General features: G+C 61.2%; 47 protein-coding genes (1 of these 47 running past the window's edge). 19 read left to right on the top strand and 28 right to left on the bottom strand.

Translation table 11 applies throughout. From position 1 onward, the window contains the following. Positions 1-89 precede the first annotated feature (89 nt). From FHW77_RS03095 to FHW77_RS03030, 14 genes are all read right to left on the bottom strand, one after another. Complete coding sequence (locus FHW77_RS03095; protein ID WP_004445271.1) at positions 90-440, bottom strand: ribbon-helix-helix domain-containing protein; 351 nt, start codon at positions 438-440, stop codon at positions 90-92. A 69-nt stretch (positions 441-509) separates the two neighbouring features. After that, on the bottom strand, positions 510-1076 hold the full coding sequence (locus FHW77_RS03090; protein ID WP_004445273.1) for a DJ-1/PfpI family protein: 567 nt from the start codon (positions 1074-1076) through the stop codon (positions 510-512). Positions 1077-1173: 97 nt separating this feature from the next. Further along, a complete protein-coding gene (locus FHW77_RS03085; protein ID WP_004445275.1) occupies positions 1174-2568 on the bottom strand; it encodes an amidase in 1395 nt (464 codons plus the stop codon). 53 nt (positions 2569-2621) lie between these two features. After that, positions 2622-3443, bottom strand: coding sequence for an ABC transporter permease (locus FHW77_RS03080; protein WP_004445277.1), 822 nt, complete (start codon positions 3441-3443; stop codon positions 2622-2624). Then, entirely contained in the window at positions 3440-4390 is a 951-nt protein-coding gene (locus FHW77_RS03075) for an ABC transporter permease (RefSeq protein WP_004445279.1), read from the bottom strand. Before FHW77_RS03075 ends, FHW77_RS03080 begins: the two co-directional genes overlap by 4 nt. Positions 4391-4584: 194 nt before the next feature. Continuing rightward, a complete protein-coding gene (locus tag FHW77_RS03070; protein ID WP_037091444.1) occupies positions 4585-6120 on the bottom strand; it encodes an ABC transporter substrate-binding protein in 1536 nt (511 codons plus the stop codon). A gap of 211 nt (positions 6121-6331) precedes the next feature. Continuing rightward, positions 6332-7234, bottom strand: a complete 903-nt coding sequence (locus FHW77_RS03065) for a LysR family transcriptional regulator (protein WP_004445283.1) — start codon at positions 7232-7234, stop codon at positions 6332-6334. Between the two features lie 159 nt (positions 7235-7393). Beyond that, positions 7394-8143 (bottom strand): ABC transporter ATP-binding protein, encoded by a 750-nt coding sequence (locus FHW77_RS03060; protein ID WP_037091442.1) that lies wholly within the window; start codon positions 8141-8143, stop codon positions 7394-7396. Continuing rightward, a complete protein-coding gene (locus FHW77_RS03055; protein ID WP_034496847.1) occupies positions 8140-8976 on the bottom strand; it encodes an ABC transporter ATP-binding protein in 837 nt (278 codons plus the stop codon). The genes FHW77_RS03060 and FHW77_RS03055 overlap by 4 nt, the downstream gene beginning before the upstream one ends. Beyond that, entirely contained in the window at positions 8973-9905 is a 933-nt protein-coding gene (locus FHW77_RS03050; RefSeq protein ID WP_004445289.1) for an ABC transporter permease, read from the bottom strand. Before FHW77_RS03050 ends, FHW77_RS03055 begins: the two co-directional genes overlap by 4 nt. Then, positions 9902-10969 (bottom strand): ABC transporter permease, encoded by a 1068-nt coding sequence (locus FHW77_RS03045; RefSeq protein WP_064263430.1) that lies wholly within the window; start codon positions 10967-10969, stop codon positions 9902-9904. The genes FHW77_RS03050 and FHW77_RS03045 overlap by 4 nt, the downstream gene beginning before the upstream one ends. Before the next feature lie 18 nt (positions 10970-10987). Next, entirely contained in the window at positions 10988-12628 is a 1641-nt protein-coding gene (locus FHW77_RS03040; protein ID WP_004445293.1) for an ABC transporter substrate-binding protein, read from the bottom strand. A 50-nt stretch (positions 12629-12678) separates the two neighbouring features. Then, positions 12679-13734 carry a dipeptidase gene (locus tag FHW77_RS03035; RefSeq protein WP_004445294.1) on the bottom strand — a complete coding sequence of 352 codons (1056 nt, stop codon included), beginning with the start codon at positions 13732-13734 and terminating at the stop codon, positions 12679-12681. Between the two features lie 204 nt (positions 13735-13938). Next, positions 13939-14649 (bottom strand): phosphoribosyltransferase, encoded by a 711-nt coding sequence (locus FHW77_RS03030; RefSeq protein ID WP_004445296.1) that lies wholly within the window; start codon positions 14647-14649, stop codon positions 13939-13941. A gap of 209 nt (positions 14650-14858) precedes the next feature. On the opposite strand from FHW77_RS03030, the gene FHW77_RS03025 reads away from it, so the two are divergent. Beyond that, complete coding sequence (locus FHW77_RS03025) at positions 14859-16031, top strand: M20 aminoacylase family protein (protein WP_004445297.1); 1173 nt, start codon at positions 14859-14861, stop codon at positions 16029-16031. Positions 16032-16247: 216 nt separating this feature from the next. Continuing rightward, positions 16248-16949, top strand: a complete 702-nt coding sequence (locus FHW77_RS03020; protein ID WP_004445298.1) for a DNA helicase — start codon at positions 16248-16250, stop codon at positions 16947-16949. A gap of 45 nt (positions 16950-16994) precedes the next feature. Here FHW77_RS03020 and FHW77_RS03015 read toward each other — a convergent pair whose 3' ends face one another. The 8 genes from FHW77_RS03015 to FHW77_RS02980 form a co-directional block, all read right to left on the bottom strand. After that, positions 16995-18791: an adenine deaminase gene (locus tag FHW77_RS03015; RefSeq protein ID WP_044459240.1), complete on the bottom strand. Its 1797-nt coding sequence runs from the start codon at positions 18789-18791 to the stop codon at positions 16995-16997. Continuing rightward, entirely contained in the window at positions 18788-19720 is a 933-nt protein-coding gene (locus FHW77_RS03010) for a nucleoside hydrolase (RefSeq protein ID WP_004445300.1), read from the bottom strand. The genes FHW77_RS03015 and FHW77_RS03010 overlap by 4 nt, the downstream gene beginning before the upstream one ends. A 2-nt stretch (positions 19721-19722) precedes the next feature. After that, positions 19723-20748 carry an ABC transporter ATP-binding protein gene (locus tag FHW77_RS03005; RefSeq protein ID WP_004445301.1) on the bottom strand — a complete coding sequence of 342 codons (1026 nt, stop codon included), beginning with the start codon at positions 20746-20748 and terminating at the stop codon, positions 19723-19725. Further along, on the bottom strand, positions 20741-21520 hold the full coding sequence (locus FHW77_RS03000) for an ABC transporter permease (protein WP_004445302.1): 780 nt from the start codon (positions 21518-21520) through the stop codon (positions 20741-20743). Before FHW77_RS03000 ends, FHW77_RS03005 begins: the two co-directional genes overlap by 8 nt. After that, entirely contained in the window at positions 21517-22344 is an 828-nt protein-coding gene (locus tag FHW77_RS02995; RefSeq protein ID WP_004445303.1) for an ABC transporter permease, read from the bottom strand. Before FHW77_RS02995 ends, FHW77_RS03000 begins: the two co-directional genes overlap by 4 nt. A 172-nt stretch (positions 22345-22516) precedes the next feature. Continuing rightward, positions 22517-23539 carry an ABC transporter substrate-binding protein gene (locus FHW77_RS02990; protein WP_004445305.1) on the bottom strand — a complete coding sequence of 341 codons (1023 nt, stop codon included), beginning with the start codon at positions 23537-23539 and terminating at the stop codon, positions 22517-22519. After that, positions 23536-24597: a LacI family DNA-binding transcriptional regulator gene (locus FHW77_RS02985; RefSeq protein ID WP_044459239.1), complete on the bottom strand. Its 1062-nt coding sequence runs from the start codon at positions 24595-24597 to the stop codon at positions 23536-23538. Before FHW77_RS02985 ends, FHW77_RS02990 begins: the two co-directional genes overlap by 4 nt. A 133-nt stretch (positions 24598-24730) precedes the next feature. Further along, complete coding sequence (locus FHW77_RS02980; RefSeq protein WP_004445308.1) at positions 24731-25651, bottom strand: LysR family transcriptional regulator; 921 nt, start codon at positions 25649-25651, stop codon at positions 24731-24733. 96 nt (positions 25652-25747) lie between these two features. Between FHW77_RS02980 and FHW77_RS02975 the strand changes: the two genes are divergently transcribed. Next, positions 25748-26935 carry an acyl-CoA dehydrogenase gene (locus FHW77_RS02975; protein WP_004445310.1) on the top strand — a complete coding sequence of 396 codons (1188 nt, stop codon included), beginning with the start codon at positions 25748-25750 and terminating at the stop codon, positions 26933-26935. An 87-nt stretch (positions 26936-27022) separates the two neighbouring features. On the opposite strand, the gene FHW77_RS02970 is transcribed toward FHW77_RS02975, so the two are convergent. Further along, positions 27023-29089, bottom strand: coding sequence for a TonB-dependent receptor (locus FHW77_RS02970; RefSeq protein WP_082055382.1), 2067 nt, complete (start codon positions 29087-29089; stop codon positions 27023-27025). Between the two features lie 294 nt (positions 29090-29383). On the opposite strand from FHW77_RS02970, the gene FHW77_RS02965 reads away from it, so the two are divergent. Continuing rightward, complete coding sequence (locus FHW77_RS02965; RefSeq protein WP_004445314.1) at positions 29384-30160, top strand: IclR family transcriptional regulator; 777 nt, start codon at positions 29384-29386, stop codon at positions 30158-30160. Here the strand turns inward: FHW77_RS02965 and FHW77_RS02960 are convergent. Next, complete coding sequence (locus FHW77_RS02960; RefSeq protein ID WP_004445315.1) at positions 30157-31464, bottom strand: NtaA/DmoA family FMN-dependent monooxygenase; 1308 nt, start codon at positions 31462-31464, stop codon at positions 30157-30159. The genes FHW77_RS02965 and FHW77_RS02960 overlap by 4 nt on opposite strands. A 214-nt stretch (positions 31465-31678) precedes the next feature. Between FHW77_RS02960 and FHW77_RS02955 the strand changes: the two genes are divergently transcribed. The 7 genes from FHW77_RS02955 to FHW77_RS02925 all read left to right on the top strand — a co-directional run bounded on the left by FHW77_RS02955 (position 31679) and on the right by FHW77_RS02925 (position 39766). Continuing rightward, entirely contained in the window at positions 31679-32479 is an 801-nt protein-coding gene (locus FHW77_RS02955; RefSeq protein WP_035207039.1) for an ABC transporter ATP-binding protein, read from the top strand. Continuing rightward, entirely contained in the window at positions 32476-33489 is a 1014-nt protein-coding gene (locus FHW77_RS02950) for a FecCD family ABC transporter permease (RefSeq protein ID WP_004445317.1), read from the top strand. The genes FHW77_RS02955 and FHW77_RS02950 overlap by 4 nt, the downstream gene beginning before the upstream one ends. Beyond that, the gene (locus tag FHW77_RS02945) at positions 33486-34550 is read left to right on the top strand and encodes a FecCD family ABC transporter permease (protein WP_004445318.1); all 1065 of its coding nucleotides are present in this window, start codon (positions 33486-33488) and stop codon (positions 34548-34550) included. Before FHW77_RS02950 ends, FHW77_RS02945 begins: the two co-directional genes overlap by 4 nt. A gap of 22 nt (positions 34551-34572) precedes the next feature. Continuing rightward, positions 34573-35526: an ABC transporter substrate-binding protein gene (locus FHW77_RS02940; protein ID WP_182590348.1), complete on the top strand. Its 954-nt coding sequence runs from the start codon at positions 34573-34575 to the stop codon at positions 35524-35526. Positions 35527-35759: 233 nt separating this feature from the next. Further along, on the top strand, positions 35760-36599 hold the full coding sequence (locus FHW77_RS02935; RefSeq protein WP_004445320.1) for a siderophore-interacting protein: 840 nt from the start codon (positions 35760-35762) through the stop codon (positions 36597-36599). Continuing rightward, the gene (locus FHW77_RS02930; protein ID WP_044459237.1) at positions 36592-36870 is read left to right on the top strand and encodes a phosphopantetheine-binding protein; all 279 of its coding nucleotides are present in this window, start codon (positions 36592-36594) and stop codon (positions 36868-36870) included. The genes FHW77_RS02935 and FHW77_RS02930 overlap by 8 nt, the downstream gene beginning before the upstream one ends. Before the next feature lie 61 nt (positions 36871-36931). Next, entirely contained in the window at positions 36932-39766 is a 2835-nt protein-coding gene (locus FHW77_RS02925) for a condensation domain-containing protein (protein WP_044459236.1), read from the top strand. Between the two features lie 112 nt (positions 39767-39878). Here FHW77_RS02925 and FHW77_RS02920 read toward each other — a convergent pair whose 3' ends face one another. Together FHW77_RS02920 and FHW77_RS02915 are read right to left on the bottom strand one after the other, a co-directional pair. Then, positions 39879-41225, bottom strand: coding sequence for a condensation domain-containing protein (locus tag FHW77_RS02920; RefSeq protein ID WP_004445323.1), 1347 nt, complete (start codon positions 41223-41225; stop codon positions 39879-39881). 60 nt (positions 41226-41285) lie between these two features. Continuing rightward, entirely contained in the window at positions 41286-45740 is a 4455-nt protein-coding gene (locus tag FHW77_RS02915; protein ID WP_004445325.1) for a non-ribosomal peptide synthetase, read from the bottom strand. 81 nt (positions 45741-45821) lie between these two features. On the opposite strand from FHW77_RS02915, the gene FHW77_RS02910 reads away from it, so the two are divergent. From FHW77_RS02910 to FHW77_RS02875, 8 genes are all read left to right on the top strand, one after another. Next, complete coding sequence (locus tag FHW77_RS02910) at positions 45822-46997, top strand: isochorismate synthase (protein WP_004445326.1); 1176 nt, start codon at positions 45822-45824, stop codon at positions 46995-46997. A gap of 17 nt (positions 46998-47014) precedes the next feature. Then, positions 47015-48640, top strand: coding sequence for a (2,3-dihydroxybenzoyl)adenylate synthase (locus FHW77_RS02905; RefSeq protein ID WP_004445328.1), 1626 nt, complete (start codon positions 47015-47017; stop codon positions 48638-48640). A 91-nt stretch (positions 48641-48731) separates the two neighbouring features. Continuing rightward, on the top strand, positions 48732-49601 hold the full coding sequence (locus FHW77_RS02900; protein ID WP_004445330.1) for an isochorismatase: 870 nt from the start codon (positions 48732-48734) through the stop codon (positions 49599-49601). Positions 49602-49614: 13 nt separating this feature from the next. Next, complete coding sequence (dhbA, locus tag FHW77_RS02895; RefSeq protein ID WP_044459233.1) at positions 49615-50370, top strand: 2,3-dihydro-2,3-dihydroxybenzoate dehydrogenase; 756 nt, start codon at positions 49615-49617, stop codon at positions 50368-50370. A gap of 30 nt (positions 50371-50400) precedes the next feature. Continuing rightward, the gene (locus FHW77_RS02890) at positions 50401-51114 is read left to right on the top strand and encodes a 4'-phosphopantetheinyl transferase family protein (RefSeq protein WP_004445335.1); all 714 of its coding nucleotides are present in this window, start codon (positions 50401-50403) and stop codon (positions 51112-51114) included. A gap of 129 nt (positions 51115-51243) precedes the next feature. After that, on the top strand, positions 51244-53157 hold the full coding sequence (locus FHW77_RS02885; protein ID WP_004445336.1) for a PhoX family protein: 1914 nt from the start codon (positions 51244-51246) through the stop codon (positions 53155-53157). 225 nt (positions 53158-53382) lie between these two features. Then, on the top strand, positions 53383-54321 hold the full coding sequence (locus FHW77_RS02880) for a LysR family transcriptional regulator (protein WP_035207002.1): 939 nt from the start codon (positions 53383-53385) through the stop codon (positions 54319-54321). A gap of 169 nt (positions 54322-54490) precedes the next feature. Then, positions 54491-55246, top strand: a complete 756-nt coding sequence (locus tag FHW77_RS02875; RefSeq protein WP_004445340.1) for an SDR family NAD(P)-dependent oxidoreductase — start codon at positions 54491-54493, stop codon at positions 55244-55246. Between the two features lie 156 nt (positions 55247-55402). Here the strand turns inward: FHW77_RS02875 and FHW77_RS02870 are convergent, their stop codons facing one another. Next, positions 55403-56998 (bottom strand): ABC-F family ATP-binding cassette domain-containing protein, encoded by a 1596-nt coding sequence (locus FHW77_RS02870; RefSeq protein ID WP_004445342.1) that lies wholly within the window; start codon positions 56996-56998, stop codon positions 55403-55405. A 281-nt stretch (positions 56999-57279) separates the two neighbouring features. Continuing rightward, a protein-coding gene (locus FHW77_RS02865; protein WP_244467014.1) for a PLP-dependent cysteine synthase family protein crosses the window boundary here: on the bottom strand, positions 57280-57671 show its 3' end. The gene runs 571 nt beyond the window's last position; only the last 392 of its 963 coding nucleotides appear in the window; its start codon lies off the right edge, out of view — the gene reads right to left on this strand; its stop codon occupies positions 57280-57282.

Genomic DNA, 57671 nt, shown 5'->3' with positions numbered 1-57671 from the left:
ACCCGTCGCGCAGGCGCGCGTCGGCTGGATTCCCGTGACAAGCACAGGAACGAGGTTGAGGGTATCGCGGCACAGAAGCGGGACGCGTCCTAGTGATAATTCACCTTTTCTGCATCCAGAATGCTGTCCGCATCCAGCGCGGCAATCGGGATATCGTTCCGCGCCGGAATATCGCCAGAAAGCTGAAGCGCGAGATAACGCCCGCAGCAGACCCGCAGGAACGAGGTGAAATTGCCGAGATCGTGCCCGGCATCGATCGATTCATTATAAAGCTTGGCGATGAGCTGCACGCTGTTCATGCCGTCGCGCCGCGCGATCTCGTCCAGCGTCGTCCAGAAAAAGTTCTCAAGCCGGACACTGGTGACCATGCCATCGATGCGGAGCGACCGCGTATGGCTTTCCCAGAGCGCTGGGTCTGCCTTGATGAAGAGCTTGCACATGGTTTCCTCCCTCACCACGCCTGAGATATAGGCGGAAAACGGGGCCGGAAAAAGCCCCGTTCGCCGGTCTTATTTACCGAGCACCGCCATGAACTGCGAAAGCCAGGCGGGATGGGCGGGCCATGCGGGCGCCGTCACCAGCTTGCCGTCGGTCACCGCCGCATCGATGGCGATATCGGCATAGGTGCCACCTGCCAGCTCCACCTCCGGGCGGCAGGCGGGATAGGCCGAGCAGGTGCGGCCCTTGAGCACACCCGCAGCCGCCAGCAATTGCGCGCCATGGCAGACGGCCGCGACAGGCTTGTCTGCCTCGAAGAAATGTTTCACCGCCGCCAGCACGTCCGCATTGAGCCGCAGATATTCCGGCGCACGGCCACCAGGAATGACCAGCGCATCGTAATCCGCCGGTTTGATATCGGCGAAGGTGGCGTTGAGCGCGAAATTATGGCCGCGTTTTTCCGAGTAGGTCTGGTCGCCCTCAAAATCGTGGATGGCCGTGGCGATGGTCTGGCCCGCCTTCTTGCCGGGGCAGACGGCGTGCACCGTGTGGCCGACAGCGAGCAGCGTCTGGAACGGCACCATGGTCTCGTAATCCTCGGCGAAATCACCGGTGATCATCAAAATCTTCTTCGGCATGTCTGCTCCTCCCGTTTTCGAATGCCTTTGGGCACCCTAACAGGAGGGATCGAGATGCGGGTATTATGGCAATACTACATGCCCGATAAAGGTGATATCAGCCGGCCGGCGGCTCCGGCCAGCGCCGGACGCCACCACCCCAATCCTCGAAAGACTTGGACAATTTGAGCACGAATAGATCCTGGTAACGCGGACCGACGATCTGCAGGCCGATGGGCATGCCGGATGCCGAGAAACCGCAATTGATCGAGGATGCCGGCTGTTCCGACATGTTCCACGGCACGGTGAAAGCGATATGCTCGAAGGGGCGTGCAGGATCGTTGGTGGGAGAAGCCCAGTCGGCAGGATAGGAGACGATGGGGTTAACGGGTGAAATCACCACATCAACGGACTGCATCAACCGCCCGCAAACTTTACGCATTTCCATGGTCTGATTGAAACCGAAAACGGCACGCGCGCCGGAAACATCAGCGCCCTTTTCCGCCCATTCGTGAATATAGGGAAGGATCGCGGCACGACGATCCGCGCTCAACGCCACCATGTCGCCCCAGAACTTCGCCCGCCAGAAATCATCCAGCCCGTCGAGCATCTCACGCGTCAGCACCGGCTCGACCGGGATGACAATGGCGCCAGCCGCCTCGAACAGTTTTGCAGCCGCGACAACGGCGTCGCGCACCTCTTCGTCCAGCGGCAGGCCGCAGCCCGCATCCAGCATCAGTCCGATTTTCAGGCCTTTCACATCAATATCGAGGTCCATCCAGTCGATGCTGTTCGGCGGCAGCGATGTGCCGTCGCGCCAGTCCGGCCGCGAAAGCGTTGCCATGGCATAAGCCGCATCAACGACCGTGCGCGTCATCGGCCCGGCACAGCGGCCGGTATAATAGGGATCAACCGGGATACGACCCTGGCTCGGCTTGAAGCCGAAGAGGCCCGTCCACCCCGCCGGCAATCTTACCGAGCCGCCAATATCCGTGCCGATATGCAAGGTGCCGTAACCCGCAGCACCGGCCGAAGCAGCACCGGCGCTGGAGCCGCCGGGATTCTGGCTCGGGTCCCACGGGTTGCGGCTGAGCTTATGGAAGCTGGAAAGGCCAGAGGAGAGCATGCCGTAATCCGGGCAGGTCGTCTTGGCATAGATAATCGCGCCATCCTCACGGCAACGGGCGGCCACCGGCGCGTCTTCAACCGCGGGCACAAGCTCCACCGCCCTGGTGCCGAGCGGCACAGGATGGCCTTTCGTGGCGATGAGTTCCTTCAGCGAGACCGGAATTCCATCGAGGGCTCCCAGCGTTTCACGCTTTTGCCAGCGCTCCGTCGAGGCCAGCGCCTGCCTGCGCGCATCCTCCGGATCATAAGCGTAAAGGGCGTTCACAACCGGCTCGAATGCCTCGATACGCGCCTCCACCGCCTGCCAATATTCCGATGGCGAGAGTTTCTTTTCCCGGTAAAGCGCCAGAATTTCGAGCGTGTTGAGGTGTATGAGATCGGTCATGGCATCGTCTCGTCAGAAAAACAGGAAATAGCGGCGATATCGGCTTGAAGCGGTCAGCTTGTATCGCGCGGGTCCAGCAGGTCGCGCAGGCCGTCGCCGAGAAGATTGAGGCCGAAGACGGCGAGCGCAATGGCAAGGCCGGGCATGATGGCAAGCCAGGGCGCCGCGCCGAGATAGGTCTGGGCGTCCGCCAGCATCCGCCCCCAGGTGGCGGCCGGCGGCGGCATGCCGAGACCGAGGAAGGAAAGGCCTGCCTCCGTCAGTATCGCCAGACCCAGCTGGATCGTCACCTGCACGATGATCTGGTTGGAGATATTCGGCACGACGTGCAACATCGTGATCTTGGCGCGGTTCTGGCCGATGCTGGTGGCGGCGGTGATGTATTCCCGCGCCCAGATTTGTAAGGCCGCCCCAAGCGTCAGTCGCGCAAAGACCGGCACCATGAAGGTGGCGATGGCGATGATGGCGGTAAAGCGTCCCGTGCCGATGAAGGCGCCGAGCATCATGGCCGACAGGATGGGCGGCACGGCGAAGATGATATCGCAGATGCGCATGACGACGGTTTCGGTAAAGCCGCGCAGCGCCGCGACCGTGACGCCGATCGCCGTGCCGATAAAGGCGCCGATGGCGACGGCGGCAATGGCGGTGGAGAGTGAGTTCCACGCACCGGCCATCAGCATGGAGAGCACATCGCGGCCAAAATGGTCGGTACCGAGACCACCGTAGACGAAGGGCGATTTCAGCTTTTGGACGATCTGCATCTTGGTGGGCGAAACCGGTGTCCAGACCAGCGACAACAGCGCGACGGCGACGAGAAAGGCCGTGACGGCAATACCGATAACGAAGGCCGGGCGGCGGCGGATAAATCGCATCATCGCGCACCTGCCCGCAGTCTCGGGTCGATGAAGAGATAGGCTATATCGACCACGAAATTCATGATGATGACCAGCGCCGAGAAGAACAGCACGACGGACTGCATGACGACGATATCCCGCTGGGTCAGCGCCTGATACGCGAGGCGTCCGAGGCCCGGCAGGTTGAAGACGTTTTCCACCAGCACCGCACCCGCAATGAGGAAGGTGAACTGCAGGCCGATCATGGTGACGACGGGGATCATCGCGTTCGGCACCGCATGCCGCCACAGCGCCACCCGCTCGCTCAGGCCCTTGGCCCGGGCGGTGCGGACGAAATCCTCGTTCATCACTTCAAGCACGGCGGAACGGCAGACGCGGGTGAGAACGCCGGCCTGCGACAGCGCAAGAGCGACCGCCGGCAGGATAAGCGCCGTGAGACCCGCTGCAAAGCTTGGCGACCAGCCGGGAAAACCGCCAGCCGGCATCCAGCCGAGCGTGGTGGAAAAGACGATGATGAGCAGTAACCCGACCCAGAAGCCCGGCACGGCAATGCCCACATGGGAAAACAGCCCGGCCGCGAAATCCAGCGCCCCGTTGCGGTTCCTCGCCGCCGCTACGCCGAGCGGGATGGCGATAGTGACGGACAGGCAAACGGCCAGCAGCGCAAGCGGCAGCGTCACGGCCAACCGCTCGACGATCAGGCCCGCCACCGGCACGCCATAGGTATAGGATTGTCCGAGATCGCCGCGGAAGACGCCAGCAAGCCAGTGGATGTAGCGCAGCAGCAGCGGCTGATCGAGACCCATCTGCTTTTGCAGTGCGGCCAGCGTATCCGGACTGGCCGAGGTTCCCAGCATGATGGCGGCCGGATCACCCGGCAGCAGGCCCATGACAAGATAGATGATGAGCGAGACGGCAAACAGCGTGATGACGAGGCTTACGAGACGCCGGATGAGGACGGCTAACATCTGGCATCTGCTCCTTGCGATACTTTACGCGCGACGGCTGGAAAGCTCCACACTCTCCCGTCATGCCGGACTTGATCCGGCATCCAGCCGACGCGCGTCTGCGCGGCGGAGGGCGCCTTTTCAGCCCAAGCACTTGGGCTGGCTGGATGCCGGATCAAGTCCGGCATGACGGAAGACATGAGTATCGTCAAACGTCACTCTTCCCAATGCACATCCGTCAGCACATTCGAGGGAATGGGCTCGTTTTCCCACAGCCCTTTCACCTTCTTGTCCCAGACCCCGAGCTTCGGCATCACGAACAGGAACAGCGCCGGCACATCTTCGGCGAGGATTTTCTGGGCGTCGCCATAAAGCTTTTCCTGCTCAACCGCATCCGCCGTCTTTTCGACGCTGGCGATGACCTCGTTGAAGGCCGGGTTCTTGTAGTTGAAATAATAGGGATCACGGGAGTAGATATCGATATCCATCGGCTCGGCATGGGCGACAATGGTCATGTCGTAATCCGCACCCTTCAGGACGTCCGCCACCCATTTGGCCGGAAATTCCGTGGTCTCGATGGTCATGGTCACGCCGATTTCAGCCAGCATCGCCTGCAGGATTTGCGAGGTGCGCTGGGCATAGGCCATCTGCGGGGCCTTGATGGTGAAGCTGAAACCGTCCGCATACCCCGCTTCGGCAAGCAGCGCCTTGGCCTTATCGATATCATAGGGATGAACGCCCGTCGTATCGATGTATCCGCGATCATTCGGCGTATAGTGACTGCCGATGGCCGTTCCGAAACCGGACCATGCACCCTCGATGACGGTGCCACGATCCACCGCCATCATCAGCGCCTGGCGCACGCGCTTGTCGCTGAAGGGCTTGCGGGCGCTGTTCATGCCCGCCACGACCTTCAACTCGGTATTGCCGACGAAGGTGCCGAGGCGCGCATCGCCGTCAAACGAGCTCATCAATTCCGGCGCACCGAATTCCGGGAAGGCGTCGATATCGCCGGATTTCAGCGCCGCCGCCTGCGCCTGCGGATCGGAAACGAAACGGAACGTCGCCTTTTCCAGCTTTACCGACACGGCCTTGTCCCAATAGGCGGCGTTCTTCTGCAACTCCACCTTGTCGCCCTTGGCCCAGTTCACGAATTTGAACGGGCCGGTGCCGACGGGCGTGGTGCGGTTGGTCTCTGCGCTCTTGGGCGCGACCATGACGGAGGCCGGCCAGCCGAGCCAGTAGATGAGGCTGCCGGCGGGCTGCTTCAGCTTCAGAACCAGCGTGTCGGCATCCGGGGTCTCGATGCTGTCGATCGCCGCAAAGAAGCGTTTCTGCGGATTGACGGAAGCTTCACCACGCGCCCGGTCCAGCGAGAACTTCGCGACGGAGGAATCGAACGCCTCGCCGTCATGGAAGGTGACACCCTTGCGCAGCTTGAAGGTGTAGGTCTTGCCATCAGGGGAAATTTCCCAGCTTTCGGCGAGCTGCGGCTTCACCTTGCCCTTGCTGTCGATGGTGACGAGACCTTCGAAAATATTCTGCCAGGTGACCTGACCGATGGCGACGGGAGCGGCAATGGTCGGATCGAGACCGGTCGGCTCCACCGTCATGCCAAGCGTCAAAGCGGTTTTCGCCGCAGCTTCGGCCTCAGCAATCGAGAGCGGCAGAAAGAGCGCCGTGCCGAGAGCAAGCGCCAGCGCGGTACGGCGCGAGAGCTTCGCCGCCTGCGAAAGATAGGTACGTGGCATCCTTTAGTCCCCTGTCTGGCGGCCGGGGCATTTTTGCCCTTCAAAAGACCACCCGTTGCAAAAAGAGTGTCATGTTGCAGGCGCACACACAATCATGATTTTTGTGTGCTCCGTGTAGCTGAAATGGCTACACGGGAATGCGGGTGAAAATCAACCTTGGTGGGCAATTCCGGGAACGTCTCCGGTTCCTCGCCCCGCCGAGGAGAAGAAACTACCCTGCCGTCGCCTCACGCATGAAACGCTCGATGAAATCGGCAAGCTTGGAAGCTGCGAAGGACAATTGCCTGTCGGGCGCTACACAGAGGTCAATCTGGGTGTGGATACCCTTCTTGCCCGAGAGCGGAACGGCGACCATCTGGCCGCTACGGATTTCGCGCGCCACCGAAAGCGCCGGCAGCAGCGTGGCCGCGGCGTGGCCCAGCACCAGCTCTTTCAGCATTTCCAGCGAACTGGTGATGAAAACGGGGTCAAGTTCGATATCCGCCTCGGCAAAAAGCATATCGAAGGCCTGACGCGCGGCAAAACTCTTGTCCGGCAAGGCAAGTGGCAACCCGGCCAGTTCCTTCAGCGACACCTCCGGCTGACCGGCAAGGGCATGACCGGCGGGAAAGATCGCATCGTAATTGATGCGCGTGCGCGAGCGCACCTTGACCCCGGAAACCTTTGGCGCAAACAGGCTGACAACGAGGTCTGCTTCCGCAGCCCCCAGCGCTTCCATGGCTTGGCGCGCACTGGTGATATGGACCTCGAAACGCAGCTTCGGATATTTGAGGCTGAACTGCGCCAGCACCGGCGCCAGAAGGTTGGCCACTGTCGCGCCATTGGCGTAAATCGTCACCCGGCCGCGCTGCAGGCCTTTCAGATCGTCGATCAGCTGGTGCACATGGTCGAGTTCGCGCAGCGTCTTGCCGGCGCGGGCGGCCAGCAGCTCGCCCGCCGCCGTCAGCTTCACGCCACGGCTGGAACGCTCCACCAGGGGCGAACCGAAATAATATTCGAGATTTTCGATCTGCCGGCTCACCGCCGTCGGCGCGACATTCAGGTTTTCCGCCGCGGCGCGCATGGAATTGGTGCGGACGAGTTCATCGAAGTACATCAAGGCGCGCAATTGCATGGGGTGGTACCTTGTTCGGGTGGGCTGGTGTGCGGCTCACCATATCATCGCAGCGTCGCGAGAGAATACTTCACCCGGAAAGATCGCTCGTGAAAGCAAAGCTCGCCGCTTGTTTCTTCTCCCCCTCAGGGAGAAGAAACGGCCCGCACCCTCACGCCATTACGTCCGCTTGAAACCCTCGCTCGCCACCAGCAGCTGCCTCGTATAATCCGCGCTGAATTCGCGGCTTTCCAGCGCCTCGGCCTCCAGCATTTCCACCACCTTGCCGCTTTTCATCACCGCCAGACGGTCGCACATGTGGCTGATGACGCCGAGATCGTGGCTGACCATGACGAAGGTGAGGTTGCGGTCCTTGCGGGCCTGTTCCAGGAGGTTCAGGATTTCAGCCTGAATAGACGCATCAAGCGCCGACGTCGGCTCGTCGAGCAGCAGGATCTTCGGCTCAACGATCAGTGCGCGGGCAATGGCGATGCGCTGGCGCTGGCCGCCGGACAGCTGGTGTGAATAACGGAAGCGGAAACCGGAACCGAGGCCGACTTCGTCCAAAGCGCGGGCAATGCGCTGTTCGCGATTGTCGAGACCGTGGATGACCAGCGGCTCGAGCAGCAGCGCATCCACCGTCTGGCGCGGGTGCAGTGAACCGTACGGGTCCTGAAACACCATCTGCACATCGCGGTAAAAGCTCTTGTCGCGGTGCTTGCCCGAATAGGAGCGCCCGGCCACCATCAACGAACCTTCATCGAAATGGTTGAGGCCGGCGATGGCGCGCAGCAGGGTCGATTTACCGGAACCGGATTCACCGACGATACCGAAGGATTCACCCTCGGCCACATCGACGCTGACGCTGTCGAGCGCGATGTAACCGTCGAAATCCACCACCATGTCTCTGATGGAAAGAACTGTGCTCATGCGCGCCACTCCGGCTTGCGTTCCAGAACGGGCAGCGGATGCCGGTGGCCACCAATTTGCGGCAGACAGTTCAACAGGCCCTGCGTATAGGGATGTTTCGCTTCCTTGAGGTTAGCGGAAGCAAGCTCCTCCACCACCTTGCCGGCATACATGACGAGAACCCGGTCGCAGAAGGAGGAAACGAGCCTGAGATCATGGCTGACGAAGATCAGCCCCATGCCGCGATCGCGCACCAGCTTGTCGAGAATATCGAGCACCTCCAGCTGCACCGTCACATCGAGCGCCGAGGTCGGCTCGTCGGCGATCAGCAATTCCGGGCCGCAGACGAGCATCATGGCGATCATGACGCGCTGGCCCATGCCGCCGGAAACTTCGTGTGGAAAGAGATCGAAGACGCGCTCGGGATCACGGATCTGCACCGCCTCCAGCATGGCAAGCGTGCGCTGGCGCGCTTCGCTGGAGCCAATCTTTTCGTGGGTACGCAGCGTTTCCATGATCTGGCGGCCAATGGTCATGACCGGGTTCAGCGAATATTTCGGATCCTGCAGGATCATGGCCATACGCTTGCCGCGCATGAGCCGCCGCTCTTTTGCCGATGCCTTGAGCAGGTCAATATCGCCAAAACGCAGCGTATCGGCCTCGATCCGGGCATTTTTCGGCGTCAGACCCATGATGGCGCGGCCAGTCTGCGACTTTCCGGAGCCGGATTCGCCGACAATGCCGAGGCGCTCGCGCCCCAGCGTGAAGGACACGCCGCGCACCGCCTCCACCAACCCGGTGCGGGTCGGGAAGGAAACGCGCAGGTTCTCAACCGTCAGAAGAGACGCACTCATTGGCCCGCCTCCTTGGGATCAAGCGCATCGCGCAGACCATCGCCCAAAAGGTTGAAACCGAGGCTGACGATCAGGATCGCAATACCCGGCATGGCGGCGACCCACCATTGATCGAGAATGAAACGCCGTCCCGACGCGATCATCGCACCCCACTCCGGCAGCGGCGGCTGTGCGCCAAGGCCGAGGAAACCGAGGCCTGCGGCGGTGAGAATGATGCCCGCCATATCGAGCGTGACACGCACGATCAGCGACGACATGCAAAGCGGCATGACATGTTTCAAGACGATGCGGAAGGGCGACGCGCCCATGAGCTTCACTGCGGCGATAAAATCGGAATTGCGGAAGGTCATGGTTTCAGCGCGCGCGATGCGCGCATAGGGCGGCCACGAGGTGACCGCGATGGCGAGCACGGCATTTTCAATGCCAGGCCCCAGGGCCGCTACCAGCGCCAGCGCCAGAACGAGCTTCGGAAAAGCGAGGAAAATATCGGTGATGCGCATCAGAACCGCATCCACCCAGCCGCCGGCATAACCCGAGACTGTGCCGACGATGAGCCCGATGGGTGCGGCGATGATGGCCACCAAAAGCACGACGAACAGGGTCAGGCGCGAACCGTGGATGAGGCGCGAGAGAATATCACGGCCCTGATCATCGGTGCCGAGCAGATAACCAGCAGTGCCGGGCGGCAGAAGCCGGGCATTGCGCAGATCGCCCTGCACCGGATTATGTGGCGCCAGCACATTGGCAAAAATCGCCACGAACAGCAGCGCGATGATGATGCCAAGGCCGAGCAGCGCCAGCCGGTTTTCCGAAAAGCGCCGCCAGATCACATAGGCGCGGCCAAGCCGCGCCTGCCTGCGCGAGGCCGGCCGGTCGGAGAGCAGCCATTCGCGGCTATAGGGTTTGAGTGTATCGGTCGAAATCGTCATCGGCTGCGCGTCCTTGGATCGAGCGTCCGGTAAAGCAGATCGGAGAAGAGATTGATGCCGACGAAGATGGCGCCGATCACGATCGTGCCGCCGAGAACGGCGTTCATATCCGCATTCTGCAGGGAATTGGTGATGTAGAGGCCAAGCCCCGGCCAGGCGAAGATGGTTTCGGTCAGCACCGAACCTTCCAGCAGACCGGCATAGGAGAGCGCAATCACGGTTACCAGCGGCACGGCGGCGTTGCGCAGCGCGTGGAACCAGATGATGCGCGTTTCCGAAAGCCCCTTGGCGCGGGCCGCGACGACATATTCCTGGGCGAGCTCGTTCAGCATGAAGGAGCGCGTCATGCGGCTGATATAGGCCAGCGAGAAATAACCGAGCAGCGAGGCCGGCAGGATGATGTGGCGGAAAAGATCCCACAACACGTCCCATTGCCGCTGCCAGATGGCGTCGATCAGGAAGAAGCCAGTGGCTGGCGTGAAGGTGAATTCATAGACGATGTCCATGCGCCCGGGATAGGCCACCCATTGCAGCCGGGCGTAAAACACCAGCAGCGCCAGCAGGCCGAGCCAGAAGATCGGCACGGAATAGCCGATAAGGCCGATGACACGCACCACCTGATCGGCAAAGCTGCCGCGCTTGACGGCGGCCAGAACGCCGAGCGGAATGCCGAAGACGGCGCCGATGATCGTGCCGATCGTGGCAAGTTCGATCGTCGCCGGGAACACCCGCTTGATGTCCTCCATCACAGGATTGGTGGTGAGGACGGAGGTGCCGAAATCGCCCGAAAGCGCCTGCTTCAGATAGATAAAGAACTGCTGCCAGAGCGGCAGGTTGAGGCCGAGCTGCTCACGGACGCGCTCGACCACATGCGCAGGCGCGCGGTCGCCGACGATCGCCAGTGCGGGATCGATCGGCACCACGCGGCCAATGAAAAATGTGACCGCCATCAGCCCCAGAAAGGTGGTGATGACGGTGACGGCGAAGCCGAGAATGGCCTTCGCGCGGGCGTTGGCACGGCGTTTGCCCTGCCTCGCCCGGCTGTTTGCTTCAACGATGCTCAAGAGACCGATCCTTCCGGATCATTCCTTGGAGATCGGATAGACATAGTTGGTGTCAAAGCTCGGTCCGAGCTTCAGGCCCTTGAGCTTGGCGGAATAACCGGCCACTTCCGTCTGCTGGAAGATGATGACGAAGGGACCCTTCGCCAGAACTTCCTTCTGCAGGTTTTCATAGATGGCGGCGCGCTTGGCGCTGTCCTTTTCCAAGAGAGCAGACTGGGTTTCCTTGGTCAGATCAGGAACATCCCAGGCATTGCGCCAGGCCAGCGTCTTGTTCTTGCCTTCATCCGAATTGTCGTAGTTGATGGTGAAGGTTTCCGCATTCGAGTTCGGGTCGAAATAGTCCGAACCCCACTGGCCGATGTAGATGTCATGCGTGCGGGCGCGATATTTGGTCAGCGTCTGCTTACCGTCGCCGGGGATGATTTCGAGCTTGATGCCGGCCTGTGCCAGCGTCTGCTGCACGCTCTCGGCAATGCCCGTCACCGGCTGGGTGTTGCGCACATCCATGGTGACGGTGAAGCCGTCCTTCAGACCGGCCTTCGCGAGAAGTTCCTTGGCCTTGGCGACGTCAAGCTTGTAGGGGTTCTCATCAAGCGCGCCAAGCTGGCCCTTCGGCAGGAAGGTCTGATGGACTTCGCCAATGCCCTTGATGATCGTCGCGCCGATCGCGTCATAATCGACGAGATATTTGAACGCTTCGATGACCTCAGGCTTCTTCAGGTTCTCGTTCTTCTGGTTGAGGCTGAAATAATAAACGGTGCCCTTGGGCGCGGATGTAACGGCAAGGCCTTCCTTCTTGGAAACGGCTTCCATATCGCCGGGCTCAAGGTTACGGGCAACATCGATATCGCCGTTTTCAAGCGCCAGACGCTGGCCGGAGCTTTCCTTCATGTGACGATAGACGACCCGCTTCAGCTTCGGCTTCTCACCGTAATAGTTCGGGTTGGCCTCCAGAATGACGGCTTCGTTGGCCTTCCAGCCAAGGATCTTGTAAGGGCCGGAACCGGCATAACCGGTCTTCAGGAATTCGTTGCCGAAATCCGTGTCGTATTTGTAATCGGCGCTCGGCGTGACCGACTTCGCCTTTTCGGTGATGAGCTTCTTGTCCACCACCGAAGCGACGGTTGCGGTGAGCACGTTCAGCACGAAGCTCGGCGCATAGGGCTTGTCGACCGTCAGAACGAAGGTGTTCGCGTCCGTTGCCTTCGCCTTTTCGGTAACGTTGTCGCCCTTCAGGCCGAACTGCGTCAACAGGAATGCCGGCGACTTGTCGAGCTTGACGGCGCGTTCGAAGGAGAAGGCAACGTCATCAGCGGTGACAGGATTGCCGGAGGCGAATTTCAGGCCGGATTTCAGCTTGAACGTATAGGTCAAGCCATCCTCGGAGGTCGTCCAGCTTTCGGCGAGATCACCGACAACCTTGGACGTGTCGTTGAGATCGATGGAAACGAGCTTGCTATAGGTGTTGCCGGTGACTTCGGCGGCAGACAGTTCGAAAGCCTCACCCGGATCGAGCGTGATGATGTCGTCGATGGCGAAACCTTCCACCAGCGTATCGGCCGGCGTGGCGGCAAAAGCATGCGGGGCAGACAGCATCATCAGCGACAGGGCAGCGCTGGTGCTGAGGATACGCATGGATTTGTTGAGCGATTTGATCATAGGATCTCCCCTTTTGTTATGAGATTGATTTGGTTCGCTTAAACTGTTTATCAGGCCGCTTCGTGCCAAGCCTGGGACAAGACGCGCAGCCAGTTTTCCCGGCATATTTTAGCAAGTTCTCCATCACCGTAGCCCGCCGATTTCAGCGCCGCAACCAGATTGTGGTTGCCGCTGGCATCAGCAATTCCGACAGGTACCGTCGCACCGTCGAAATCCGATCCGAGCGCCACACAGTCGATGCCCATACGCTCCACCATATAGTCGATATGGCGCACCATATCGGAGAGCGGCGTATCCGCGATATCACGCGCATCGGCACGCAGCATGGTCACGGCGTAGTTGAGGCCAACCAGCCCGCCGCTTTCCTTGATGGCATCCATCTGCCTGTCAGTGAGATTGCGGGCGACCGGAGTGAGCGCATGCGCATTGGAATGGCTGGCGATCAGCGGCTGGTTGGTGGTCTTGGCCACATCCCAGAAGCCTTTTTCGGTGATATGCGCGAGATCGATGAGAATGCCGAGGCGGTTGCATTCCTTCACCAGCGCAAACCCGGCATCGGTGAGACCGGGCGCGGTATCGGGCGACATGGGATAGGAGAAGGGAACGCCGTGGCCGAAAATATTGTGCCGGCTCCACACCGGGCCGAGCGAACGCAGACCCGCGGCATAAAATACTTCCAGCGCATCGAGATCGGCGCCGATCGCCTCGCAGCCTTCCATATGCAGCACGGCGGCGAAGATATCCTCGGCAAAGGCCTTGCGGATATCCGCCGTGGAGCGGCAGAGCCGCCACGCTCCAGCGCGATCGAGCCTCAGCGCAATCGCCGCCTTTTCCATCGCGATATCGAGCGAAGGCAGTCGCTCGAGCGGCGTGGCGAGCGGCGTATCGTAATGGCCGTTCTCGTCCGGTTCCTGCAGAATCAGATCGCCGGACGGGATATAGATGGCGCAGATACCGCCGCCGAGCCCGCCTGCCCGTGCGCGCGGACCATCGATATGACCTTCCCGAGTGCCGTTCTTGAATTCGGCCACGGGATCAGCACCGGCCTTGCTGTTGCGCCACAACCGAAGCAGCACATCATTATGACCGTCAAACACTGCATGCATGGGAAGAAATTCCAGTCATCGAAACAATAAACGGGGCAGGCAGACGCCGGGATGACACCGCGCGAAAGCAAGCCGGCGCGTTATCAGCCGACCGCTATTGTCTGTCAGCCGCGATCTTAGGACGATCTATTCGAGCTTCGCAAGATACAAATTAGGCAGCGGTAAATTTATCACCACTTGCCTTTTGACGGAATTTGCGCTTCGTCAGGCGCGCCAGCCATCTTCCGCTTTGGTCAGCAGCGGCGTCGCAAAAACACCCCTCACCCGCTCCGGCCATTCCGGCCCGAAAGCGGCGATTTTTTCCCGCCAGCGATCCGATTGCAGCATGGCTGCGCCGATGACGGCGGGGTTGATGCCGGAGGCGGTGAGTAGCGCAAGGCCCGATAGGATGGAACTGCCGCTGGAGATCACGTCATCCACCAGCGCCACCCGTCTACCCTCGATGAGCGGCAGCATGCGCGGATCGACATAAAGCCTTTTTTCCTGCTTCGTGGTGATGGAGGACATCGGCACCGACAGCTCCTCCAGATACCAGAATTTGCGCGAGGTGCCGAGCGGCACGTAACGGGAATGGCCCAGATGGCGGGCAACGGCGGCCGCAAGCGTCAGGCCGAGCGTCGGCAGGCCGATAACGACATCCGGCTTGAAGGGAAGAAGCTTTGCGGCAAGATCGGCGGCCAGCGCCTCCAGAACCTCAAAGGAAGCCTGGTTGACGATGAGCGATGCGAGTGCGTGCTCTCCGTCCGCAAGCGGCCGTATGGGCAGACAGATCTGCCTTCCATCATCCAGTTCCGCCGGAAAGAATGTGGAATATGCGCCTGCTGTTTCGAAGCTCCGGGGCGGATGGATCTGCTGCCAGAACTCATGCGGCGCGGCGGGAGACGGAGCGATGGCGGGCGATGCTGGTGACGGCATCTGTTTTCCTTTCAGAACAGGGATGGCGCATGGCGGAGACGGTTTTCAGCCACGCCAATCCCGTTCGGCAGATTTATCATTTTAGCAACCACAGAGACGCTGCGGGTTCATTTCATTGGCTTTTTCCGTTAGAAGAGAAAAAAGCAACAGGCATTTGGACAAACCCACCTATGACGCGGGTTTTTCCCACATTCAAGGACAAGCTTCCCATGAGACTGCTGGACCGGATCGGCGAGGACCTGCCATTCCTGACGGAACTCCGTCATGATCTGCACGCGCATCCGGAACTGGGTTTCGAAGAGGAAAGAACGAGCGCCATCGTCGCCGATCTGCTTGAGCGCGCCGGGCTGAAGGTGCACCGCGGTCTCGGCGGCACCGGCGTGGTCGGCACGCTGCAGGTGGGCAACGGCACGCGCAGCATTGGTCTTCGCGCAGACATGGATGCCCTTGCCATGCCTGAGGTCCCAGACCGCCCCTACAAATCGAAATTCCCCGGCAAGATGCATGCCTGCGGCCATGACGGCCACACCGCCATGCTGCTGGGTGCGGCGCGTTACCTCGCAAAGACCCGCGATTTTTCCGGCACCGTGCATTTTATCTTCCAGCCGGCCGAAGAAGGCCGTGGCGGCGCAAAAAAAATGGTCGAGGACGGGCTTTTCGAGCTGTTCCCCTGCGATGCGGTCTATGGCCTGCACAATATGCCGGGGCTGGGCATCGACGAAATGGCGGTGGTGGAAGGACCGCAGCTTGCCTCGTCGGACAGCTGGCGCGTCACCTTCAAGGGCGTCGGCACCCACGGCGCGAAGCCGCATCTGGGTCGCGATCCGGTAACGGCGGCCGGCACCTTCCTCGCCTCGCTGCAAACTATCGTCGGCCGCGTGGTCGACCCATTGCAGCCGGCCGTGGTCAGTGCCTGTTCGGTGCAGGCAGGCGACCCCAAGGCACTCAATGTGATCCCAGATCTCGTCGAAATCGGCGGTACCGCGCGCGCCTATGCGCCTCAAGTGCGAGACCAGCTGGAGGCGGAAATCGGCAGGCTGGCCAAGGGCACGGCGACAATGTTCGGCATCGAGGCAAATTACGAATTCATCCGCCGCATCCCGCCCGTCATCAACGAAACGGACGCGACGAAACGGGCGCTCCGGGCAGCCAAAACCGTCTTCGGCAACAAGGCGCGCACCGCCTTTCCGCCCTCGACCGCCGGCGACGATTTCGCCTTTTTCGCGGGCGAAGCCCCAGGCTGCTATGTCTGGCTCGGCAACGGCCCGGCGGTGGACGGCGCACTGCACCACAACACCTCCTACGACTTCAACGATGCGGCCATCGTGCCGGGCGTAGCTTTCTGGGCGACGCTGGTGGAGCAGGAACTGGCGGCGGAGTAAATCCATCTTGTTCCCTGCTGTTTTTCGACCGGCAACATCTCAGACACTTGTGGCGAATCATCGGGCGCGGTAGCTTTCAGACATAGGCTGGACCCACGCCTCCCCCCTCCTTTCGGGGAAGCATTCGACATGCTGGGTAATCTCATCATCGAACCATCTGTTCGGGCATTCGCATAAGGAGGGATTGCGTTTTGAACCCGCAATAGAGGTTTTGTGATGAAGCTTTCCACTCCGATTTTCCAATTGAAGCGACGGGCCAAACTTATGGTCCGGAATAATGCCATCCCCCTTCACGAAGCGCTGGACCAGATCGCGTGCGAGGAAGGATTTGCAGCCTGGAGCCTGCTTTCCGCTCACGTTGCGGCTGGCTCTTTCTCCAAAGACCTGTTCTCGCGCATCGTGAATGGCGACATGCTCCTGCTCGCCGGCCGCCCGGGCCAGGGCAAGACAGCGCTTGCTTTTGAGCTTCTGCGGGCGGCAGCCGAAGACGGACGGCAGTCCATTTTATTCACGCTCGAAATGACCGAGCAACAGGTACGAAAACGCACCGGGCAACACGCAGGCGCTCAGAGAGAAATCGAGATCGTGACATCGGACGAGATATGCGCGGACTACATGATCCGTTACCTCTCGCCAGCCAAATCCGGCACCTTCGCCGTAATCGATTATCTGCAGTTACTCGACCAGCAGCGCCATAAGCCGGACCTGTCGCAACAAGTCACCGTCCTTGCAGAATTCGCAAAAAAGACTGGCGTTATTTTCGCTTTCATCTCGCAGATTGACCGCTCATTTGATCCGCAAATCAAACGAGTTCCCGATATGCGCGATATCCGCCTTCCCAACCTGCTTGATCTGGGCCTGTTCACCAAAGCCTGCTTTCTGCATAACGGCGAAGCGCAACTTCACAATGTGAACTGAGACGCACGGGCTGCTGCGACGGTGCCGTCGCGGCAGCCCGTGGCGTTAGTACTTTAAAACCGCCACCACCGGGCTCTCCATCACCTGTCCCGTCAGCACGTCGGCAATGCCCATATCCGTCTGGTGCGGGCCGATATTGCAGGCGAGCGTGGCCCCGAAGCAGGCCTTGAAGACGAGATAGGGCGGCTGCCATTCCACCACCCTGCCAACGGCTTCGCGCAGTTCCTCGAAAGCCTTTGCAACTTCTTCAAGTGCCGCATCGGAAACGAGGCCGGAGAGCGGCAGCGGCAGAAGTGCAGTTACCTTACCTTCGGAGGCGACGGCCATACCACCGCCTGCCGCTATCACCGCATTGGCGGCGAGCACCATGTCTTCTTCATTGCCGCCGAAAACGGTGAGGTTATGGCTGTCATGCGAGACCGTTGTGGCGAAGGCGCCGTTCCAGTCTCCCCAGCCGGTGAGGAAGCCAGTCCGGGTGACCGGTTCGGACTTGCCGTGGCGGTGGGTGACGGAGATCATCGTCGCACCTTCGGGCGGAACGACGAAACCATCTCTCACCTCGGCCTCCACCTCGCCCCATTGCGTGAAGCGCGGGCGGTCGATGGTGGCAAGGCGCACCCTCGCGCCTTCGGCAGCAACCCGAAAATCTTCGGTCACGCGCAGCGGCAGCTTCATCGAGCCTTCGAGCGCCGTCGTATCACAGGCGGGCACGTCCACGAGCATATGTCCGCCTTCCGCAACCGTCCTGCCCCCGGCAAGGACGTAACGGGCGGCAAAACCGCTCAGGTCCTCGAAGATAACGATATCGGCGCGACGGCCGGCAGCGATGAGCCCGAGGTCAGGACGCCCAAGCCTTTGGGCGGCATTGAGCGTTGCGGCGCGCAGTGCCCATTCGGCTTTCAGGCCATAACGGACAAGGCGGCGCACCACATCATCCAGCCCGCCGCCATTTAACAGGTCATCCGGAAAGACATCGTCCGTGCACAGCGTCACGGTCTGCGGCAGGTGGCCCAGCGCGTTCAGCGCTTCCACGAATTCCGGCAGCAGGTGGTCATGCGAGCCGCGCAGCTCGATGGTCATGCCGGCCCGCAGTTTCGCAATGAGGTCTTCGCCTGAGACCAGCTCGTGATCGGACGAGACGCCCGCCGCCATGAAGGCGTTGAGATCGGCGTCCTTGAGGCCGCGCGCATGGCCGCAGACCAGTTTCTCCGAGGCAAGCCCGGCCTGTACGATGCCGCTCATGCGCGGATCGCGCTCGATGACGCCGCGCATGTTCATGATTTCCGCGACACCGCCGACCTGGGGCCATGACAGGATATCGGCGAGAATGGCGGCGTCGAAATCAGCTCCGCCGCGTTCCAGCCCAGGCGCGGAAGGCACGCATGAGGGCGCCAGGAGAACGGCACGCAGCGGCAGGCTTTCGATGGCCTTCGCCGCCCAGCGCACCCCTTCGACGCCATGCACATTGCCGAACTCATGCGGATCCCAGACGATGGTGGTAACGCCGCGGGCGACAACCGCTGCCGCATAGGCAGCCGGTGTGACCATCGAGCTCTCGATATGCATATGCGTGTCGATCAGACCCGGCGAGACATACCCGCCGGCCGCATCGATGACCTGCGCGGCGTCGCTCCGGCTCGCCCGTTCGTGTACGCTGGCGATCAGCGCACCGACAATTCCGATATCGGCAGGGCGCAGCTCACCGGTTACCACATCCACCAATGTTCCACCGGTGATGAGGATGTCGAAAGGCGCATCGCCGCGCGCGGCGGCAACGGCGCGGGCGCGGAGCGCATCATCGCCGAGATCGGCAGGTTCGCATGTGGTGAGGTTCGTGTTCATCGGGCGGCCTCCCGGCGCAGCGCCTCAAGAATAACCGTCCTCGCACCGTCGGCATCCAGCGTCTCAGCAAAATGCGCGTTGAATGTTTGCGCTTTCTCCGCACGCGGCTCGACCACCGTTCTGCCCCGCGTCAGCGTCGCCTGAAGCTCGACATCTATCCGCGCGTGACGCCAGCCGATTAGGCAAGAGGCGGAGCCCGAGGCGAAGGCAACGGCAGCGACGGGATCGTAAAGCGCCATGCCTGGTCTGCCGCGACGGGTGGCGATGCCGATGAAACCATCAAGCAGATCGGCGATCAGCCCGGCATTCCTGCCGCCCGCATTGCGGATCGGCAGCACGTCGGCAGGCGAAGCGGTAACCTTGCGGCAGGCGTCCAGATCGACCATACGCAACGGCAGGCCATGGGAGAGCACGATGGCCAGCGCTTCCGGATCGGCAAAGGCGTTGAATTCGGCCGAGGCCGTGTGATTGCCGCTCGTCACGCCGCCACCCATCCAGGTGAGGTCGGAAATTCTCGCGGCAAGATCAGGCCGGGCGAGGCACAGGGCGGCAATATTGGTGAGCGGACCAAGCGCGAGAATGCGCCTCTCGCCCTCCCCCTCCAGCCAGGCGCAGAGAGCGGCGAAGGCATCGCTTTTCGGCAAGGCCGCGGCATCCGGCAGGCTTTGGCCGACGGTCGGGATGCCGTTTTCGCCCAGAATGCACTGCGCCGTTTCAAGTGCACCCAACACCGGCATGGCGCGGCCCTGATGGATCGGCATCGACCAGCCAAAAGCGGCAACCGCACCCGCGGCATTGTCGCAGACGGCCTGAAGCGTCGCATTGCCGAAGACCAGCGAGATGCCGTCTATGGCGAGACCCGACGATTGCACCACCAAGATGGCGGCGATATCGTCAAAGCCCATATCGGTATCGATCCAAACACCCATGATCAGTTGAATACCTTGAGGCTCGCCGCCTTTTCGACCGGCAGGTCGAAGGCAAGCGTATCGCCGATTGCGTGGGAGGTCAGGGCCGCGTCGGTTTCAGCCTTGATGGGCCCGAGCGGTGTGTCGAGCAGATATTCGCGGCTGTTGCCGGCGAAGGATGTGCCGCGCACGGTTCCCTGGAAAGGACCTGAACCGAGGGTGACCATGCGCGGCCGCCAGGCCAGTCCGGATGCTGAAAGGACTGGTCCGGGAAGCGGTGTTGTGCCGTTGGCGGTTTTCAAAGCCCCGCCTTGAAGGGCGAAGATGTTTTCGAAGCCGACGAAGTCGGCCACGAAGGCGGAAACCGGCGCGTTGTAAATCTCTTCCGGCGTGCCGATCTGCTCAATCTTGCCGCCCTTCATGACGACAATGCGGTCGGCAAGCGCGAGCGCCTCGATCTGGTCATGGGTGACGAAGATCATCGTGACACCGGTTTCCTTCTGCACGCGCTGCAGTTCGGTCCGCATTTCAAGACGCAGGCGGGCGTCGAGATTGGAGAGCGGCTCGTCGAGAAGCAGCACTTTCGGCTCCATGACCATGGAGCGTGCCAATGCCACGCGTTGCTGCTGGCCGCCCGATAGTTCCGCCGGCTTGCGTGAGGCGAAATTGGACAGGCCGACCGACTTCAGGCCGGAGGCGACCTTGTCCTCCAGCGCCTTGCCGCTCATTCCCTTGAGTTTCAGGCCGAAGGCGACGTTTTCATAGACCGTCAGATGTGGGAAGAGCGCATAGGACTGGAACACCAGCCCGACGGCGCGTTTGTTGGCCGCAACGCGGGTAATATCGGCGCCATCGAGATTGATCCGCCCGGCAGCCACCGGCATCAGCCCGGCGATGGCGCGCATCGTCGTGGTCTTGCCGCAGCCGGAGGGCCCGAGAAGTGCGAGCAATTCGCCCTTGCGGATATCGAGATCGAGATCCTTGACGGCGACATTGCCGCCATAGGCGAGCGAGATTTTTTGCAGCGAAAGGTAATTTGCGTCAGACATAACGGGAGAACCCCAGGAAACGTTCGGCCATGAAAACGATGCCGATGGAAAGGAAGGCGAGCAGCGAGGAAAGGGCGGCCACGGAAGGATCAAAGACGATTTCCATGTAGCCCAGCATGTCGATGGGTAGCGTGCGCACGCCGGGACCGGACAGGAACAGCGACACAGGCACCTGGTTGAAACTCGTCACGAAACCGAGAATGAAGGCCGACAGGATGCCGCCGCGGATATTCGGCAGCACAACGCGGAAAAATGCGCCAAGCCGCGACGAGCCGAGTAGCACCGCCGCCTCCTCAATATCGGAGCGCAGATTGTTAAGGCTGGCTGAAACCACGCGCACCGCATAGGGCAGGATGAGCGCGGTGTGGGCGAGAAACAACGCAAGCGTGATGCCGATGCCGAAGGGCACGACGAAATAACGCAGCAGCGCAAGACCCACGATAATGCCCGGCACGATGATCGGCGCGGACACGATGGTGCGCACCGTCTCGCTAAAGGGCAGTTTGTAGCGCGACATGGCGTAGGAAGCGGGAATGCCGAGGATCAGCGCCGTGAACGTGCCGCCGATGGCAAGGAACATCGACATCGCAAAGCTCTCGCGGAAGCTTTCGACCGTGAAGACCTTCGCGATCCACTTCAGCGAAAAGCCCTGCGGCGGAAAGGCGAGCGTATCCCCGGCCGAAAACGAGGCCGCAACGATGATGAGAAACGGCCCGATGAGGAAGCCGACGACAAGCAGAAGCGTGAGCGGAATGAAGAGCTGCCGGGTCATTTCTTGTTCCTCGCAGTGGCGATGCGCTTCAAGAGGATATTGGCGGCAAAGCTCATGACAATCAGGATGAAGGCGATGACGCTGGCGGCGACGAAATTATTGGAAACCGTGACCTGCTGGTAAAGCAGGGTTTCCAGCATCAGCACCTTGGACCCGCCGAGAATGGCGGGCGTGATATAGGCGGTCAGCGAACCGGTGAAGACCAGCGTGCCACCGACGACGAGCCCTTCCCGGGTGAGCGGCAGGATGACCTTCCAGAACACCTGAAACCAGTTGGCGCCGAGAACGCGGGCAGCAGCGATCGTATCCTTCGGCATGTTCTCCAGCGCACTGATGAGCGAGATGATCATCAATGGCAGGAACAGTTGCAGAAGGCCGATGAAGACGGCCGTTTCGGAAAACAGGATGCGGATTGGCCCGTCGCTGAGGCCCACCGCCTGCAGCGCCTGGTTGACGATGCCGGTTCTGCCGAGAATGACGATCCAGGCATAGGTGCGGGCGACCGGCGAAATCATCAGCGGCAGCACGACGAGGTTGACCACATGGCCCTTCCTGGCCGGCGACAGGTTGACGATGGCGAAAGCCGCCGCGTAGCCCACCACCGCCGAAACGACGGTGACGAGCGCGCCGAGCTTCAGCGTGCGCAGGAAAACCGTCTGGTTCAGTGGATCGGAAAAGAAAGCGCCATAGGCCGACAATGTCCAGCCGTCAGCGGTGCGAAAGCCTTCCGACAAAAGCATGAAGACCGGCACGAGAAAGACCGCCGCCGCGAAAATTGCGGCGGGCAAGGCAAGCGCCAGCGCTTCGGCCCGGTTCTGAAACATATGGCATTCTCCGGTCTTGAAATTCCGCCGGCTACGTTTGGCGGAGGACTTGTTCATTTGGCGTCAGTGGGTGCCGGCATATCGATCTCCCCCTTTGTGGGGGAGATGTCCGGCAGGACAGAAGGGGGTGACGTGCGCCAGCACGTAACCCATTCCCGCCCCTTCGAGCTTGTTACTGCCCCACCTTGGCGTTCCACTCCGACAGCCACTTGTCGCGATTATCGAGCGTTACGTCGGAAGGAATAAGCTGCAGGCTGCGGGCGGTTTCATCGCCATAGGTGATGTTGTTCGCCACCTCGTCGGAAACCTTGACTTCCCTGTTGGTCGGGCTGTCCACCAGCTTTTCCGCCAGCGCCTTCTGGACGTCGGTCGAGAGCCAGAAATCCATGAATTGCAGCGCAAGGTCCTCGTTCTTCGTGCCCTTCGGTACAACGAGCACGTTCATGCCGCCGGTCTGGCCTTCCTTGGGCGTTGCCCAGGCGAGCGGCAGGTCGAGCTTGGTGAAAGGCGCCCAGGAGAAGCGGCCGATCGGCGCTGCCCAGATTTCCTCCTGCTGCATGAGCTGCACCAGCTGCGAGGACTTGACGTAGAAGGTGACGATATCGTCCTTCTTTTCGCCCACGGCCTCGATGGCGCCGGCAAGATCGGGCGTGTCCTTGCCGATGGCCTTGCCCAGCATGTAAAGCGCCGGCGGGCCCTGGTTGGTGGTGACATTCGGGAAGGCGACGTGGTCGACGATACCGTCCTTCAAAAGATCGGCCCAGCTGTCGATCTTCATCTTGTCGGTGCGGTAGACAATCGACGTGGCGTAGAAATTGACGCCGACGCTCATGCCATCGCCATTCGGGTCCTTGGCGATGTCATAGAGCTTTTCAATATTTGGAACCTTGGAAGCATCGATCTTCTGGATCAGGTCCTTGCGGGTGGCCGACAGCGCATCGGCCATGGAGACGATGGCGAGATCGACGACCGGGCTGGCCTTGTTGGCCTCCATCTTGGCCAGACGCTCGACGCTGTTGCCGGTCTCGACGACGAGCTTGCAGCCGCATTTCTGCTCGAAGGGCGTATAGACCAGTTCCTTGAATTCATCCTGCGCGAAGGCGTAGACCGAGATCGTCAACGTCTTGTCCTGGGCCTCAGCGGCTCCCATCGTCAGCATCAGGGCGGCGCCCGATGCGAGAATGATCTTTTTCATGGTGTGAGTTCTCCTGCTGTCGTGTTCTTGGCTTCAATCGCATCATGCTTTGTCTTGCCGGTGGAGCCGCGCATGATCAGCGCCATCGGTACTTTCGAAACATCCGCCGTGACGTCGACCGCGCCCCCGTTTTCTCCGGCGCCATCGATCGCGCGCAAAAGCGCGCCAACGGCGAGATCGGCGATGCGGCCCATATCCATGCGCATGGTCGTCAAGGGCGGGGTGACCACGGCAGAAAAGATAAGATCGTCGAAGCCGGTGACACTCGCCTCTTCCGGCACCTCGATTCCCGCGCGCTGCAATTCGGTCAGCACGCGCAGCGCGTGCAGATCGGATACGGCGGCAAAGGCCGTGAAACCTTCGGCAACTTTCTCCGCAAGGCCCAGCCGGCAGCCCGCGCCACCGGCCTTTTCAATGCCATCGATCCAGAGCGTCTGGGCCAGGCATGTTTTGCCGAGACCATCGCGAATGCCGCCGAGACGGTCATTCTGAACATTGGAATCCCTGTTCTTGCCGACCAGCACCACCTTGCGATGGCCGAGGCTCGCAAGATATTCACCCACCTGCCGGCCGCCATCCCAATGGTCGGCAGCAACGGTATTTCCCGGTGTCGACGGGCTGTCGATGACGGCCACCGGGCAATCAACGCCGGAAATGCGTGTGCCACGTCGGGGAACGACCACCATGCCGTCCACCCCGCGCTCGATCAGCCGGTCGATCGCATCCGTCTGCATGGCGATCTCACCGCGCGCATCGGCGATCAGCACGCCATAACCCGCGTTGACAGCCGCCTTCTCGATGGCCTGCGCAATCTGTGGAAAGAGAGGATTGGCAATATCGGGCAGGACGAGCCCGACAACGCCCGATCTGCCGGTGCGAAGCGCCCTGCCCGCCGAACTCGGCACATAGCCCAGCTCGCTCGCCGTCTTGCGGATACGTTCCACCAGTTCGGGCGAAACGCGGCCCTTGCCGGACAGCGCATTGGACACGGTTGCCACCGACACGCCGAGTGCCGCTGCTATCGCGCTCAGATTGGTGGCAGGCCGTGACGACGCCATAATGGTCCGGAAGGGCTGATTAAACGTTTAATCACGATAATCGAGGCGCGAACCGCTGTCGAGTCCTGCGCTGGCAAAATAGGGCGAAAAGCTGGGCACAAAGGTTAAATGCCCGAAAAAAGAGCGATTATTTTTACGCGCTCTGGGTACTGGCTGCGCGATAAGCCTCCACCTGACGCACCAGCCAATCCCGAAACAGGACGACCGGGACGTGGTTGGCGCGTGAAAGCGGGGCCACCGCGTAATACGAGCTCGGGCTTCTGGCCTGATGATCGAAGGCTTTGACCAGCTGCTTCGATTTCAACTCGTTATCGATGAGAAAGAGCGGCATCAGCGCGACGCCGAGGCCGGCGATGCAGGCCTGCGCAACGCTGGAAAACTGTTCGAAGCGCATGCCCTGCGGCAAGACGAGTGACAGGCCGAGGCTTTCGAACCAGTGGCCCCATGCGCCCGGCCGCGAGGCCATGTGCAGCAATGGCAGGGCAGCGATGTCTTCTCCCTTTTCCACCGGATGGGCGCTGAGGAACTGCGGGCTGCACACCGGCGCCACCATTTCATGCATCAGAAAGGTGCTTTCCGCGCCTGGCCAATCGGCCTGGCCGATATGGATTGCCATATCCAGCTGCTCACGCTCGAAATCGAACTGGCCGATGCGGGTCGCAAAATTGATGGTGATCTCCGGGTGGTTCGCCACGAAATCCGGTATACGCGGCAGAAGCCAGCGGGTGCCGAAGGTGGGCAGCATGGCGAGGTTCAGCGTATTGCCATGCGTTTTGGTCATGATCTGCAGCGAAGCTGAGCGTATCTCGCCGAGCGCTGCCGCGATCGATTTTGCGTAGATCTGCCCCTCCGCCGTCAGCGCCACGCCGCGTGCGCCGCGGTCGAAGAGCCGCACGCCAAGCTGTTCTTCCAGTGACATAACCTGCCGGCTGATTGCCCCCTGCGTCAGCGCCAGCTCATCTGCGGCGGCGGAAAAGCTGCCGAGCCGGGCAACGGAATCGAAAGCGGCAAGCGCACTTGTGGATGGCAGGAGTTTGCGGCTGAGAGATGTCATGAGCCATTACTATATGTAATGCAAAAATGAGTAAACATGGCTTGTGCCATCCGTGCTGAATACGAATAATCCGGCCAGCAAATCCGGAGGCATAAAGTGAGCGAACGCGTAGCATTCAATTGGCAGGATCCTTTCCTGCTCGAAGACCAACTGACTGACGACGAGCGGATGATACGCGACGCCGCGGCCGCCTTCGGCAAATCGGAGCTTCTGCCGCGTGTCTCCGAAGCCTATCTTTCTGAAACCACCGAGCCGGAACTGTTCCGCCTGATGGGCCGGCAAGGCCTTCTCGGCGTTACCCTGCCGGAAGAATATGGCGCGGCGAATGCGAGCTATGTGGCCTATGGTCTCGTCGCCCGCGAGGTGGAGCGGATCGACAGCGGTTACCGCTCGATGATGAGCGTGCAGTCCTCGCTCGTCATCCACCCGATCTTCGCTTACGGTTCGGATGAGCAGAAGAAGAAATACCTGCCCGGCCTCGTCTCGGGCGAACTGATCGGCTGTTTCGGCCTCACCGAGCCGGATGCCGGCTCCGATCCGGGCGGCATGAAGACCCGTGCTGAAAAGATTGAGGGCGGTTATCGTCTGCGCGGTTCGAAAATGTGGATTTCCAACGCACCGATCGCCGATGTCTTCGTGGTCTGGGTCAAATCCGAAGCCCATGACAACCAGATCCGCGGTTTCGTGCTCGAAAAGGGCATGAAAGGCCTCTCAGCACCGAAAATCGGCGGCAAGCTTTCGCTGCGCGCCTCCATAACAGGCGAAATCGTCATGGATGGCGTCGAAGTCGGCGAAAACGCACTGCTGCCCAACGTGTCCGGCCTGAAGGGCCCCTTCGGCTGCCTCAACCGCGCCCGCTACGGCATTTCCTGGGGCGTCATGGGCGCTGCCGAAGATTGCTGGTTCCGTGCCCTGCAATATGGTCTCGACCGCAAGCAGTTCGGCAAGCCGCTTGCCGGCATGCAGCTTTACCAGAAGAAGCTCGCCGACATGCAGACCGAGATCGCGCTCGGCCTTCAGGCATCGCTGCGCGTCGGCCAGCTGATGGACGAGCACAGGATGGCGCCGGAAATGATTTCCATCGTCAAGCGCAACAATTGCGGCAAGGCGCTGGATATCGCCCGCCAGGCCCGCGACATGCATGGCGGCAACGGCATCCAGATCGAATATCACGTCATGCGCCACGCGCAGAACCTCGAAACGGTCAACACGTATGAAGGTACGCATGACGTGCACGCGCTGATCCTCGGCCGGGCCCAGACGGGCATTCAGGCGTTTTTCTGAGGGTTATGGACCGTAGCGGTTGCGTAAAGAAAGAGGCCTCCGAAGATCGCTTCGAAGGCCTTTTTCTTTTCGAGCTCAGGTGAAGGCTCAGAATGTGCCGCGCACCCCGATGCCGAACATGCGCGGTTCGGTCATGCTCGCCTCGATGCCGCCGATGCCGCGGTTTTCCTTCATAAGGGTCGGCGCGCGCTCGTCGAAGACGTTCTTGACGTAAGCGTAGAACTCGAGTTCGTCCTGGAACTTGTAGCTCGCCCGCACATCCGCGATCGTGTAGGGATCGATCGCATAGACGGCCTTGTTGTCCGTATCGGAATAATAGCCGTCGAGATGGCGGACCTGCCCGGACACGGTGAACTTGTCCGTCACGTCCCAGCTTGCGCCGACGGTGAAGCTGTATCCCGGCGACTTGGCGAATTCCTTGCCGACATAGGCGGCATTGCTGGAAATCTCGTCGATCTTCGTCTTCAGCAGACCGGCGCTGGCTTTCAGCGTGAGATTGTCGAGCACCCGATAATCCGCGCCAATTTCCAGACCATAGGCATGGGCTTCTTCGGCGTTAACGGTGTAGGATTCGCTGATGCCGGTGGAGACGACGACCGGTACGTTAAACTGGGCGTTCTTCATGTCCATGTAGAACAGATTGCCGTTTACCGTCAGCGTGTCATCGAGCAGGCTGGCGCGGGTGAACACTTCGTAGTTCCAGATGGTTTCCTTGTCGAAGCTCCGCCATTTGCTGGTGGTCAGGTCGAATGCGACGCCGCCGGGATTGTACCCGCGGCTGACAAGACCGCCGACAGTCCAATCATCATTGATGGCATAGGCGAGAGACGCCTTGGGCAGGATTTCAGAGAAGGTTTCGTCATAATTGACCGAACTTCTGCTGGTGGCGCTGAGCGTCCGGTAACCGGCGCGCTGAATCTGGTCCTGCTGGTAGCGCAGGCCACCCGTCAGGGTCCACTGGTCGGTCAGCCGATAGCTCAGCTCGCTGAAGAGGCCGAGATTGTCCTTGGTGTCGCTGAAGCGAGAGGTGCCGCGCAGATAAAGCACCTCGTCGGCTTTCGTGTGCGCATAAAAAATGCCGGCGACACCGCTCAGAACATCCTCCTGATCGCCGAAGGTGACGCGCGTTTCATGCGACGTGTTCCTGAGATCGACATCGGCGTCGCCGTTATTGGCGATGCCGACCCGGCGTTTGGCGGTGGAGTCGGAAAACTGGGTCTGGTTGAACAGTTTCACGCCGTTCTCGAAATCGTAATTGATGTCGAGAATGCCCGTATTGGTATACTGGCTGAAATTCGGCATCGTCGTGGTGATGTGGTTGAGATCTTCGAAGGGACGCGACGCCGCTTCCTGGCTTGGCCGGTTGGAGGCGTTGTAGGAATAGGTCAGCTTTGTGGAAAGACCGGGAATTTCAGACGGTTCCCAAAGAAGCTTGAAGCGACCGTTGAATTCCTTGAAGTTCTGGTCCGTTCCCTCATGCGCAAAGGCATAATTGATGTAATCGATGAAGGTATCGCGGCCGGAATAATCGATCGCCATGCGCGCCGCCAGCTCGTCTTCGATCAGCGGGCCGGAAAAGGCGAAGGAACCACGCTTCTGGTGATAGTTGCCGATTTCCGCCTGATAGCTGGCTTCCGGCGTAAAGGTCGGGTCCTTGGTGTTGACAAGGATGGCGCCGGCAATGGCGTTGGCGCCCTGCGAGGTCGTCTGGGGCCCGCGGAACACCTCGATGGTGTCGACATCCCATATGGACGTCGCCCCGTAGATGAACTCGTTATACCCGAGATAGTGACCGTCCACATTGATCGTCGCGCGCGGCACCGTACCGGTGAAGAAGGCGATGGAGCCGGTATTCGGGCCCTGCGTGTCCTGTCCGCGAATGATGGGGGCACTGACATTGTCGGTGTAGACGACGTTCGGAATATCCTTGATCGCTTCGGATACGGTCGGATCGCCGGTCTTTTCCTTTTTGATCTCCTCGGCGGTTTTGACTGACACCGACGAGGCCGTGTTCTTCATGTCGCGCGCCACTTTTTCACCGGTCACGACAATCGGCTTCAACACCGTCGTCCCTGCTGTATCAGCCTGCTGATCCTGACCGACAACCGGCGTCACGAACAATGTCGCCAACGTCAGAACACTGACCCCGCTCATCAAACGGCCGTTAGAGCTAAACCCCATCATACACCCCAAATAAACATGAGTATTAAAGTCATATTCAAGTAACGGAAGCGTTATCCGTTTCGCAATAGGGAATGCGTTCCGTATTGCGGACAAGCAGGCTTCCGTAACGGGATGTGCCATATTTACAACAAAGTTTAAGGGACCGCCTTTTCCGCCATGGCAGCCCGGCCAGAGAAGCTATTGAAAAGGCTGAAGACAGCCATTCCGATTTTCGTCGCAATGCGTTAGGCATTCTCGAAAGAGTGGGGCACGACCTTGAACGCCATGGATGACGAAACCGAAGAACGCCCGGAAAACGAAGGTGAAAAGCGCTCGGCGCTTATTCAATCCGTATCGATTGCGGCGCGGTTTCTTAATCTTCTCTCCAGGTCCGATACGGGGCTGGCGCTTGGCGAACTTGCTAAACGCGCCGGCACCGGTCGCTCCACCGCGCATCGTTACATGCAAAGCCTCGTGCGGGAGGGACTGGTGATACAGGACCCCGGAAGCGGCAGTTACGATCTCGGCCCCGCAGCGCTGGGCATCGGCATCAGCGCCCTCCGACGAATCAACCCGGTCGAAACCGCCGGACGTGAGATGAAGGCGCTTGCCGCGCAAATCGGCGCCAGCTGCGGCGTGGCGATCTGGACCGAGCGCGGCCCGACCGTGGTGCGGTGGGCGCGAAGCGCCAGCTTTTCCATCAGCACCGTCGCTCTTGGCGATGTTCTGCCGCTGGACAACAGCGCCTGCGGTCTGGTTTTTCAGGCTTATCTGCCACCGGACAGGGTGGCTGCCGTGCGCAGGCTGCAACCACCCGCCTTTCGCGGCTCTCCTCCTGCTGCCGGCATTCTCGAAACCATCCGCGAGACGGGCGGCGCCGAACTCAATGAACATCTGTTCTCCGCCCTGACGGGCAAGGCGGCGCCGGTTTTCGATGCCCAGGGCGAACTCTGTTGTGTCGTCACCACCGTCTCTTTCGTGGCTACCGCCGAAGCGGAACGGCATTTTTCGCGACTGATCGAGGCCGCCCGGCAGGCAACCGCCGAATCCGGTGGCGGCTAGACACCTTCGGCCAGATGCTCCGCAAAGGTGCGGCCGGAATAGGCGGTGCGGAAGAGCCCGGCATCGGCGAGTTTCGGCAGCAACCGCTCCAGCACCAGCCGCATGGATGCCACCGAGCCGCCGGGCACCGCGACAAAACCGTCGATTGCCCCTGCGGCCGCCCATTCACGAATGCCCTTAAAGGCATCTTCAACGGTGCCGACGATCTGCCAATGGCCGGATCCCATCACCTCCGGCCGCCGCAGTAATTCCGCGACACTTAGCGTCTCCCGCTCAATCAGCCTGCGCAGCAGTCCGGCATGGGTGCGGCTTCGCGGTTTTTCGGGCGGCGGCGGCAGGTCGGAAGCGGTGACCACCCGCGTGAGCGGCCAGTCGGTGAGGTCAAGGCCCGTCATGTCGAGAACCGACGCCAGGGTGCGGGCGCGGTTGGCGCGGGCATGGGTCTCAGAAAATAGTTCAAGCGCCTCCTTGCCGCTATCCGCCAGATATAGGCTGAGGCCCGGCATCAGCTTCACCCCGTCAGGCTCACGGCCATGTCCTTCGGCGCGCCGCCGTAAGTCCGCTCTCAATTCGATGGCTGCCCGCATGTCCGGCGTGGAAGCAAAGACTGCATCCGCCACCGAAGAGGCGAAATCGCGCCCCTCGGGAGACGCACCGGCCTGCACCAGCGGAATGCGGCTGGCGTGGGCTGGCAGGTTGAGCGGCCCTTTCACACTGAAATGCCTGCCCTCATGTGCTACCGGGCGCACCAGCGAGGAATCGGCAAATCGCCCACTTTCCCTGTCGAGTTTAAGGGCTTCATTTGGAAAACTCGCCCAGAGCTGCTGCACGACCTGCGTGAATTCGGCGGCGCGTCCATAACGCTCCTGCGGTGACGGCATTTCTCTCAGGCCGAAATTTTCGTGCCCCTCTAGTGCCGTGACGATGTTCCACCCGGCCCTGCCATTGCTGAGCCAGTTCAATGACTGAAGCTGGCGGGCCACCACATAGGGCGGCAGAAATGTGGTCGATACGGTGGACAACAGGCCGACATGGCTCGTTTCCCGCGCAATGGCCGAAAGAAGCATGGTCGGGTCCATGCTGGCAAATCCGCCGCCGGTTTCCAGCCCCTCGGTGCGCAGGAAAAGCGTGTCCGGCCGGAACACGAAATCCACATGCGCAGCTTCCGCACGCTGTGCCAGATCGACGAAATAATCGCTGGAAAATACCCGATTTATATCGCTGTCGGCTCGACGCCATGCTTCGCCGCTGAGCCAGGTTGGGGCCAGCGACATGCCCACATGAAGTTTGGCTGCGACTGACATGATGCACCTCGACTGAAATATCCGGCAAGAAAACCGCGCGTTGAATCGGCAAATTTCGATTTGTGGAGAGTTTTACTATAGTTTAGTGTCGCTTCAAGACCAGAGTGTCGCGCCCGTCGGGAAGGAGCCCGTCTCCCGCAGGTTCGATGTTAAGATTCAAAGACTTATAATCCTCATGTGGCGTCTCGACGCATGAGCGCATGACTAACAGGAGTTGTATCCGGTGCTTGACGCCACGGACCTTCACGCCAGCTATGGCCACGTTCCCGTCCTGCGAGGGCTTTCTTGCCGCTTCCACAGCGGTCGCGTCACGGCGCTGGTCGGCCCCAATGGCTGTGGCAAGTCGACGCTGTTGAAAACCATCATGGGTTTCGTGCCTTTGTCATCGGGCGCGATAAGGCTTGGCGAGCGTTCGCTGGGCGACATCAGACGCAGGGATCTCGCGCGCCGCATCGCCTATCTGCCGCAGGAATGCCATTGCCCCGACTATATGACGCTCGGCGAGTTGATCGAGCTTGCCGGTTATGCACGCTACGGCCTTGCCGGCGGCCCGAGCGAGCGTGACCGGGCGCTTTTCGCCGGGGCGCTGAAGACAGTCGGGCTGGAGGACAAGGCGAGAGCGCAGGTCAACACGCTTTCCGGCGGGCAGCGCCAGCGCGCCTTCATCGCCATGGTGCTGGCGCAGGATACGGACGTGATCCTGATGGACGAGCCGGTCAACCATCTCGACATGAAATATCAATATGCCGTTCTTGGCCTTGTGCGCGAGCTGACCGACAGGCACGGCAAGACCGTTATCGTCGTGCTGCACGATCTCAACCTCGCCGCCGCTTTCGCCGACGACGTCATCATGCTGAAAGCCGGGCAGGTTCTGGCATCAGGGCCGGTAGCAGACACGGTCACACCCGAAAATGTCGCCGAAATCTTCGACCTCGAAGCCGATATATTTTCCAGGCAGGGGCGTCTCATCTGCGTGCCCCGGCTGGAACGCCAGGAACAGGCCATTCCGGCATGATCGCGAAAATAACGCTGATCCTTGCCGCGGCGCTGTTGCTGGCCGCCATCCTCGCCGTCAATCTGTTCGTCATGTCCGGCGACATGCCGCCTGCCGAAGTCATGGCGACGCTCTGGCGCGGGGATGCCGACAGCTATGAACAATCGGTGCTCCTCTATCAGCAAATTCCACGGTCGCTGATTGCAATCTATGTGGGCGCCACAACCGCCGTCAGCGGCTGCGTGCTGCAGGGGCTTGCCCGCAATCCCCTCGCCTCGCCCTCGACCCTTGGGCTGAATGCCGGAGCGACGCTTTTCGTGATCGCCGGCGCGCTGCTGTTCGATCTCTCTGCTGAGGCACAGGGCCTTGCCGCGCTTGCGGGCGCCGGCTTCGGTTTTGCCGCCTGCTTCGTTGTCGCGCGTCTTGCCGGGCGGGTGAACGATCCGCGCGGTCTGTCGCTCATCCTTTCCGGAGCGCTGGTTTCCATGCTGCTGATCGGCGTGACAAACGCCCTGCTTCTTTCCAACCCCACGCGTCGGGCCGAATTCCTGAGCTGGGTTGGCGGCAATATCAACCATGTCTATATCGAACGGCTCACCGATTTCTGGTGGATCGGCGCCATTGCAATGGTGATTTTGCTCTCGGTCGCGCGGCCGCTGACGCTCGTTCTGCTGGGGGCGGAAAAAGCCGCTTCCGCCGGCGTGAATGTCACGCGTATTTCCCGGCTCGCACTGTTTGGCACCATGCTGGCGTCAGGCTCGGCGGTAGCGATCTGCGGCCCGATCGGGTTCGTCGGCCTTATCGTGCCACATATGATCCGGCCGCTGGTCGGCGTGAATTTCACGCTTGCTTTGCCGGCCTCCGCGCTTGTCGGCGCGAGCATCTGCGTGCTCGCCGATCTTGGCGCGCAAACCCTGTTTGCGCCCTACGTGGTCAATACCGGGCTGTTCATGGACCTGCTTGGCGGCCTCGTTTTCATCGTCATCGTCAAGCGTTTCTATCTGTCGCCTTCGGCAAGGGGGCTATCGTGAAACGGGATTTTGCCACGGACGGGAAAGCCGTTCTCAGGTTGCCCGGCGGGCTGCAGATCGGCATTGGCAATCTGACGGCCGGCCTGACGCTGATTGCGCTGGCGTTGACGATCGCCGCCGTGTCCGTCAGCCTCGGCAATACCGAAACGGGCCTTATTGATCTCCTGCACGGGTTTGCCGGCGGGCATCTCGGCGATGATCAGGCCTATGCGCTGTGGACGGTACGGCTGCCGCGCATCCTGCTCGGCTTCATGGCTGGCTGGAGCGTGGCGCTGGCAGGCGCGATGCTGCAATCCGTCGCGCGCAATCCGCTCGCCGATCCCGGCCTGTTCGGGCTGAGCCAGGGGTCGATGACCACCATCATGCTGCTTCTGGTGCTGGTGCCGACGGCCCCCAAGACGCTGGTGGCTCTTGCGGCTGTCGGCGGAGGCCTGGCCGTGGCCTTCCTTTTGATCGCGCTTGTCGGGCGCGAACGCTCGAGCGGCCTTGCCATATTGCTGATGGGCATCGCAATTGAGTCGGCGCTTTCCTCTGTCTCATCGGTGCTTCTGCTCTATACGCCAGCCGAAGCCTCGCTTTCGCTGGCGGACTGGATGGCCGGTTCGCTGTTTCAGGCAAGCTGGCCGACCATCATCGTTTTTGGTCCCCTCTTTGCAGCAAGCCTTGCCGGCATTTTCCTCATTGGCCGGGCGCTTGCCGTCTTCGATCTTGGCAGCGAGATGGCCATGGCACTCGGAGAAACCGTCAGGCATTCGCGACCGCTCGTCATTCTGTTCGCGGTAATTCTAAGCGCCTCCTCCGTTACCGCCGTCGGCCCGCTGACATTTCTCGGCGTCATCGCCCCGCATCTCGCCACCTTCGTTTCGCCCGCCGTCGGCCGCGCCAGGCTTTTCCTGTCGGGGCTTACCGGCGGCATTCTGGTGGTCGCCGCCGATACCCTTTCGCGCGGGCTGGCGGCCGATATGCCGATACCGATTGGCCTTGCGCTGACGCTGATCGGCGTGCCGCTCTTCATCCTCACGCTGCGCCTGCAGGCGTTGCACAGAACCGACGCTCACTAATATATCGAAAAAAGGGAATGCCATGCGAATTGCCATCCTCGTCGCCGCACTTCTGGCCGCCGGAACGAGTCTCGCCGCCGAGCGCAGCGTGACCGATGCCGCCGGCCGCACCGTCTCCGTTCCGGAAAAGCCGCAGCGCATTGTCGTCATGCACGAGCCGCTTCTGGGCGTGCCGCTGATGGATCTTGGCGCTGACGTGGTCGGCGCCTATGGCCGCAACAGCGACGGCAAATTCGCAACCGCCGTCGATTTCGTTGATACCGTGCTTGGCGAAGGCCACGCGAAACCGAAGGGTTTCGGCGCTGTCGGCCAAATCGACCTCGAAAAGCTGCGGGCGCTGCAACCGGACCTCATCGTCGCCACGGAAATGGACAGCGGCAAGGCCGAACAGCTCTCCACAGTCGCACCTGTCTATCTGCAAAAGGCAAGCGCTGGCAAAGCCTATGGCTTCAGCGTGGAGGAAGACCTTGCAGGTCTGGTCGGGCGAAGCGATGTCTTCGCTGAGCGTCGGAAGACCTATGACACCAAGCTCGCCGCCGTCAAAAAGACGCTGGGTGAAGATATCAACGGCAAGACTTATCTCGCGATCCTGCTGACGGACCAGATCAACGCCGTGGGGAACATGTCCGGCGCGGTGCAGGCAATAGAGGATCTCGGTTATGTCAGGCTGAAGATCGACAGTACCGCCTCTTCGGGCGGAATGGGCTCGACCCTGATGATGCCGCTGAGCGCCGAAGCATTCGGCAAGCTCAATCCCGATCTGCTTGTGGTGATGAACAGCTATACCAGCCCAGCCCGCGGCGAGGCGGGAACCCGCGCCGCGCTTGAAAAGATCATTCCCGGCTGGGAGCGTTTCGTAAAACCGGCATGCGAGAAAAGGATTGTTTTCCTCGATTCCACCAGGGTGACGACGCCTTCCATTCCGAGCGCGCTCCATACATTGGATGAAGTGGAAAGCTGGGCAGGCCGCCGCTGACCACCTTTCTGCCCGACAAATCCCGGCACGATCACGTGCCGGGCATAAACTTGAGTTTTCGAAGAAACTTATATTGCCGGGGCGGAAACCGCCTGTTATGGTCCGCGCATCTTGACGCAACGACGCCGGAATATCGCGCCGGATGAGAACCCCAACGCGCGATCATCCGGCACGCCGACCCGGGACAGCGAGACCGCCGAACCCGTCGGCGTCATCCCAGGAAAGACAGCAGCATGAGCATGCCAGAAACCATGGATTCCGCCCTTCCGGACCGCACTCCCAAACGCCACCGCCACGCCGTGAAGCTGCGCGCGCTGGACGTGGCGCGGACCGAAAAACTCAGCCGGTCCATGGTACGCATCGTGCTGACCGGGCCGGAACTTGAGGGCTTTACGAGCGTCGGTTTCGACGACCACGTCAAAATGTTCTTCCCCCAGCCCGGCCAAACCGAACCGACCCTGCCGGTGATCGGCCCGAACGGCATTGAGTTTCCGGAAGGCGCGCCGCGGCCGCTGGCGCGTGACTACACGCCGCGCAGCTTCGATGCCGAAAAAGGCGAACTCGCCATCGATTTCGCCACCCATCACGATGGCCCGGCCAGCAACTGGGCGAAGAGCGCGAAAGTTGGTGACAAGGCGTGGATCGCCGGCCCACGCGGTTCCTTCACCGTTCCCTTCACCTATGACTGGCACCTGCTGATCGCCGACGATACCGGCCTTCCCGCGCTGGCACGGCGACTGGAGGAGATGCCTGCCGGCACACCCGTCGTGGCGTTGATCGAAGTCGAGACGGAGGCGGACCGGCTGGAGCTCGTAACCAGGGCGGACGCATCGATCGTCTGGATAACTCAGAGGCCGGACAACGGAACCGACCACGATGCATTAACGAGCGCCCTGCGCCAGCTCGAACTGCCAAAGGGCGATTTCTTCAGCTGGGTCGCCTGCGAATCGAAGACCGCAAAGGTGGTTCGCGCCCTTCTGGTCGAGGAATTTGGCGCCAACCCCAAATGGACCCGTGCTTCCGGCTACTGGCGGCGCGGCGCGAGCGGCGTTCACGATCATTTCGATGAGTAACCCGGCAATCACGACGGCTGCCATGCGGGATGCGGAAGCGACTATGACGCAACTCAGAGCCCTTCTCGCAAGGGTTCTGGAAGATGAAGTGCGCGATATCGAAACGGGGGACAACCTGTTCGGCTATGGGCTTCATTCGCTTGCCCTCATGCGCCTGATGCAGCCGCTTTCACAGCTTGCGGGAGCGCGGCTCGCTTATGACGATCTGGCCCGGCGGCCAACGCTTGCCGCGTGGCAGGCACTCATCGAACGGTCGCGCGCGGGACATTGATCCCGCGAACCGGCACGTTTCGCGCCGGAGCGCGATTTCCGACTATACCAAGGAGAGGACCATGGCAGCAGACAACACACGTATGCTCGCACGTCGCATCGAAGAAGGCTTCGACAACGAAGAGGAGGCCCCGCCGAGCCAATATGAGGAACGGGTCTGGTTCGAACAGTTTCAGGATCCCGATCAGGTTTTTCGGCAGCTTCTCGCCTATCGGATCGGTGAAGAATGCGATCTGCTGCGTCTAACCTCCGCACTGAAGACGGTTTGTGAGGTCTGGCCCGAGCTTCGTGCGCGCTTTGCCTTTGGCGAGGACGGTACGCTTGCCAAGAGTATTGAGGCTCCATCCGCATCCATCGTGCAGCTGCTGCATGTCCCCTCGGCAGAGGAGGCACTGACTTTGCTGCACGACCTTCAGGGGAGGCCCTTTGATGCCGAGACCGACCCGCCTTTCCAGGCCGTCGTGCTTTTGAGCGAAGGTGAAATCCTGCTGGCATTCCTGGTCCATGCCCTGCTGGGCGAGGTCCTCTCGCCGCAGATCCTGCTGGACGGTATTACGGCGGCCTATGCCGGTGGAACGCCGAAACCGCTTTCGCCGCGTGCGGTCGAAAGTGACAGCGTCGACCCGCTTCCGCTTGGCTGGCTGCAACGTCCGGCCACCGGCTCGACCGTCGTGGCGCTGCGGCAGAACACAATTGACAGGCCTGCGAGCCATAGCCATGGCGTCGACCTTGCGGCTTCCCTGCTCGGCCTCCACAGCTCCACGGCTGCAAACGCGATCCTCGCGCGTGCCGGATCGCGTTTTGCGCTTTTCCTGGCAAGAAGCGGTGGCCCCGAAACAGTAACCCTTCGCCTGCGGCCCGGCCTCGGCGCAGCCACACCGATTTCAGCCGAGTCCGTGGCGCGGATAGCGATCACCCGCGACCAATCGCCCGAACAGGCTGAAAATGCCGTGCTGTCGGGGCTGGAGCAACGAACCGACAATGGAGGCGCAAAGGTCACCTTAACGCTGCAGGCGCTTGCAACACCTGTTCAGGCCATATCGGAACATGGTCTTCACTTCGAGCACCTGCCCCTGCCCTCCCTGCAATCCGGCCTCGGCCTGACACTTGCCGTCGGGCCGACGGCCGCGGGCGAGATCCGCCTCGAATTGACGGGCGGCAGGGAAACATCGCCACATGCGACGGCCTTCCTCCTGGAGCGCTTCGTCAGCCATCTTGAAGGCGGCACGGATTTTTCCGAGGTCGTCCCTCAAGACGCCGCGGCAGCACCGCAGCAGGCAGCCCTTTCGCCCAGTGCGTCCGCTCAGAAGGACGACACCGTCGAAACGATCCTCGCCGAGTTCCGTGAAGCGCTCGTCTCACCCGACATGGGGCCGGATGACGATTTCTTCGATTTCGGTGGCCATTCGCTGATCGCGACCCGCATCATCGGCCGCCTTCTCGCCAATCACGGCATCGAGCTGCGTTTCAACGATCTGTTCAGCTACCCGACCGCCGCCACGCTTGCAAAACAGGCGACGCGGCTCGCAACCGCTGCGCCTGCGCAGGCGGACGCGACGGCGAGCGGCTCGCTGACCGCGCCGCTTTCGCTGGCGCAGATGTCGCTCTGGAAAGCCTATGCCGCTTTCGGTTTCGGCGAAATCTTCAACATTCCCTTCGCGCTCGATTTCCTCGATCCCGTCGATGAGAACGCCTTCGAATGCGCCTTCCTCGATATAATCGAGCGCCATCCTGGCCTGCGGACCCATTTCTACGTCGAAAACGATATGGTTCTGCAGAGGATCGTGCCAATGCATGATCTGCCCGGTTACAAATGGTTCTGGACCAGCGAAGAAAGCGAAGGGGTGGACCGCCACGCCGAGGCTGGCTGGCGCTTCGATCTAGCGCGCGAACTGCCGATGCGGCTGCGCTTCCTGCGCGACCCCCACACCGGCCGTCAGGTGCTTTCCTTCCTCTTCCATCACATCGTGCTGGACGAATGGTCGGTGAACCTGATGATGGACGAGCTGACCGAGGCTTACCGGGCAAGGGCGACGGGCGTTCCCCCGGTCTTCGCGACCAGACCAGCCCCGTTCCACGAATTTGCAAGACAACAGGTCGCGTCAGGCGTCAATTCCAGCCACCTTGCCTACTGGACCGATATGTTGCGGGATGCGCCGAGAGGCCTTACTCTCAACGGACAGGAAAGCACACCGCACGAGGCATCGCAGGACGAAGCACCGGCGGGCGGCTGGATCGAGTTCAAGCTGGAAAAACATGTCAGCAACGGGCTTTACGCCACTGCCAGGCAGAACAGCGCCTCGCTGTTCAACGTGGTCTATGCCGCGATTGCCGCATCGCTGCGCCATCTCGGCGGGCTGAGCGATCTCGTGGTCGGCACCTCGGCTTCGGGCCGCACCGACAGCAATTATTTCGATACGATCGGTTATTTCACCACGGTCGTCGCCCATCGCGTTCGTTTCACGGAAACGATGACCGTCGGCGAACTGATTTCCTCGGTGAAGAACACCATCAATGGCTCGCTGGAACACAGCGAAATCCCGATCGATCTCGTGGAGGAAGCACTGGGCATGACGCCGGGTCGCGACCATTTGTTCGAGGTCTTCATCCAGATCCACGCCAAGAACAAGCTGAACGGCGCCCTTGCGGGGCCGGATGGCAGGGCGGTGGAATTCCGCCAGATCGATCCGGACAAACACGAATCCATGCTGGGGCTGCAGTTCGAGGTAATGGAAGAGACGATCGGCGGCGATCGCTCCATTCGCGTGCTGATGAGCTACCGTTCGGACCGTTACGGACCTGAGGATGTCGAGCGGCTGCGCAGCACCACCAGCGGCATCTTCAGCCGTTTTGCGGAAACCGGCGCTTCGGACCGCGTGCTGACGACGCTCGCCTGAGCCGGACCTGCCAAGGAAAACCCGGCTTCGCCTGACGGAGCCGGGTTATTTTGTCTTTGAACGCTGATGAGAATGTCCTGGCGCGGCCCTTGCATCCGCACGCCGTCATACCTCAGACCGCCAGGCGGAACGCCGTGGACGCCTCCACCGCCGCAAGCGCCAAGGCCTCCTCGCGCAGCATGGCATCGAGGAACAATGGCAGCTCTTTACGGTAGCGGGCGAAGTCTCCCGCTTGTGTCAGTGCCGAGTCCGCATCGATGTGCAAGTTCAGTTCGCTGCCGTCATCTTCACCGCGGAAGGTAAGGTTGAACCCGTCGCCGGGACCATTCGCCAGAATGTGCCTGGCAACGGTGAGCCCGGCAAACACCGGCGCGCTGAACGGCAGGACATTGATGAGCGGCGAGAAGAAGAAGCGCCGGCCTTTCGGTATTTCCCGGTCGGCGGCGATCTGCTCAATACGGTAGCGGCCGTGCAGGCGCTGCTTCCGCAGATTGGCGGCGTTGCGCGTCAGAAATGCGCCGACGTCCTCTCCAGGCTCGATGGTGAGGTGGAACGGCAGGATGTTGACGAGCATGGCCGGCATATGGGCGCCGACACTGCCCCAGCGGCTCATGAACGGCAGCCACAGTGTCAGGACATCACGATCCGGACGGGGCAGCACCCGGTGGAGATAAAGACCGGAAAGCAGCACCAGAAGATCGGGCCAGCCAATCTCCAGTGCGCCGGCCAGTCGTTGCAACCGCGTGCTGAAACCGGGCGGCAAGGCCGCATCCGCATGCAGGCCACCGCCGCCATAATCCTCGCAATCCTTGTCCAGCACCGGCAGATCGGCGGGTGCGGCGAGATAGGCTGTCCAGAAATCGCGATCCTTTTCGAAACGCCGGCTCCGCTTGTAGGCTTCCTCTTCCGCCAGGAAATCGCCGAAGGGGTGAAAATCCGGACCCGCTTCACCCTTGCCGCAATAGTGCCCGTAAAGCTGGCCGCAGCGCTGCTCCACCAGCGTCAGCCCATAACCATCAACGACGATATGATGGGCGCGGATATACCAAAGGTAACGATCATCGGCGATACGGTAGAGGAGCTGCGCCGAGAGCCTGTCGGCCGTGAGATCGAGCCGCGCTTCCACATCCGCATTCATGCGCCGCAAAGCCTCCTCAAGCGGAGCGGGATTGCCGCGGAGATCGACAAGTTCCACAACCGGGGCATGGTTTGGGTCGCAGCATTGCTGCGGCGTCTCACCATCATCGCCGACGCGGAAGCGGATAGACAGGACTTCGGATTCGCGCACGGTGCGTGTGATCGCCTGAAGGAGCGCGCTTTCATTCACCGCACCGGAAAGATCGATGTAATGGGCGACGGTTGAAACCGGTTCGTCGGGATGGAAGGAAAACTCCTCCCAGAAATCGAGTTGCGGCTGCGTCAGTGGAAGCCAGCCGCCGGCGGGATCGATATGCGCCATCTGTTTTTCCTTGCACTATTTTCGTTACCGGGCGCGAAGTGCCACCCGAAATGACGGGGTTCACGCCGCCCGTACGGCCATGAGCGACGTCACCTGCCTGGCGTTGCGGCACCGCAAAAGCTGCTGCGGTGTCAGGTCAACACCGAAGACGGCGCGAATTTCGGCCGAGACGGTTTTCAGGTGCGATGGCAAAAGTCCGAGTGCCAGCAGGTCGCTGTCTGCATCCACATTTGCCGGCTTTTTACCCAATACGCTGAGATAGATATCCAGCACCCGGCGGTCGCCGTGATCAACGTCTGGAACCGCAGCGGCGGAGAATTTTGCCGGTTCCGCGTCAGCCGTTCCACCAGTCAAGAGTTCACGGGCGCGACGGCGGTCGGGCTTGCCATTGGTCGAAAGCGGCAGATCGTCAACCTTGAGAAACCGGCCGGGCACATGCGATTCCGGCAGATGCCGGCGGGCAAAGTCGCGCAGTTCGGCGGTGGTGAGTTCGAGGCCGGGGGCCTTGACATAAAGCACGCCGATGGCCGCCTCGCCCTTTTGCTCGACACCGTAATCCACAACCAGAACCCTCTGGAGAGAAGGGTGGCGGATCAGCTCGTTTTCCACATCCGGCAGCGAGACGCGCACGCCCCGCACCTTGACGTAACCGTTGACACGGCTCGCGAACATGATCTTGCCATCCGGCCGGTAGCGGCCGCGGTCCCCGGTTCGGAAGGCGCGCACGCTGTTTCCCTGCGGATCGGTAATCGTCACGAAATCCGTCTGGGTAATCGCGCCGTCCTCGAGATAGCCGATCGCGACATTCACGCCGGCCGTATGGATGCGGCCAACGACGCCCGCCGGGCAATGGCCGCCGTGATCGTTGAGGACGAAATAACGATTGGCGGGCAGCGGGTGGCCATAGGGCACGGCCGCCACATCTTCCGCAACAATCTCGTGCCAGATGCTCCAGATCGTCGTTTCCGTTGGCCCGCCGAGCGATATCAGCCGCAGGTCAGGATTCAGCCGGCGAAGCTCTTCTATGATAACAGGCTTGATATAGTCCCCGCCCTGCGCGACAAGCCGGAGCGACGATAGCTGGTTACCACGGCGGCAGGCGAGAAGCATTTCGAGGATGGCAGGCACGGAGCACCACAGCGTGACACCATGTTCTGCGACCAGCTCGTTCCAGCGCACCGCATCCTTTTCCTCTCCGGGTTCCGGCAGCACCAGCGTCGCCCCTGCAACGAGCGCGCCGAAAACATCAAAGACCGACATGTCGTGATGCAGCGGGGTGACCGAGATGAATACGTCGCGTTCCGTCACCGCCCATTCCGCCAGCGTGCCGCCAATGACATTGGCCGTGGCGCGGTTGGAAAGCACGACGCATTTCGGTTTGCCTGTCGTGCCAGACGTGTAAAGAAAATAGGCAGGCCCCTCGCTTCGGGAAAGCGCCGCTAACTCCGCCATGGAGACCGGTGCGCCAGCCGGAGCGGGCGTGGAAAGAAGCACCGCCGGATCGACAGCGTCGAAACCCTGCGGAACGCGGCGGGCGACGATGAGCGCCGGGCGGCAATTGGTCAGCAGATACTGCAGGCGATCGTCGGGTGAACCGGCGTCGACCGGCACCCAGACCGCCCCCATCAGGGCCGCGGCGAGCGTGATCGCCGTGTGTTCGGGGCTACGCTGCAGGCAGATGGCCACGACATCACCCCGACCGATGCCGCGCGCCCTTAGGCTCGTGATCACGCGCGCCACCATCTCGCCAAGCTCGCTATAGGCGATGCGCCGCTTGCCGCTGACAAGCGCGGTGCGTGACGGCTCTCCTTCGAAAAGACGGCCGGCGATCCGTTCCAGAAATGGCGGGCAGACGAAGTTTCCTTCATCGCCATTCAGCCGGTAATGGGACAGGTCGACAATATCGCGTCCGTTGAGGACGAAAGCGCCGCTATCCGCGATCCCCGCAATCGCGCGCTCGACGGCTGCGAGAATATCCGCCACCATCGCCGCATCGATCGCCTGCTCCGCATAGTCGATATCGAGGACGAGATCGCCCTCCGGATTCTGCGAAAAGCGAAAATCCAGCGCGACCTGCGGCGTCTGCGTCAGACCGTCCGTCCAGCGCATGGCCGAATCCGGCGAAAGCGTCGGCCATGTGAGACCATTGGTAATCACCACAGGCAGGGCGAGCCCGCCCGCATTCGCATTGAGAAGCACGCGATTGAGATCGATGCCGGAAAAAGCCAGATGGTTCAGCCCTTCCAGCACATCCCTCTGCAGGCCTGCCGCCCGCACGTCAAAATCGTCTTTTGCCGCGTTCCATTGGACGGCGATGAAGCTGGAGCGGTTGGCGAAGGCCCCGTCCACCTGCGGCGCGACGGGAATGCCGACCACCAGCGCACCCTCGTTCAGCCAGAGCGACAGCACCTCAAGAATGACCGCCGTAAGCGCCGAATTCTTGAACAGACGCTCTTTCGCACCGGCCCGCGCAAAGGCGGAAAAGCGCTGCTTTTCCACAATCAGACGCTGGCGGCTATATCGCGACGTCGGAATGGTTTCGAGCGGTGCTTTCCAGGGCAACTGCGAGGGCACTTCAGCTTCTTTTAGCTTCTCGGTCCAATAGGCCGCGTCCCCGGCACGGGCGGCTGCAATATCCTCTCCTGGCGTTTCAGCCGCAGCGGTGATTGCGACCGGCAGGACACCGTCGAAAAGTTCCGTCGCGAGGCTGGCTATCGCCCGCCCGTCAAGGATGAGAGCGTCAAAACGCAGGAACACCACGACATGATCAGCCTTTGCCTCGGACGCCGGCAGGCGGAAGACCGTGACCCGCCAGGGAGAGGCGGCGAGATCAAAATGGGCGTGGGAAAAATCCCGTCTGACGGCATCGATCCTCGCTTCCGCTGTCGCCGGGGAAATATCCGAGAGATCGATCATATCAAGGTTGATCTCCGCTTCCCCGGACACGATCTGCACGAGGCGCCGCTCGTCGATGCGGGTGCGCAGGCTTTCATGTCTCTCGACCATGGCAGAAAGGCGGGTCCGCAGCAGGGCGGGGTCGATGCTGCCGCGATATTCGCGAAACTCCTGCATCGCCACGCCGCTGAGCGGCAGATGTGTGCCGCGACCGAGAAGATATGCCTTCTGCAGCGGCGAGAGCGGACGTTCCATGGCGTTTCCTTTTTTATCGGCCAGCTGTTCGGGCATCGCAGCACCAAATCGTTCCACGCTTTCCTCAACGAGGTCCGGGTGATCAGCGAGCCGGCGAAGGAGACCCACGTAGGTTTTAAACAGGGCGCGAAGCCATGGTTCAGGCAGCGCATCGAGCCGCACATCCCAGTTTATCAGCAGGCCGCCATCAAGCCTCGCGACCTGCGCGTCCAGCGCAACCCCCGGCCCTTGCGATACCGTGTGGACCAGGGAGCCGAACAGCTGCCCAACCCTTTGTGAAAACAGATCGCCGCCCGGCAGGTCGACACCGGCGGTAAAAACCACGGGCGAGGTCTGCAAACCGCCGCGCAGGCGAGAGAGGTCGCGCATGATGCTGACGCCCGGATAGGCCTGATGGGCAAGCAGGCCGTTCATGTCATCGAAAACCCGCCCGAGCAGGGCTTCGACGCTTTCAGCAGGTCTGATATCGACGCCGAGCACCAGCACGTTGGAAAACTCACCGACGATGGAATCAACCCCTTCGACCAGGGGTGCACGCCAGAAAGCCGGAACGGAGAGCCGGAACTTTTCGGAATCGATCGCCCGCGACAGCGCCACGGCAAAAACACCGAGCAACAGGGTCGACATCGTTACGGAGCAACGCCGCGCAGCCCGTTCAAGACCGTCACGTTCAACGACCGTAAGCATCGTGGCAAAACGGTCCGTATGAACGGCGCGTGACGCATCCTCCGGTAAAAATGGAAGCGGCGGCGCGTCCGGAATATCCGCAATATGCTGCCGCCACCACGACCGGTCGTATTCCCGCACGCTCTTGAGGTCAGGATCGGCCGCAAGGCGTTTCGTCCAGTCGAAGAAGGATGGCTGCGCCGCCGGGGGACGCGCGGTTTCATCCTTGTCCGCCTCGTCGTAAAGGCCGGCGAGGTCCTCCATCAATATCCGCACGCTGGCCGGATCGATGGCCAGCATGTCCGTGTCCACATGCAGCCGGCTACGGCCATGCGGCAACAGGCTGAGCGCAATCGCCGCAGGCGGCGCAGTGCGAAGATCCGTCGCGCGATGGCTCCACGCGTGGCGCTTGATCTCGAGCCGGCGCGCAAGCGTCTCCGCATCAAGCGCCGTCATGTCCTCCACATCGAGATGCAGCGGGCGACCATCAGGATCGACGGATTGACGCCCTTCCGCATCGATCCTGAGGCTCAGCATCGGGTGGCGCCGGCAAAGCCTGCCGACCGCAACGGCCAGTTTTTCCAGCTCCAGAGCTCGCCCCTCGAACTCGAGATAAAGATGGGGCGTAACTTTTCCGAGTATCCCATCCGTCTCCCGACCGACCCAGTAGGCCACCTGCATCGGAGTTAAATTTAGCATGTGAATTTGCACCGATTGACAAAACATGATTATCATAATCAAGTATAAGCCATCGTCAACCACTCGAACAGGAGGCATCCCATGAAAACGGGAGCACTCAGGACGAATGACGTCGAATCCGACGAAATTGCTGATTTTAATAGAGATTTTCTTTTCACTTCCGGTACCGGGCAGTTGCGGGCCAAAGGAATCCGCGAAAGGATAACGCTTCCGGCCCGCGGCGGAGAAGATACGGGCAGCCCATTGCAGCAAGCGATTAAAGCCGCTTTCGAACGGGCCCGCCGGGCTGGTCAGGACAATCCGATCGCCATTGGGGCAATACCCTTCGATGTCAGCGAACCCTCATGCCTTTATATACCGAACAACCATGAGTGGAGCCCACGAGAAACCGCGCCGGTCGTCGCCGATTCGGCCATGCCCGCGCTTGTCGGCCAGAACAGCCTGCCGGACGAGACCGGCTTTAAACGCGCCGTAGAGCACGCCATCGTCAATTTCCGCCATTCCGATGTCCGTAAGGCGGTACTTTCCGTGATGCGCGAACTCACCTTCGCTTCCGAGGTCAATGTCGAGAGATTGCTGGCGAGTCTCGCCAAACAGAATCGCGAAGGTTATCAGTTCCGTATTCCGCTGCCCGATGGCGGCGACCTCATCGGCGTCAGCCCGGAACTTCTGATTCGCAAGCAGGGTGAGAACCTCATCTCGAACCCGCTGGCGGGATCGGCAAAGCGGATGGTCGACCCCGCCGCGGACAAGGCCAACGCCGAGCGGCTATCGGCTTCGGAAAAGGACCACTACGAGCACAGCCTCGTTATCGAGGATATCCGCTCCCTGCTTTCGCCGGTCTGCGCGGAACTCGATGTCCCTGAAAAACCCTCCCTCATCAACACGGCGGCCCTCTGGCATCTTTCGACCCGCATCGAAGGCCGCCTCGCCGACCCGGAGACCAATGCCCTGCAGCTTGCGTGCCTGTTGCACCCGACGCCGGCCGTCTGCGGTTTCCCCACCGAGCGCGCCCATCGCCTTATCCGCTTCGTCGAGCCTTTCGAGCGCGGCCTCTTCACCGGCATGGTCGGCTGGACGGATTCTGAGGGCAATGGCGAGTGGGTGGTAACGATCCGGTGCGGCACCGTGCAGCGGAAAACCGTGCGGCTCTTTGCCGGTGCCGGCATCGTTGAGGCATCGGAGCCCGAATCCGAATGGGCCGAGGTGCAGACCAAACTCAAGACCATGCTGAACGCCTGCGGTCTTTCTGCCTGATTTCCCGGGGACAAACCATGACAATCGAATTTCAACGCTGGCCCGACGATCTGACGCGCCGGTACCGCGAGCGCGGTTACTGGATCGACAGGCCGCTGAGCGGCATCCTCACCGAACAGATCGAGCGCCGGCCGGACGCGACGGCCCTGATCTGCGGCGACCGCCGCTTCACCTACGCGGATATCGACCGGCAATCCTCCAATTTGGCCGGACATCTCTCCGCCGCGGGCATCGGCAAGGGCGACACCGCGCTGGTACAGTTGCCTAACATTGCCGAGTTCTATCTCGTCTTTTTCGCGCTGATGAAGATCGGCGCGGCCCCCGTCAACGCACTTTTCAGCCATCGCCGGCTGGAAATGACCTCCTATGCGGAGCAGATCGCGCCGAAGCTGGTGATCGGCTCGCGCAGCCACGAGCTTTTCGCCAATGACACATTTTTGGAGGCGCTGAAGGCGGCTTCTCCCGGGCTTACCCTGACCCTTCTGCTTGGCGAAACAGATCCGCGGTTGAGCCTGGAACGGCAACTGGCCGCCCCTGCCGAAAACCCACCCGTTTACGCCCCTTCCGCCGCCGATGAAGTGGCGCTGTTCCAGCTTTCCGGTGGCAGCACCGGTACGCCAAAACTGATCCCCCGGACGCATAACGACTATGATTACAGCGTTCGGGCCAGTGCGGAAATCTGCGGCCTTTCGCCTGAGACCCGCTTCCTCTGCGCCATTCCGGTGGCGCATAATTACCCGATGAGTTCGCCCGGCGCGCTCGGTGTGTTCCACGCCGGCGGTGCGGTGGTCATGGCTGCCAATCCGGAACCACTTGCCTGCTTCGATCTCATCGAAAAACACGGCGTTAACATTGTGCCGCTGGTGCCGCCGGCCGTCGCGCTGTGGCTGCAGGCGGCTCCCGCCCATCGCGAAAGGCTGAAGTCGCTCAAGCTCCTGCAGGTCGGCGGTGCAAGCTTCGCCGAGGCTTTGGCCCGCCAAGTGCCGGAAGTGCTGGGCTGCGATCTGCAACAGGTCTTCGGCATGGCGGAAGGTCTGGTGAACTACACCCGCTTCGGTGACCCCGACCATATCGTCTTTACCACGCAAGGACGACCGATCAGCCCGGATGACGAAATCCGCATCGTTGACGAGGACGGCAACGACGTGCCCGAGGGCGAAGCCGGCATGCTGGCAACGCGTGGCCCCTATACGTTCCGGGGCTATTACCGCGCGCCCGAACACAGCGCCCGGGTCTTCGACAAGGATGGCTTCTATTACTCGGGCGACGTCGTGCAGCGCACGCCCGAAGGTTATCTGAGGGTCGTTGGCCGGGTGAAGGACCAGATCAATCGCGGCGGCGAAAAGGTCGCTTCGGAAGAGGTGGAAAACCTGATCCTGCGGCATCCGGATGTCACCCATGCGGCTCTGGTGGCGATGCAAGACGAACTTCTCGGCGAAAAAAGCTGCGTCTTCGTCGTGTCGCGCAATCCCGCTCTCAAGGCGCCGGCTATTCGCCAGCACCTCGCAGGCCTCGGCGTCGCGGATTACAAGCTGCCGGATCGTGTGCGCTTCATCGACGCCATGCCCCTCACCGCCGTCGGAAAAATCGACAAAAAACGCCTGCGCGATCTGCTGACGACCCCCGTCGCCGTCAGCGCCTGACATTCCGCACCCATCGAAAGGGACGCCAAAATGGCGTCCCCATGTTCCTAAATGCGCCAGCCCAGCCGGTGCCGCACAAACCGAGGTCATCATGACGATCCCCACCATTTCCGACTATCCCATGCCGATCGCCGCGAGTTTTCCGGCCAACAAGACAAAATGGCAGCCCGATGCGAAACGCGCCGTCCTCCTCATCCACGACATGCAGCGTTACTTCCTGCGGTTCTACGAGGCCGACGGCAAGCTGATGACGACCCTCATCGACAATCTCGCCAAGGTGAAGACATGGGCCGTTCAGAACGGTGTCCCTGTCATTTACACCGCCCAGCCGCATAATCAGCCGCCCGGCGACCGCGCTCTTCTGAACGACATGTGGGGACCGGGTCTGACCGTCGTTGATCCCGAACTGCAGAAGGTGGTGGACAAGCTCGCCCCCACGCCTGACGACGTGGTGCTGACCAAATGGCGCTACAGCGCTTTCCAGCGCTCCGACCTTGCCGAACGTATGAAGGGCTGGAACCGTGATCAGATCATCGTCGGCGGCGTTTATGCCCATATAGGCTGCATGATGACGGCAGTGGAAGCCTTTATGAAGGACATCCAGCCGTTCATGATCGGTGATGGCGTTGCCGATTTTTCCGAGGCGGAGCATCGCATGGCGCTGCAATATGTGGCCACACGCTGCGGCGTGGTGATCGATGCCGCAAGCCTTGTCGGCGCGGGAAAGGGCGACGATATCAGCGAATGGCTGAAAGCCCGCGTCCTGCAGATGGTGGAGGATGAGAGCGATATCGACCCCGACGAAAACCTGATTTTCTACGGGCTGGATTCCCTGCAGGTGATGAAGCTTGCTGGAGAGTTGAAGGAACGCGGCGTCACCGTCGGCTTCGATGAGCTTGCGCGTGTGCCCACGCTCTCCGCCTGGTGGACGCTGATCGACCAAAAGCGGCTCGCGGCCTGAGCGGACAAAAAAGATGACGCAACAGAGATTTACCGGGCGGCGCGTGCTGGTGACGGGTACGGCTCAGGGCATCGGCCGCCGCATCGCCGAACGTTTCATCGAGGAAGGGGCCGATCTCATCGGCCTCGACCTCCAGGCCAGAACGGCGGAAGCGCCCTTCCGCCAGATCGCACTCGACATCACCGATGCGGCGGCGGTGGAGACGGCCTGCAAGGCGATCGAGACCGAATGGGGCGGGCTCGACATTCTCGTCAATGCCGCCGGCATATTGCGGCTCGGCGACAGTGAAAGCCTGACGCCCGCAGACTGGAAGGCGTGCATGGATGTCAACGCTGCCGGACCGTTCCATATGCTGAGACAGTGGAGCGCCACCTTCAAACGGCAGCGGCGCGGCGCAATCGTCAATATCGGCTCCAATGCCGCCGTCGTGCCGCGCATCGGCATGATGGCCTATTGCGCCTCCAAGGCAGCGCTGGTCAGCCTCAGCCATTGCGCCGCCCTCGAGCTTGCGCCCTATGGCGTGCGCTGCAACGTCGTTTCACCCGGCTCCACCGATACGCCGATGCTTGCCGGCATGTTGAGCGATCCCGCCGGCAAGGACCGGATGGTCGCCGGCCTGCCCGAGCAGTTCAAGCTCGGCATTCCGCTCGGCAAGGTCGCAAGGCCGGACGATATTGCCGATACCGTGCTGTTCCTCGCCTCCGATCAGGCCGGGCACGTGACGATGCAGCAGATCGTGGTTGATGGCGGTGCCACGCTTGCGGCTTGAATTCGAGCCGTTGGATTGAGAGTAAGGGACATGGACGTTGTAACGGCGTTTGACCACGACGCCATCTCCGGCGATCCACCCGAGGCCATCTGGCCTTGGCCGGACGACATATGCGGCTGCCATTGCCTTACCCTTCGTTTCAGCGCCGATGAGGGCTGCGGCGGCGAGGTCCCTCCCTTGCCGCCGCAGCTTTCAAGCGCCACGCAAAGACGCAAGGCGGAATTCATCGCGGGGCGCAGATGCGCTGCGGAAGCCATCCGCCGCCTGACCGGCCGTTCCATCTTTCCCGGTATGGGCGAGGACCGTGCGCCTCTCTGGCCTGAAGGGGTGATTGGCGCAATTTCCCACAGCCAGGGCACGGCGATTGCGCTTGTAGGCTGCTGTCGACAGTTTCGCGCTATCGGCGTCGATATCGAAAAACTGCTGACAGAGGAGGAGGCCCGCGATATCGCCCCACAACTCCTGACCGCAAATGAGCGCTACAACCTCGGCAACATTATCGATCCCGTCATCACCGGCTTGATTTTCTCAGCCAAGGAAAGCCTGTTCAAGGCGCTGTATCCCATGGTGGAAAAGCTGTTCTTTTTCGAGGCGGCCGAATTATCCCGCCTGGACGCAAATGGCTCGGGATCCTTGTGCCTGACGGCCGAACTCAGCGAGGAATGGCAGTGCGGAACGGAGGTTCCTTTCCGTTTCTGCCGCTTCGAGGGCCAGCTCCTCACCCGCGTGCTCATCCCGCATTGAGGGAAAAACAGCAGATTCATAACCGCGACAATCATATTTTAAACCTGTCTTCCCGTCATCCGAGTGAAACACTCGGAAGGTACGCAGCCTGTTGGAATGATTCCAAACATTGAACGGTGGAGACACGATATGACCGACATCGATACGAGCAAATTGTCCTGGGACGAGTGGGACGAACTGCAGAACCCGCCGCCGGCCGAAACCGATTTCGACCGCGTGGTCGAAACCGCGATTTCCCGCCGCGGCTTTCTGGGCGGCGTGCTCGCCTTCGGTTCGGCCGCAGCCGCCATGGGCACGCTCGGCAACCTGATGAGCAGCACCTCGGCCGAAGCGCGGGAAGCCGCCGTCAGCCGTTTCCCCTTCAAGCCGGTTGCCGCCGCCACCGACCACACCATCCATGTGCCGGAAGGCTATAACTGGAAGCCGCTGGCGAAATGGGGCCAGCCGCTGTTCTCCAACGTTCCTGATCTCGACCCCGCAAAGGGCGTCAGCGTTGAAAATTCCGACAAGGTCTTCGGCGAAAATACCGACGGCATGGAACTCTTCGTGGTGGGCAACCACCAGCTGATCGCCGTCAATCATGAATATGTGAACCCGGAAACCAACCTGCCGCACGCCGAAAAAGGCAACCCGAAGACGGCCGACGACGTGAAGATCCTGCAGAACATGCAGGGCGTCACCGTCATGGAAGTCGCGGAAGACAAGGACGGCTGGAAAATCGTTCTCGACAGCCCTTTCAACCGCCGTATCCACCACAACACGCCGATGAAGCTTTCCGGCCCGGCCGCAGGCTCCGATCTCGTCAAGACCGCCGCCGACCCCAAGGGTGTCGACTGTCTCGGCACCTTCAACAATTGCGGCGCAGGCCGCACGCCCTGGGGCACCTACCTCACCTGCGAAGAGAACTTCAACGGCTATTTCGGCACCACCGACGCCGCCTTCAAGCTGCCTGACGATTACAAGCGTTACGGCATCGTCGCCGAGACCCGCTACGCCTATGAGAAGTTCGACGCCCGTTTCGACGTTGCCAAGAACCCCAATGAACCACGCCGCGCCGGTTACGTGGTCGAGATCGATCCCTCGGACGCCAAGTCCACGCCGATCAAGCGCACCGCGCTTGGCCGCATCAAGCATGAAAACGCCGCCGTGGTGATCGCCCGTGACGGCCGTGTCGTCGTTTACATGGGTGACGACGAGCGCGGCGAGTTCCTCTACAAATTCGTCTCCAGCGGCATCTACGTGCCGGGCGGCGACACCTCCAAGCTGCTGGACGAAGGCACGCTTTACGTCGCGAAGTTCTCCGATGACGGTGCCGGCGAGTGGCTTGCCCTGACGCCGGAAACCACGGGCATGAAGATCGACGAAATCTGCGTCTTCACCCGCCAGGCCGCTTCCAAGGTGGGCGCGACGACCATGGACCGCCCGGAATGGGTCGCCATCAACCCCGTCGCCATCGAAGCCTATTGCGCGCTGACCAACAACAGCCGCCGCGGCGAAATGAAGGACGGCAAGCTGCGCGCCAATGCCGGCGGCGACGCCATGGCGATCAATGCCGCCAACCCGCGCGAGAAGAATGAATACGGCCAGATCGTGCGCTGGTATCCGGAAAATGACGACCATGCGGACGGCAAGTTCAAGTGGGACCTGTTCTGCATGGCCGGTAACCCCGCCGTCCACAAGGACGCCTATGCCGGCTCCCCGAACATCAACGAAGGCAACATGTTCAATTCGCCTGACGGCATGATGTTCGACTCGACCGGCCTGCTCTGGATCCAGACCGATGGCGAGGACACCAATGAAGGCAACTTCGCCGGCCAGGGCAACAACCAGATGCTGGCGGGCGACCCGGCCACTGGCCGCATTGAGCGCTTCCTGACTGCGCCGAAGGGTTCCGAAGTCACCGGCCAGACCTGGTCCGCCGACAAGCGCACCCACTTCGTCGGCATCCAGCACCCCGACGCCCCCTTCCCGGACGGCGAAGGCAAGCTGCCCCGCTCGACCGTCATCGCCATCAAGCGCGACGACAATGTGAAGATCGGCTGACGCACAGGCATGAACGGAACCGGATCGCGAGGGAATTGCCATCCGGTTTCACGATAAATCGCCGCGTGCCCGAAAGGACACGCGGCGTTTTGCCTGTGTTCGTGAATGAACGTTCGGATATCGTCGTATGGCGCAGATTTATCCACCTTTCGCAAGAACCTGCATGGCAGGGCTCGCCGGGCATGTGTAGATGTAGATTATCTCCACCTGCTTGTTGGGCCTCTCTTGGATCAGATCCTCGCCATTCGAACATTTGTCCGCGTCGCCGAAGCCGGGTCCTTCGCCAAGGCGGCGGATATGCTGAACCTTCCTCGGTCCTCAGTCAGCAAGCTGGTGCAGGATCTCGAGGCACATCTCGGAACAAAGCTCGTGGAGCGCACCACACGGTCGGTCACGATGACCACGGAGGGCGTCGCCTATCACGAACGCGCGCTGAAGCTCCTCGCCGATCTCGATGACATGGACGGCACTATTGCCGGCTCCCGCAGCACACCCAAAGGAAAGCTGCGCGTCGACATCGGATCTGTGCTGGCAAACCAGATCCTCATCCCGGCACTTTCGGATTTTCAGCGCCATTATCCGGAAATCGATCTCATGCTCGGTGTCAGCGATCGCCCCGCCGATCTCGTCAGTGAGGGTATCGATTGCGTCATTCGCGGCGGGGCGCTGGGTGACTCATCAATGAAGGCGCGGAAGCTGTGCGAGCTGGACTACGTCATTTGCGCATCGCCCACCTATCTGGCTGGTCTGCAGTTGCCGGAGCGACCTGACGATATCGAGAAGCATCGGATCGTCTCCTACTTCTCCGCGTCATCTGGAAAGAGATTTCCATTGCGTTTTCAGCGCGGCGAAGAGCGAAGCGAGTATCTCCCGGCCTCTGGCGGCGTTTCCGTCAACGAGAGTACCGCGCATCTGAACGCGCTGCTGTCGGGACTGGGAATTGGCCAAAGCTTCGGATTTCTCGCGCGGCCCCATTTCAAGAGCGGGGCGCTGGTTGAACTTCTGCCCGACTGGAAGCCGGACAATCATCCCCTTCATCTCGTCTATCCCGCTGATCGTTTCCCAAATCCGCGGCTACGCGCCTTCACGGAATGGGCAGCGAAGGTGTTCGAAGCGGTCGACGCACGGCGCGATGTGACGGCGACTATCCATCCAGATGGATAATGTCTCCATCCTGAGCGGCTTCTCTCCACCGGGCTGACGAACTAACTTCTCCTCATCGGACGGTGACGAGGCCAATGGCCAGCGCCACATCCCGAGCAAATTCGGAACTTCAACAGGCCGTGCATTCGGGCTGAACCATTTCGCGCGCCCAAGCATCAGGAGAGTTAACATGGCCAACAGGCTTCAAAACAAGATCGCCGTCATCACCGGAGCAACCAGCGGCATCGGTCTTTCGACGGCCAAGTTGTTCGCTGCCGAAGGCGCACGCGTCTATATCACAGGCCGCCGCAAGGCCGCTCTGGACGAGGCGGTGGCAGAAATAGGACAGGGCGCGGTCGGCGTACAGGCGGACTCCTCGAGCAACGCTGACCTCGACAAGCTGTTCGCCCAGGTGAAGGCGGAACAGGGCCGCCTTGACGCCCTCATCGTCAATGCAGGTGGCGGCACCATGCTGCCGCTCGGCCAGATCACCGAGGAGCAGATTGACGACACCCTTGGCCGCAACGTGAAAGCTGTGATCCTGACCGTGCAGGCGGCACTTCCGCTGATGGGCAAGGGCTCGTCCATCGTGCTGACGGGTTCGACTGCCGGCACCGAAGGCACGGCTGCCTTTTCCGTCTATTCCGCTTCCAAGGCCGCGGTGCGCAACCTGGCTCGTTCCTGGGCTCTCGACCTCAAGGGCACGGGCATCCGCGTCAACGTCATCTCGCCCGGCGCCACGCGCACACCAGGCCTCGTCGAACTTGCAGGCGACGACAAGGAACAGCAGCAGGGCCTGCTCGACTATCTCGCCTCTCGCATCCCTCTCGGTCGCGTCGGCGAAGCCGAGGAAATCGCCAAGGCGACGCTGTTCCTCGCCTCTGACGATGCGAGCTTCGTCAACGGCGCCGAGCTCTTCGCGGACGGCGGCCAGGCACAGGTTTAACGCTGAACCGCAGTGGCGGGTGGCCTCCGTTTCGAAGTAAGAAATCAAGATGCGTGCTGCCGTCAATCGCCTGCACAGAGAGCCTCAGGACGTTCTTCAGGCCGTCGAGCTGGCTTCTCGAATGACCAAATGCCGCGCTAAAATGCGCGGCGTTGCTCATGTTTGACGGCGTCCATGAAGCTCAAACCGCCGGGACACGCCGATCCCCTCCAGAAATGCCTCGTCGTGGCTGACGACCAGAATTGCGCCGTCATACGCTTTCAGGCCGGCCTCCACGATCGCGACGGAATCAAGATCGAGGTGATTGGTCGGTTCATCGAGTATGAGAAGCTGCGGCGGCTTCTGGTTGCCAAGGACGCAGGCAAGGCCGGCGCGCAGCATCTGGCCGCCAGACAGATGCCGCACATCCTGCAAACCGGCGTCGCCGCGAAACAGGAAGCGGGCAAGAGCGGCCCGGCAGGCGTTATCACTGGACCGCGGGTTGAGACGCATGAAATTGTCCCGGACGGATAGCCCGGGTCGCAGCAAGCTGACCTTCTGGTCCAGCAACGCGCAAGCAACCTCAACTCGGACCGAACCAGAAAATGGCGCGAGAGACCCGGTGATGACGGAAAGCAGCGTCGTCTTTCCCGAACCGTTCGGCCCCGCCACCGCAATCCGTTCCGGACCTGTAATCGCAAGCGACAGATCGGACAGGACAGGCGCATTGCGTTCGTAACCCGCAGTTACGTCTTCCAGCCGCAGAACCGTCTTTGACGCCACCAGTCCGGTGGACGGTATGGACAGCATGAATGGTTCAAGCACCTCAATGCGCCCTCGCGCCTCTGCGACGTCTGCCTTGGCCTCCCCCGTCATTCGGCGCGCCGTGGCGGCGTTGTCACCGCTTGTCTGCTCCGCCCGCATGGCGCGCCCTCCGGCCGAAATTCTCGGTATTCCTCCTTCCGCCGCCTTCCTTTTGCCTGCACCATCGCGACGAGCCTGCCGCTCGGCCGTCTCCTGCGCCCTGCGCTCGACGGCGCTGAGCCGCTTCTCGGCCTCGGCCAGTTCATGCCTGGCATTGTCAAGCTCCAGTGCCTTGCGATCGCTGTAGTGGTTCCAGTTTCCGCCATAACGGCTGATACCGAGCGATGTCAGTTCAGCAATGCTGTCGACCGTTTCGAGCAATTCACGATCATGGCTGACAATGATTGCGCCGTGACGCCAGCCGCTCACAAGTTCGATCACTGCAGTCCGACCGTCACGGTCGAGATTGTTCGTGGGTTCGTCGAGGATCAGGAACTCCGGTGCATGATAGATTTGAGCGGCAAGCGCTGCACGGGTGCGCTGCCCGCCGGAGAGTCGGGCGAGCAGTGTCGTCGCGGGCATGGACAGGCCGAAGCGCGCGAGTGCCGCCTCGATATTCGTCTCAAGCATCCAATCGATATCGGCCAGTTCCTCCAACGTCGCGCCACCCGCCTGCGCCCGTTCAAGCACAGCGAGCGCATCACGCGCGCCAAAGAGATCGGCAATCGTCTCATTTTCGGCCACCTGGACGCTTTGACGCAGGATGTGGATACCCGACGGTGCAGAGACAGAACCCGAAGATGGTGTCAATTCGCCGGCGATCAGCTTCAAGAGCGTGGTCTTGCCGGCGCCGTTACGACCGACAAGCCCGACACGCTCCGGGCCGAACACAATATTCAGATTGGTGAAAAGCGAACGACCGTCAGGCGTGAACCAGGACAGATTGGAGAGTGTGATAAAGTGGGTCATGGACAAGGTTTTCCCGCATGGCAAGGCAAAGTGGCGCTGCTATCGGGTTGAAATCCATTGTCGACCATCCTGTTGTTGCTGCGGACCGATGGAATGTAGCGTTTGAAAATGGGACATTCAAGGCCGCTTCAATAACGGCCTGCGCTCTTTTCAAGCATCGGCGGCTGACGGTCTTGTGTTCGCTCCACATCCGGCGTCAGAGGGCAATGATTTCGCCGACATGGTCATTCACGGGCACAGTTCAAACTTCTCCGGGGCCGCGAACCATGCGAGCAGACTTTTCAGTCAGGGGCATCAAAAAGCGAAAGATAGCGCTCGCCACTATCGGGAAACACGACCGCAATCGTCTTGCCGTTGTTTTCCGCGCGGCGGGAAAGCTCGATCGCGGCAAAGATGGCTGCACCGGATGAGGTTCCCACAAGGAAGCCCTCCTTTCTGGCCACCGCAAGCGCTGCCCGCCGCGCCTCTTCGGTGGTAACGGCAATGACTTCATCCACGACGCTCTTGTCGTAGGTCTCCGGCAAGGTCCCTTCCTCCACCTCGGTCACCTTGTGGACGCCTTCGATCGTGGAAGCGTCGGGGTTTTCGGGGGATGGAACGGACTGCGGTGTCGGCTCGGCAACAACGATCCTTATCTCCGGTTTTTGCGCCTTCAGGAAACGCCCGGCACCGG

Origin of the sequence: Agrobacterium sp. RC10-4-1 (assembly GCF_014138475.1) — a bacterium.
GTDB lineage: Bacteria > Pseudomonadota > Alphaproteobacteria > Rhizobiales > Rhizobiaceae > Agrobacterium > Agrobacterium pusense.
This window is presented reverse-complemented; position numbering and strand designations above follow the sequence as displayed.

What these genes read in the sequence shown, in the direction of transcription:
- FHW77_RS03095 (WP_004445271.1), bottom strand. Translation starts at nt 440, where the DNA reads ATGTGCAAGCTCTTCATCAAGGCAGACCCAGCGCTCTGGGAAAGCCAT.
- FHW77_RS03090 (WP_004445273.1), bottom strand. Translation starts at nt 1,076, where the DNA reads ATGCCGAAGAAGATTTTGATGATCACCGGTGATTTCGCCGAGGATTAC.
- FHW77_RS03085 (WP_004445275.1), bottom strand. Translation starts at nt 2,568, where the DNA reads ATGACCGATCTCATACACCTCAACACGCTCGAAATTCTGGCGCTTTAC.
- FHW77_RS03080 (WP_004445277.1), bottom strand. Translation starts at nt 3,443, where the DNA reads ATGATGCGATTTATCCGCCGCCGCCCGGCCTTCGTTATCGGTATTGCC.
- FHW77_RS03075 (WP_004445279.1), bottom strand. Translation starts at nt 4,390, where the DNA reads ATGTTAGCCGTCCTCATCCGGCGTCTCGTAAGCCTCGTCATCACGCTG.
- FHW77_RS03070 (WP_037091444.1), bottom strand. Translation starts at nt 6,120, where the DNA reads ATGCCACGTACCTATCTTTCGCAGGCGGCGAAGCTCTCGCGCCGTACC.
- FHW77_RS03065 (WP_004445283.1), bottom strand. Translation starts at nt 7,234, where the DNA reads ATGCAATTGCGCGCCTTGATGTACTTCGATGAACTCGTCCGCACCAAT.
- FHW77_RS03060 (WP_037091442.1), bottom strand. Translation starts at nt 8,143, where the DNA reads ATGAGCACAGTTCTTTCCATCAGAGACATGGTGGTGGATTTCGACGGT.
- FHW77_RS03055 (WP_034496847.1), bottom strand. Translation starts at nt 8,976, where the DNA reads ATGAGTGCGTCTCTTCTGACGGTTGAGAACCTGCGCGTTTCCTTCCCG.
- FHW77_RS03050 (WP_004445289.1), bottom strand. Translation starts at nt 9,905, where the DNA reads ATGACGATTTCGACCGATACACTCAAACCCTATAGCCGCGAATGGCTG.
- FHW77_RS03040 (WP_004445293.1), bottom strand. Translation starts at nt 12,628, where the DNA reads ATGATCAAATCGCTCAACAAATCCATGCGTATCCTCAGCACCAGCGCT.
- FHW77_RS03035 (WP_004445294.1), bottom strand. Translation starts at nt 13,734, where the DNA reads ATGCATGCAGTGTTTGACGGTCATAATGATGTGCTGCTTCGGTTGTGG.
- FHW77_RS03030 (WP_004445296.1), bottom strand. Translation starts at nt 14,649, where the DNA reads ATGCCGTCACCAGCATCGCCCGCCATCGCTCCGTCTCCCGCCGCGCCG.
- FHW77_RS03025 (WP_004445297.1), top strand. Translation starts at nt 14,859, where the DNA reads ATGAGACTGCTGGACCGGATCGGCGAGGACCTGCCATTCCTGACGGAA.
- FHW77_RS03020 (WP_004445298.1), top strand. Translation starts at nt 16,248, where the DNA reads ATGAAGCTTTCCACTCCGATTTTCCAATTGAAGCGACGGGCCAAACTT.
- FHW77_RS03015 (WP_044459240.1), bottom strand. Translation starts at nt 18,791, where the DNA reads ATGAACACGAACCTCACCACATGCGAACCTGCCGATCTCGGCGATGAT.
- FHW77_RS03010 (WP_004445300.1), bottom strand. Translation starts at nt 19,720, where the DNA reads ATGGGTGTTTGGATCGATACCGATATGGGCTTTGACGATATCGCCGCC.
- FHW77_RS03005 (WP_004445301.1), bottom strand. Translation starts at nt 20,748, where the DNA reads ATGTCTGACGCAAATTACCTTTCGCTGCAAAAAATCTCGCTCGCCTAT.
- FHW77_RS03000 (WP_004445302.1), bottom strand. Translation starts at nt 21,520, where the DNA reads ATGACCCGGCAGCTCTTCATTCCGCTCACGCTTCTGCTTGTCGTCGGC.
- FHW77_RS02995 (WP_004445303.1), bottom strand. Translation starts at nt 22,344, where the DNA reads ATGTTTCAGAACCGGGCCGAAGCGCTGGCGCTTGCCTTGCCCGCCGCA.
- FHW77_RS02990 (WP_004445305.1), bottom strand. Translation starts at nt 23,539, where the DNA reads ATGAAAAAGATCATTCTCGCATCGGGCGCCGCCCTGATGCTGACGATG.
- FHW77_RS02985 (WP_044459239.1), bottom strand. Translation starts at nt 24,597, where the DNA reads ATGGCGTCGTCACGGCCTGCCACCAATCTGAGCGCGATAGCAGCGGCA.
- FHW77_RS02980 (WP_004445308.1), bottom strand. Translation starts at nt 25,651, where the DNA reads ATGACATCTCTCAGCCGCAAACTCCTGCCATCCACAAGTGCGCTTGCC.
- FHW77_RS02970 (WP_082055382.1), bottom strand. Translation starts at nt 29,089, where the DNA reads ATGAGCGGGGTCAGTGTTCTGACGTTGGCGACATTGTTCGTGACGCCG.
- FHW77_RS02965 (WP_004445314.1), top strand. Translation starts at nt 29,384, where the DNA reads ATGGATGACGAAACCGAAGAACGCCCGGAAAACGAAGGTGAAAAGCGC.
- FHW77_RS02960 (WP_004445315.1), bottom strand. Translation starts at nt 31,464, where the DNA reads ATGTCAGTCGCAGCCAAACTTCATGTGGGCATGTCGCTGGCCCCAACC.
- FHW77_RS02950 (WP_004445317.1), top strand. Translation starts at nt 32,476, where the DNA reads ATGATCGCGAAAATAACGCTGATCCTTGCCGCGGCGCTGTTGCTGGCC.
- FHW77_RS02940 (WP_182590348.1), top strand. Translation starts at nt 34,573, where the DNA reads ATGCGAATTGCCATCCTCGTCGCCGCACTTCTGGCCGCCGGAACGAGT.
- FHW77_RS02935 (WP_004445320.1), top strand. Translation starts at nt 35,760, where the DNA reads ATGAGCATGCCAGAAACCATGGATTCCGCCCTTCCGGACCGCACTCCC.
- FHW77_RS02930 (WP_044459237.1), top strand. Translation starts at nt 36,592, where the DNA reads ATGAGTAACCCGGCAATCACGACGGCTGCCATGCGGGATGCGGAAGCG.
- FHW77_RS02925 (WP_044459236.1), top strand. Translation starts at nt 36,932, where the DNA reads ATGGCAGCAGACAACACACGTATGCTCGCACGTCGCATCGAAGAAGGC.
- FHW77_RS02920 (WP_004445323.1), bottom strand. Translation starts at nt 41,225, where the DNA reads ATGGCGCATATCGATCCCGCCGGCGGCTGGCTTCCACTGACGCAGCCG.
- FHW77_RS02915 (WP_004445325.1), bottom strand. Translation starts at nt 45,740, where the DNA reads ATGCTAAATTTAACTCCGATGCAGGTGGCCTACTGGGTCGGTCGGGAG.
- FHW77_RS02910 (WP_004445326.1), top strand. Translation starts at nt 45,822, where the DNA reads ATGAAAACGGGAGCACTCAGGACGAATGACGTCGAATCCGACGAAATT.
- FHW77_RS02905 (WP_004445328.1), top strand. Translation starts at nt 47,015, where the DNA reads ATGACAATCGAATTTCAACGCTGGCCCGACGATCTGACGCGCCGGTAC.
- FHW77_RS02900 (WP_004445330.1), top strand. Translation starts at nt 48,732, where the DNA reads ATGACGATCCCCACCATTTCCGACTATCCCATGCCGATCGCCGCGAGT.
- dhbA (WP_044459233.1), top strand. Translation starts at nt 49,615, where the DNA reads ATGACGCAACAGAGATTTACCGGGCGGCGCGTGCTGGTGACGGGTACG.
- FHW77_RS02890 (WP_004445335.1), top strand. Translation starts at nt 50,401, where the DNA reads ATGGACGTTGTAACGGCGTTTGACCACGACGCCATCTCCGGCGATCCA.
- FHW77_RS02885 (WP_004445336.1), top strand. Translation starts at nt 51,244, where the DNA reads ATGACCGACATCGATACGAGCAAATTGTCCTGGGACGAGTGGGACGAA.
- FHW77_RS02875 (WP_004445340.1), top strand. Translation starts at nt 54,491, where the DNA reads ATGGCCAACAGGCTTCAAAACAAGATCGCCGTCATCACCGGAGCAACC.
- FHW77_RS02870 (WP_004445342.1), bottom strand. Translation starts at nt 56,998, where the DNA reads ATGACCCACTTTATCACACTCTCCAATCTGTCCTGGTTCACGCCTGAC.